General features: G+C 28.7%; 51 protein-coding genes, 1 pseudogene and 1 riboswitch (1 of these 53 running past the window's edge). Of the genes and pseudogenes, 6 read left to right on the forward strand and 46 right to left on the reverse strand.

Annotation, left to right across the window (positions count from 1 at the left end; genetic code table 11):
* Window positions 1–461: 461 nt before the first annotated feature.
* The 13 genes from COL3_RS14035 to trpE form a co-directional block, all read right to left on the reverse strand.
* Window positions 462–881 carry a hypothetical protein gene (locus COL3_RS14035; RefSeq protein WP_008418106.1) on the reverse strand — a complete coding sequence of 140 codons (420 nt, stop codon included), beginning with the start codon at window positions 879–881 and terminating at the stop codon, window positions 462–464.
* Window positions 882–1003: 122 nt separating this feature from the next.
* Window positions 1004–1306, reverse strand: coding sequence for a hypothetical protein (locus COL3_RS14040; protein ID WP_008418104.1), 303 nt, complete (start codon window positions 1304–1306; stop codon window positions 1004–1006).
* A 306-nt stretch (window positions 1307–1612) separates the two neighbouring features.
* Window positions 1613–2296 carry a hypothetical protein gene (locus tag COL3_RS14045; RefSeq protein WP_008418099.1) on the reverse strand — a complete coding sequence of 228 codons (684 nt, stop codon included), beginning with the start codon at window positions 2294–2296 and terminating at the stop codon, window positions 1613–1615.
* Window position 2297: 1 nt separating this feature from the next.
* Entirely contained in the window at window positions 2298–2597 is a 300-nt protein-coding gene (locus COL3_RS14050) for a chorismate mutase (protein ID WP_008418097.1), read from the reverse strand.
* 36 nt (window positions 2598–2633) lie between these two features.
* Entirely contained in the window at window positions 2634–4766 is a 2133-nt protein-coding gene (locus COL3_RS14055; protein WP_008418096.1) for a chorismate-binding protein, read from the reverse strand.
* Window positions 4767–5111: 345 nt separating this feature from the next.
* Window positions 5112–5573, reverse strand: coding sequence for a GNAT family N-acetyltransferase (locus COL3_RS14060; RefSeq protein ID WP_008418095.1), 462 nt, complete (start codon window positions 5571–5573; stop codon window positions 5112–5114).
* A 158-nt stretch (window positions 5574–5731) separates the two neighbouring features.
* Window positions 5732–6511 (reverse strand): tryptophan synthase subunit alpha, encoded by a 780-nt coding sequence (gene trpA / locus COL3_RS14065; protein WP_008418093.1) that lies wholly within the window; start codon window positions 6509–6511, stop codon window positions 5732–5734.
* Window positions 6511–7686 carry a tryptophan synthase subunit beta gene (gene trpB / locus COL3_RS14070; protein ID WP_008418091.1) on the reverse strand — a complete coding sequence of 392 codons (1176 nt, stop codon included), beginning with the start codon at window positions 7684–7686 and terminating at the stop codon, window positions 6511–6513. The genes trpA and trpB overlap by 1 nt, the downstream gene beginning before the upstream one ends.
* A 45-nt stretch (window positions 7687–7731) precedes the next feature.
* Window positions 7732–8403: a phosphoribosylanthranilate isomerase gene (locus tag COL3_RS14075; RefSeq protein WP_008418088.1), complete on the reverse strand. Its 672-nt coding sequence runs from the start codon at window positions 8401–8403 to the stop codon at window positions 7732–7734.
* A gap of 46 nt (window positions 8404–8449) precedes the next feature.
* Entirely contained in the window at window positions 8450–9253 is an 804-nt protein-coding gene (gene trpC, locus COL3_RS14080) for an indole-3-glycerol phosphate synthase TrpC (RefSeq protein ID WP_008418086.1), read from the reverse strand.
* Window positions 9254–9298: 45 nt separating this feature from the next.
* Window positions 9299–10303 (reverse strand): anthranilate phosphoribosyltransferase, encoded by a 1005-nt coding sequence (trpD, locus tag COL3_RS14085; protein WP_180277944.1) that lies wholly within the window; start codon window positions 10301–10303, stop codon window positions 9299–9301.
* A 69-nt stretch (window positions 10304–10372) separates the two neighbouring features.
* Complete coding sequence (locus COL3_RS14090; protein WP_008418083.1) at window positions 10373–10960, reverse strand: aminodeoxychorismate/anthranilate synthase component II; 588 nt, start codon at window positions 10958–10960, stop codon at window positions 10373–10375.
* The gene (gene trpE / locus COL3_RS14095; RefSeq protein WP_008418081.1) at window positions 10957–12348 is read right to left on the reverse strand and encodes an anthranilate synthase component I; all 1392 of its coding nucleotides are present in this window, start codon (window positions 12346–12348) and stop codon (window positions 10957–10959) included. The genes COL3_RS14090 and trpE overlap by 4 nt, the downstream gene beginning before the upstream one ends.
* A 952-nt stretch (window positions 12349–13300) precedes the next feature.
* Here trpE and COL3_RS14100 point away from each other — a divergent pair.
* Complete coding sequence (locus tag COL3_RS14100; RefSeq protein ID WP_008418078.1) at window positions 13301–13483, forward strand: hypothetical protein; 183 nt, start codon at window positions 13301–13303, stop codon at window positions 13481–13483.
* A gap of 97 nt (window positions 13484–13580) precedes the next feature.
* Here COL3_RS14100 and COL3_RS14105 read toward each other — a convergent pair whose 3' ends face one another.
* On the reverse strand, window positions 13581–14009 hold the full coding sequence (locus COL3_RS14105; protein WP_008418070.1) for an Rrf2 family transcriptional regulator: 429 nt from the start codon (window positions 14007–14009) through the stop codon (window positions 13581–13583).
* Between the two features lie 320 nt (window positions 14010–14329).
* On the opposite strand from COL3_RS14105, the gene COL3_RS14110 reads away from it, so the two are divergent.
* Window positions 14330–15439 carry a DEAD/DEAH box helicase gene (locus COL3_RS14110; RefSeq protein ID WP_008418068.1) on the forward strand — a complete coding sequence of 370 codons (1110 nt, stop codon included), beginning with the start codon at window positions 14330–14332 and terminating at the stop codon, window positions 15437–15439.
* A 93-nt stretch (window positions 15440–15532) separates the two neighbouring features.
* On the opposite strand, the gene COL3_RS14115 is transcribed toward COL3_RS14110, so the two are convergent.
* The 6 genes from COL3_RS14115 to cplR form a co-directional block, all read right to left on the reverse strand.
* Window positions 15533–16798 carry a ferric reductase-like transmembrane domain-containing protein gene (locus tag COL3_RS14115; protein WP_008418062.1) on the reverse strand — a complete coding sequence of 422 codons (1266 nt, stop codon included), beginning with the start codon at window positions 16796–16798 and terminating at the stop codon, window positions 15533–15535.
* 238 nt (window positions 16799–17036) lie between these two features.
* Window positions 17037–17837 carry a SprT family zinc-dependent metalloprotease gene (locus COL3_RS14120; RefSeq protein ID WP_008418051.1) on the reverse strand — a complete coding sequence of 267 codons (801 nt, stop codon included), beginning with the start codon at window positions 17835–17837 and terminating at the stop codon, window positions 17037–17039.
* Between the two features lie 42 nt (window positions 17838–17879).
* Window positions 17880–19937 (reverse strand): TetM/TetW/TetO/TetS family tetracycline resistance ribosomal protection protein, encoded by a 2058-nt coding sequence (locus tag COL3_RS14125; RefSeq protein WP_008418050.1) that lies wholly within the window; start codon window positions 19935–19937, stop codon window positions 17880–17882.
* Between the two features lie 180 nt (window positions 19938–20117).
* Window positions 20118–20825 carry a lysophospholipid acyltransferase family protein gene (locus COL3_RS14130; protein WP_008418049.1) on the reverse strand — a complete coding sequence of 236 codons (708 nt, stop codon included), beginning with the start codon at window positions 20823–20825 and terminating at the stop codon, window positions 20118–20120.
* Between the two features lie 132 nt (window positions 20826–20957).
* Window positions 20958–21818 carry a thymidylate kinase gene (locus COL3_RS14135; RefSeq protein WP_008418048.1) on the reverse strand — a complete coding sequence of 287 codons (861 nt, stop codon included), beginning with the start codon at window positions 21816–21818 and terminating at the stop codon, window positions 20958–20960.
* An 82-nt stretch (window positions 21819–21900) separates the two neighbouring features.
* Complete coding sequence (cplR, locus tag COL3_RS14140) at window positions 21901–23547, reverse strand: ABC-F type ribosomal protection protein CplR (protein WP_008418040.1); 1647 nt, start codon at window positions 23545–23547, stop codon at window positions 21901–21903.
* Between the two features lie 827 nt (window positions 23548–24374).
* Between cplR and COL3_RS14145 the strand changes: the two genes are divergently transcribed.
* Window positions 24375–24869, forward strand: a complete 495-nt coding sequence (locus COL3_RS14145; RefSeq protein WP_008418039.1) for a hypothetical protein — start codon at window positions 24375–24377, stop codon at window positions 24867–24869.
* A gap of 45 nt (window positions 24870–24914) precedes the next feature.
* Here the strand turns inward: COL3_RS14145 and COL3_RS14150 are convergent, their stop codons facing one another.
* The 7 genes from COL3_RS14150 to COL3_RS14175 all read right to left on the reverse strand — a co-directional run bounded on the left by COL3_RS14150 (window position 24915) and on the right by COL3_RS14175 (window position 30875).
* A complete protein-coding gene (locus COL3_RS14150; protein ID WP_008418038.1) occupies window positions 24915–25841 on the reverse strand; it encodes a ribonuclease Z in 927 nt (308 codons plus the stop codon).
* An 18-nt stretch (window positions 25842–25859) separates the two neighbouring features.
* The gene (gene yaaA, locus COL3_RS14155) at window positions 25860–26645 is read right to left on the reverse strand and encodes a peroxide stress protein YaaA (RefSeq protein WP_008418037.1); all 786 of its coding nucleotides are present in this window, start codon (window positions 26643–26645) and stop codon (window positions 25860–25862) included.
* Window positions 26646–26659: 14 nt separating this feature from the next.
* Window positions 26660–26845, reverse strand: coding sequence for a ketopantoate reductase C-terminal domain-containing protein (locus COL3_RS14160; RefSeq protein ID WP_278286672.1), 186 nt, complete (start codon window positions 26843–26845; stop codon window positions 26660–26662).
* Window positions 26846–26874: 29 nt separating this feature from the next.
* Window positions 26875–27030 (reverse strand): hypothetical protein, encoded by a 156-nt coding sequence (locus COL3_RS28820; RefSeq protein ID WP_008418027.1) that lies wholly within the window; start codon window positions 27028–27030, stop codon window positions 26875–26877.
* A gap of 203 nt (window positions 27031–27233) precedes the next feature.
* Window positions 27234–27830, reverse strand: coding sequence for an FMN-dependent NADH-azoreductase (locus COL3_RS14165; RefSeq protein WP_008418026.1), 597 nt, complete (start codon window positions 27828–27830; stop codon window positions 27234–27236).
* 35 nt (window positions 27831–27865) lie between these two features.
* Window positions 27866–28579 (reverse strand): pirin family protein, encoded by a 714-nt coding sequence (locus COL3_RS14170; RefSeq protein ID WP_008418024.1) that lies wholly within the window; start codon window positions 28577–28579, stop codon window positions 27866–27868.
* A gap of 271 nt (window positions 28580–28850) precedes the next feature.
* Window positions 28851–30875 (reverse strand): MASE3 domain-containing protein, encoded by a 2025-nt coding sequence (locus COL3_RS14175; protein ID WP_008418022.1) that lies wholly within the window; start codon window positions 30873–30875, stop codon window positions 28851–28853.
* A gap of 280 nt (window positions 30876–31155) precedes the next feature.
* On the opposite strand from COL3_RS14175, the gene COL3_RS14180 reads away from it, so the two are divergent.
* Window positions 31156–31647 carry a sigma-70 family RNA polymerase sigma factor gene (locus tag COL3_RS14180; protein ID WP_008418021.1) on the forward strand — a complete coding sequence of 164 codons (492 nt, stop codon included), beginning with the start codon at window positions 31156–31158 and terminating at the stop codon, window positions 31645–31647.
* Window positions 31640–32953, forward strand: a complete 1314-nt coding sequence (locus COL3_RS14185) for a hypothetical protein (protein ID WP_008418020.1) — start codon at window positions 31640–31642, stop codon at window positions 32951–32953. The genes COL3_RS14180 and COL3_RS14185 overlap by 8 nt, the downstream gene beginning before the upstream one ends.
* Window positions 32954–33049: 96 nt before the next feature.
* Here COL3_RS14185 and COL3_RS14190 read toward each other — a convergent pair whose 3' ends face one another.
* The 10 genes and pseudogenes from COL3_RS14190 to COL3_RS14235 all read right to left on the reverse strand — a co-directional run bounded on the left by COL3_RS14190 (window position 33050) and on the right by COL3_RS14235 (window position 43926).
* Window positions 33050–34285: a hypothetical protein gene (locus tag COL3_RS14190; protein ID WP_008418019.1), complete on the reverse strand. Its 1236-nt coding sequence runs from the start codon at window positions 34283–34285 to the stop codon at window positions 33050–33052.
* Window positions 34286–34659: 374 nt separating this feature from the next.
* Window positions 34660–36150 (reverse strand): histidine kinase dimerization/phospho-acceptor domain-containing protein, encoded by a 1491-nt coding sequence (locus COL3_RS14195; protein WP_008418018.1) that lies wholly within the window; start codon window positions 36148–36150, stop codon window positions 34660–34662.
* Window positions 36147–36830, reverse strand: a complete 684-nt coding sequence (locus COL3_RS14200; RefSeq protein WP_008418017.1) for a response regulator transcription factor — start codon at window positions 36828–36830, stop codon at window positions 36147–36149. Before COL3_RS14200 ends, COL3_RS14195 begins: the two co-directional genes overlap by 4 nt.
* A 164-nt stretch (window positions 36831–36994) precedes the next feature.
* On the reverse strand, window positions 36995–37432 hold the full coding sequence (locus COL3_RS14205) for a hypothetical protein (RefSeq protein ID WP_008418015.1): 438 nt from the start codon (window positions 37430–37432) through the stop codon (window positions 36995–36997).
* Window positions 37433–37570: 138 nt separating this feature from the next.
* A complete protein-coding gene (gene galU / locus COL3_RS14210) occupies window positions 37571–38452 on the reverse strand; it encodes a UTP--glucose-1-phosphate uridylyltransferase GalU (RefSeq protein ID WP_008418012.1) in 882 nt (293 codons plus the stop codon).
* Entirely contained in the window at window positions 38449–40167 is a 1719-nt protein-coding gene (locus COL3_RS14215) for a glycosyltransferase 87 family protein (RefSeq protein ID WP_008418010.1), read from the reverse strand. The genes galU and COL3_RS14215 overlap by 4 nt, the downstream gene beginning before the upstream one ends.
* A gap of 94 nt (window positions 40168–40261) precedes the next feature.
* Window positions 40262–40681: pseudogene (locus COL3_RS14220) on the reverse strand (dolichyl-phosphate-mannose--protein mannosyltransferase); the annotation flags it as partial.
* A 66-nt stretch (window positions 40682–40747) separates the two neighbouring features.
* A complete protein-coding gene (locus COL3_RS14225; protein WP_008418008.1) occupies window positions 40748–41716 on the reverse strand; it encodes a glycosyltransferase family 2 protein in 969 nt (322 codons plus the stop codon).
* Window positions 41717–42102: 386 nt separating this feature from the next.
* Complete coding sequence (locus COL3_RS14230) at window positions 42103–43074, reverse strand: CPBP family intramembrane glutamic endopeptidase (RefSeq protein WP_008418007.1); 972 nt, start codon at window positions 43072–43074, stop codon at window positions 42103–42105.
* A 297-nt stretch (window positions 43075–43371) separates the two neighbouring features.
* Window positions 43372–43926 carry a helix-turn-helix domain-containing protein gene (locus COL3_RS14235; RefSeq protein WP_008418006.1) on the reverse strand — a complete coding sequence of 185 codons (555 nt, stop codon included), beginning with the start codon at window positions 43924–43926 and terminating at the stop codon, window positions 43372–43374.
* Window positions 43927–44067: 141 nt separating this feature from the next.
* Here COL3_RS14235 and COL3_RS14240 point away from each other — a divergent pair, with 141 nt between their 5' ends.
* The gene (locus tag COL3_RS14240) at window positions 44068–45003 is read left to right on the forward strand and encodes a multidrug resistance efflux transporter family protein (protein ID WP_035282115.1); all 936 of its coding nucleotides are present in this window, start codon (window positions 44068–44070) and stop codon (window positions 45001–45003) included.
* Window positions 45004–45085: 82 nt separating this feature from the next.
* Here COL3_RS14240 and COL3_RS14245 read toward each other — a convergent pair whose 3' ends face one another.
* From COL3_RS14245 to COL3_RS14285, 9 genes are all read right to left on the reverse strand, one after another.
* On the reverse strand, window positions 45086–46447 hold the full coding sequence (locus COL3_RS14245; RefSeq protein WP_008418003.1) for a citrate/2-methylcitrate synthase: 1362 nt from the start codon (window positions 46445–46447) through the stop codon (window positions 45086–45088).
* Between the two features lie 437 nt (window positions 46448–46884).
* On the reverse strand, window positions 46885–48384 hold the full coding sequence (locus COL3_RS14250) for a S8 family serine peptidase (protein ID WP_035282112.1): 1500 nt from the start codon (window positions 48382–48384) through the stop codon (window positions 46885–46887).
* A 148-nt stretch (window positions 48385–48532) separates the two neighbouring features.
* Window positions 48533–48617, reverse strand: a riboswitch (cyclic di-GMP riboswitch).
* A 109-nt stretch (window positions 48618–48726) separates the two neighbouring features.
* Entirely contained in the window at window positions 48727–50445 is a 1719-nt protein-coding gene (locus COL3_RS14255; RefSeq protein WP_008417999.1) for a methyl-accepting chemotaxis protein, read from the reverse strand.
* A 333-nt stretch (window positions 50446–50778) separates the two neighbouring features.
* On the reverse strand, window positions 50779–51960 hold the full coding sequence (locus COL3_RS14260) for an acetyl-CoA C-acetyltransferase (protein WP_008417997.1): 1182 nt from the start codon (window positions 51958–51960) through the stop codon (window positions 50779–50781).
* A gap of 84 nt (window positions 51961–52044) precedes the next feature.
* The gene (locus COL3_RS14265; protein ID WP_008417995.1) at window positions 52045–52638 is read right to left on the reverse strand and encodes a TetR/AcrR family transcriptional regulator; all 594 of its coding nucleotides are present in this window, start codon (window positions 52636–52638) and stop codon (window positions 52045–52047) included.
* Between the two features lie 247 nt (window positions 52639–52885).
* The gene (locus tag COL3_RS14270) at window positions 52886–55525 is read right to left on the reverse strand and encodes an AAA family ATPase (protein WP_008417993.1); all 2640 of its coding nucleotides are present in this window, start codon (window positions 55523–55525) and stop codon (window positions 52886–52888) included.
* A gap of 237 nt (window positions 55526–55762) precedes the next feature.
* Complete coding sequence (locus COL3_RS14275) at window positions 55763–56233, reverse strand: GNAT family N-acetyltransferase (RefSeq protein WP_008417992.1); 471 nt, start codon at window positions 56231–56233, stop codon at window positions 55763–55765.
* Window positions 56234–56448: 215 nt separating this feature from the next.
* A complete protein-coding gene (locus COL3_RS14280) occupies window positions 56449–57078 on the reverse strand; it encodes a histidine phosphatase family protein (protein WP_008417986.1) in 630 nt (209 codons plus the stop codon).
* A gap of 14 nt (window positions 57079–57092) precedes the next feature.
* Window positions 57093–57671, reverse strand: the 3' portion of a protein-coding gene (locus tag COL3_RS14285) for a type II toxin-antitoxin system antitoxin SocA domain-containing protein (RefSeq protein WP_008417984.1). The gene runs 426 nt beyond the window's last position; the window shows 579 of its 1005 coding nt (coding positions 427–1005); the start codon falls outside the window, past its right edge; it ends in the stop codon at window positions 57093–57095.

Consider the following 57671-nt stretch of genomic DNA (forward strand, 5'->3'; position numbering starts at 1 on the left):
AACATCACTATTGAATACTGTCAACAACTTCTTCAAAAAAACTTTTATCCTCTTTTCAAGGATATTATCGAATTTAAGTTGTATTACTTATTTCTTTTAGCGACGTGTTTCATCTTATCATTTTTAAGATGCCCAAACAATTTTAAATTATACCATAAAATTTAATTAAAAATATATTTCATGCTAATCCTGCATTTTACTACGCTTTATGCATAGAGATACACTTGCTATAGTTGTTTATAGATATAATCTAATAAAAGAAATATTATATAACTTTAAATCTCTTTTAACTTTCCTTAGAATTAAAAAAATCATTTACCACTAGGTATACTCCCTGTAATAATTCTAAAGCTTTGATCAATACTACTAATGCATAAAAATTACTTATATTTTGATCGAACAATTTAAATAAAAAAATAAGCTTTTGCAAACACAAAAACTCATTTTAATCATAGCTTATTTTAATTATTATTTCTTGGATTAAATCCATTTATAATTAATATTGACCAATCGCTATTTGAATTTTCAATCCATTCACATTGAGCATCAAGAAACTTAAGCCATGCATTTAGTCCATGGCTTTTCTTACTAACATTCGGTGACTTTCTCCCATGTATCTCTTTTATATCTTCCAATAGTTTAATTTGCTCATCTTTATTTAGTTCTTTATTTAGAAATTCCTTTATAATTTCTATGCATTGTGTATATGCTGCAGCATCACCAAGGTATAATTCATCTGCATACACCTGTCTTTCCTTGTTAAGTAAATCACTTATTTCATTAATCTCATCTTTATTTGATAAATATTGCTTCACTCTTCGTAAAGCTTCAATATCGTTATCTAATTTGTTTATGGTTTTTTCAAGTTTTTCAAATCTCATTTGTTCTTCTCACTTTTCATATTTATTTTATTCATTAAATTATTTAATGAAATTTAATTAATTATAACACTAATAGCTATACGTATAAACTATAAGAAATAAAATATCTACAAAATAAATTCCTACTTTATTTTAGAATTGATTCCATCATATAGATATTCTAAATAATCTACATTAAAATTATTCTCCTTCAATTTATCAATTCTTGCCTTTGCAATTTTCATTGTATCTTTTGCTTCCTTATAATCCTTATCTTTAATACAATTACTAGTATAAGATAATAGATAATCTATCTTCAAAACATCTTCAGCTAAGTCTTCTCTATCCTTGTTTACTAATTCAACTAATAATGAATATATTTTAGGAGAAGTTGTATTTTTAGTATCTTTCAAAATATCTGTATTTCTACTAGTTTTTTTTGCCATAAATTATAAACACCTCATTTCCAGAAAATTATATCATTGTAATATATCATTGGCTAGACATGTTTATATTATTTCATACGCACATTTTATATCATTGGTACACTGCATTTAATAACTGTAATAGGAATAAATACCCATATTCCCTCTTGCAGCGACGGTTTCTATCCATATTTATACTTAAGGATTTACTTATTGTTGCTGTTGCAATTCTAATTGAGCTTATGGTCAAAGAAAAACTTAAGGGCATACTTACTAAAAGGCTACTGCTTAGACCCACCATATTAACTGCATATTTTTCTTAGATGATTAATTAGTATTCTTTATAACTAACATTTTATCTCCATTCTTTTGAAACATATAATTTGTTTTCTCTATCTTCACACTATAACTCTTTCTATAATTTTCTATTATAGGTTTTAAGATAACTGATTCTTTAGCATCCAAATCTAGTATAGGGAAAATTCGAATTTCTTTGCAAATCCTAAGCATTTCATCAATAGCTTTTATGTGAAAATCTAATCCCAGTTCAGGGTATAATAGTAGAAAATGCGAGCTCAGACCTATGTCAAAATGCTTATCTGCAAAATTAGTTTTATTAGGAAGTTCATGGGTAATATATCTTTTTTCTTTCTTTCCTTCTTCAAAGTCATCTATAAAATTATACATAGCTCCCATTCTCATTTTTTCTAATTCATCTAAATTTTTAATGGTCTCCCAAACAAAATTATCTTTATTTTCTTTCGTTTGCTGCATTACAATTCCCTTTGTTTCTTGAATTCTATTTAGTAGTTGTTCTTTAGTAAATTGATAAATCGGATCAAAGGATATAACATTGTTTTTTAACTTAGTCATTTCAAAATTAAAGCTTGCAGGTCCATCCCCAAAACTGGCTATAGCTTTTTTTAGTTCCTCTTCTTTCAAGTTAAACATATTTTTATATTCCTCTAATGTTCTTCCCCATGGTACTACAGTAGATAATTCAAATGCCATATTAAATATCCTCCCCTTGACTTAATATCTTCTGTTCAGCCAACTCAAAATTTATAAATGAGCTAATCATTTCTCTATAAATCTTTTCAACTATATCTGGATTTACACAGTACTCATTAGCTAAATCTCTCACCTTGCTTATAATTTTTTCCACTCTTTCAGCCGCCTTCACTTCGTCTGAATTCTTTTTAAAACTAGCTGCTTGTACAACATATGTACTTCTTTCAGCTATTAACTTAACTATTTTCTTATCAATAATATCTATATTTTCTCTTACTTGTTCTAAATTCTCGCATTTCATAATAATCAACATCCTTCTAATTTTATATTTTACCTATTAGTCTTGCGTCATACCTAACACTTGCTTAATAGTTTCTGTTTTATGCTGTATTTCATTCCATTCTAAATAATCCTTGGAATCAGCAACTATTCCAGCTGAAGCTTGTAAATATAAATTTTCACCTTTTCTCAAAATTGTTCTTATGATAATTGAGCTTAATATATTTCCATTAAACTCAAAAAATCCAAACGCGCCGCCATACGGCCCTCTTTCTTCATTTTCTAATTCATTAATTATTTCCATTGCCCTTACTTTTGGAGCGCCAGTAAGAGTACCTGCTGGAAAAGTTGATTCAAACAATTTCATGGTGTTAATTTTGCCCAGAACTTTCCCCTCAACATTACTTATTAGATGATATACATGAGAAAATTCCTCCGTTTTCATTAATTCTGAAACTTTAACACTTCCTGCTGCAGCTATTCTTCCTATATCATTTCTAGCTAAATCAACTAACATTATGTGCTCAGCCTGCTCTTTAGGATCATTTTCTAATTCTTGTTTTAATATCTTTGCTTCCTCTTTAGTTTTTCCTTTTCCTTTTGAAGTACCAGCAATAGGCCTAATTATTACATTCTCATTTTCAACCTTTAACTGTAATTCTGGACTATTACTAATTAACTGATAATCTTTATTCTCCCAATAAAACATATATGGAGTTGGATTTGATCTTCTAAGTTTTTTATATACTGAAAATGGATTAATATTTTTCTTTAAATGTAACCTTCGTCCTATTTGTACTTGAAATATATCTCCATCCTTAATATAATGTTTTGCTTTGGCTACTTTATATAAAAACTCTTCCTTAGTAGTATTGGAAAATTCTTCAAATTTACTATTATAAATACCATTATTATGAGTATTATTATCAGTTATACTAACTTCTTGAACTAAAATCTTTTCAATATCTATACTTACATTTTTTACTCCAGGAATTTCATTGTTAATAACGATTAGTTCTGATGTATTTTTATCGTATTGCAAAATCGTTGAAAAATATTTTAAATGAATATCAGGAAATTTTAATACACTTTGATTTTTATTACTAATTTCCTCAATATAATGTAAGTACTCATACGAGAACACCCCTATAAGCCCATTACTAAAACTAACTTCCATATCATGCATCTTTGTTTCCTTAAAAATTGCTGATATTATTGGATAAATATCTGAAAATTTTCGTCCTTTTAAATTAAAATCTTCTTCGTTAATATCATATTGGTCTTTGAAATTTTCAATAAATATATCATATATAGGTCTATTATCAGTATTTATTTTCATTCTACCATTTGAGACAATCAACTCATATTGGGGAAATACCCCTATATAGCTTTTCCCGCAATCAGTAGTTGGTCCATCTACAGAATCTAAAATGGTACAGCTGCAATCACCATAGTTAGCCCTTATACTTTCAAATATGCTTAAAAAGTCATTCTTAAAACCAAATTTGAAAGCATGCTGTTTAATTTCTATTGGTTTTACTCTATTTATCTCATTAATTTTGATTACATTCTCATCTTCTATACTGTTATTAGTATTAATAAAATCTCCTCTGACTAACTTTTCACTACGATGTAAAAATTCCAAAAGAATACTCTTTCCAATATCAGTCATTATTGATTCAGGATGAAACTGTACACCTTCAATATTATAATTTTTATGTTTTATTCCCATTATTTCACCTTCAATAGTTTGACACGTTATTTCAAAGCAATCAGGAAGTGTTTTCTTTTCAATAACTAAAGAGTGATATCTGGTTGCCATAAATTCATTAGGTAAATTTTCAAATACTCCCTTTGAATTTGTAAAAATCTTTGATGTCTTTCCGTGATACAATTCTTTAGCATGAATAATATTTCCACCAAAAGCCTCTCCAATCACCTGATGACCTAGACAAATCCCAAAGATTGAAATCTTCCCCTTAAAATATCTTACTACGTCTAAACATATACCAGCACTTTTGGGATTTCCTGGACCTGGGGAAATAACTATAATATTAGGATTCATTTCCTCTATTTCTTTAATTGAAATCTTATCATTTCTAATGCAAATCACTTCATTTTTCATTTCTTTTAAATACTGATAAACATTAAATGTAAAAGAATCATAATTATCTAATAATAGAATTTTCATATAACTAACCTCCAATATAAATAAAAAAAACATCTCATCCCTTATAGGACGAAATGTTTTAATCTCGTTATGCCACCTAACATATACTTTACAGATTTAAAAATAGAGTTACAAATAAAATTAAGTTCCTTAGATACTTGCAAGTAATCACAGAAAAATATCATATTAACTATTTTTATATCCTATCATTTTAACGGCTGACTCCCGTACATTCCTACTTTAATAAATTTCAAAATGTCACCTCAAAGACCCATTCAATAATAATTTAGTATTCGAATCTCACTAAACTTCCGAATTCCCTTTATACTAATCTTTATTACCTACTATTCTTATCACTGGCTTTAATTAAAAATTATCATTCTTTAAAACATAGTTACTAATATTGAATCCATACCTTTTATAAAATGGCAGAGCATCGTCATTAGCATAAACTACATTAATCTTAATATTTTTTATATTATTTGACTCAAACCAATCTAATGAACTTTCCATTAGCTTTCCACCAAGACCAAATTTACGATAGTCTCTTTCAATATATATGGATTCTATTTCTCCATATCCATCGTCAATGGCACTTAAACAGTATCCTGTATATTTACCACTATCATCATCTAGCAGAATATCAAGCTTAATATTTTCCCCATCAGCCTTTTGTATAATTGATTTCATTCTTTTGTCAAAGGTGAAATTCTCAAATCTCTGCTTAAAATAAACTGATTTTTCTAAGTGAACAGAATTAAGCTGTTCCCATAATGGTTTAATAAGTTCAATATCTTTTATCCCCTTTGTAACTATATTAATCCCCATTAGATCACCTCAAATTTGATTTATATTTATTATCAAAAGCCCTCTTTTATATTTATGCTATTTGCATTTTTGCCAATATTTTAATACTATTCTCTACTCAAAATTCCCCAATTAGAGTATTCTTGATAACTTTCAGAAGATTCATTTAAAAATTTAAATTATGAATTAAATCCTTCTTTTAAATCTTTAACGAAATCGATAACAGCTTGTTTACCTTCTGGCATTCTCTTAACGATAGCACTACCTACTATTACCCCATCACAGTAATCTTTAACTTCTTGTACTACTTCTTTTGAAGAAATTCCAAAACCTATGCACATTGGTATATCAACAATTTTCCTTACCTCTTCTAAGTATTCATGTGTCCCGCTATCTAATGAAGTTCTTTCACCAGTTGTCCCATTTGTTGAAACGCAATATACAAATCCCTTTGCATCTTTAGTTATAGCTGCAATTCTATCTTTTGATGTTCTAGCTACCAATGGGATCAAATATAATCCATTTTCTTCACAAGCTTTAATTATTTCTCCTCTTTCTTCTAATGGAACATCTGGAACTATAAGACCATCCACACCACTTTCAGCTGCTTCCCTAATAAAGTTTTCAATTCCTCTAAAATAAACAACATTAAAGTAAACCATTAATACAACAGGCACCTCTGATTTTCCCCTTATTAATTCTACACATTTAAATACATCTTTCACTTTTGTTCCATTAGCAATAGCTTTAGTATATGCATTTTGTATTACTGGACCATCTGCAAGTGGGTCTCTAAAAGGTATTCCAATTTCCACTACAGTTGCTCCTTCTTTTTCTAATTCAATTACTAAATCGGCAGTTTCTTCAACTGTAAAATCTGCTCCACATGTTACAAAAGGTATAAGAGCCTTCCCATTATTCTCTTTGACTTTATTAAAATATACATCAATTCTATTCATTATTTCTCACCCAGATATGCAAGCACAGCATCCATATCTTTATCTCCTCTCCCTGAAATATTAATGATTATAATTTTATCATTACCTAGTGTTGGTGCTAATTTTTTAGCATATGCTACTGCATGTGAAGATTCAAGTGCTGGAACTATTCCTTCAATTCTAGTTAAATACATGAATCCATCTCTTACAGCTTCTTCATCTGTTATACTTACATATTCAGCTCTGTTTGTATCTGCTAAATATGCATGTTCAGGTCCAACACCTGGATAATCTAGACCTGCTGATATTGAATATGCTTCAAGAACTCCACCATCATTATCTTGAAGTACATAACTTAACATTCCATGTAAAATTCCTTTTTCTCTTTTTGTAATAGTCGCCGCATGTTCTCCTGTTTCAATACCTTTGCCGGCTGCTTCAACTCCAATAAGAGCAACTTCCTTATCTTTAATGAATGGATAAAATATTCCTATTGCATTACTTCCACCTCCGATTGGAGCTAAAATATAATCTGGAAGCTTACCTTCAAGTTCTAAAATTTGTTTTCTTGCTTCATCACCTATAACTCTTTGAAAATTTCTAACCATAGTTGGGTATGGATGAGGACCAGCAGCTGTTCCTAAAACGTAAAATGTATCTTCTACATTTGCTGCCCAATATCTTATTGCTTCAGTTACAGCATCATTTAAAGTTCTTACTCCATTTAAAACCGGAACTACTTCAGTGCCAAGAAGTTCCATCTTCTTAACATTCATAGCCTGTCTCTTTATATCCTCTTCACCCATAAATACTTTACATTCCATTCCAAATTTTGCTGCTATTGTTGCTGTTGCTACACCATGCTGACCTGCACCTGTTTCTGCTATAACTTTCTTTTTCCCCATTCTTTTAGCTAGGAGTATTTGTCCTAAAGCATTATTAATTTTATGAGCACCTGTATGATTTAGATCTTCTCTTTTTAAGTAAATCTTTGCACCGCCTAAGTCTTTCGTCATATTTTCAGCATAATAAAGTGGACTTGGTCTACCTGTATAATAATTTAAATTATACATATATTCTTCCATAAATTCTTTATCATCAATAACTTTCTCATATGCTTCTTCAAGTTCAATTAAAGCATTCATTACAGTTTCAGGAACATATTGTCCCCCAAATTCATTAAATCTACCATTCATTATTTTTCCAACCTTTCTTACTTCAGTTAAAATCGACTTCTATTTTTAAATTTTTCTTACATTTTCAATAAAATCTTTCATTTTATCAAAAGATTTAGTTCTATTTCCGCTTTCATCAACAACTTCAACGCCTGATGAAACATCAACACCTATTGGATTTGCCTTTTTTACCCTTTCAATAACATTTTCCGGAGTTATTCCGCCAGCTAAAAAGAAGTTATATTGATTAGAAAAACGGCCTTCTAATTTAGAATTTTCTTTAAATAATTTACTTATATCCTCTAAACTAAATATTTCACCACTTCCTGGGTTATCTCCATCAATGAGTAAATTATCTATTAATGAATTATCTTTATTGGGTATGTATTTTTTTATATTTTCGATATTGCTTATGGATAATGCCTTCCATACTTCTATAGAACCATTCATTTTCTTCTTTAATTCAATAATAAAAGTTTCATCTTCTTTTCCATGAAGCTGAACAGCATCTAAATATACTACCTCAAGAACATCAAGAATTTCTTCCATTGAATTATCTTTAAATACTCCAACAGTTTTGATTTCCTTGTTTAACTTACTACATAACTCTTTTGCTTTTGCACCAGTTACTTGTCTTTTGCTTTTTGTAAAAACAAATCCAATATATTCTGGTTTTAAAGCATTTATATATTCAATTTCATTCCCATTAGTTATTCCGCAAATTTTAATTTGAATCATATTAAATCCTCTCGTAATCTAATATTTTATTTTCTCCTAAGAAAGACTACTTATTACTTCTAAAATCTTTATATTTAGTTTTAAACTCTGAATCATCTATTTTTCTCATAAATAATTCTCCAATTAAAACCCCATCTGCCCCATATTCCTTTATCATTTGTAAATCTTCAATACTCATGATGCCGCTTTCTGCAACGATTATTTTGTCTTGTGGTATATATTTAATTAGTTCTTTTGTAGTATCTAAAGTTACATTGAAAGTTTTTAAGTCTCTATTATTTATTCCAATAATCTCACAATCAAATTTAAGAGCTAAATCAAGTTCTTCCTTGTTGTGAACTTCTACTAAAGGCTCTAAATTAAATCTTTTTGCTTCTTTATAAAATTCTCCTAACTTCTCTCCTAGAACACTAGCTATTAGCAAAATACCATTTGCCCCTAAAACTTTTGCCTCATAGATTTGATAAAAATCAATCACAAAATCTTTGCGGAGAATCGGAATATATGAAATTTTTCTTATTTCCTTTAGGTATTCATCACACCCCAAAAAGAAATCTTCTTCTGTTAAAATAGAAAATATATCTATTCCCATGTAAGTATAATAATTTAATATTTCTTTAATATTAAAATTTTCAACAATTACACCCTTAGAAGGAGAAGCTTTCTTAAATTCCCCAATCACAGACAAGCCTTCTTTTTTTAAAGCAGCTTTAAAGGGATTTATATAATTTGATTCTCTTTCATCTTTTACTTTTCCTAGCGCTTGCTTTTCTAATTCCTTTATTGGTATTTCCTTTTTTCTCTTTTCTACTCTAATTTTTTTCTTTGCTACAATATCGTCTAAAATCAAAAAATATCACCTCTTTAATTATTTATCGTAAATCAATCATGCAACTTACAGATTTGAAAGTTCCTCATATTTTTTATAGGCAGCTCCTGAATCAATAAGTTCAGCTGCTTTCTTAATACCATCTTCTAATGAATCTGTAATCTTCGCAACATAAAGTGCAGCCCCAGCATTTACAACTACGATATCTCTTTGAGGACCTTTTTCACCTTTTAAGATGCTTATTATTATTTCTGCATTTTCTTTTGCTTCCCCACCTTTAATATCTTCTAAAGATGCCTTTTTAATTCCTAGTTTTTCAGGATCTAATTTATAGGTTGTAATTTTTCCAGCCTTAACTTCACATACACTTGTAGTAGTTGTTGTAGTTATTTCATCTAAACCATCATCACCATGAACAACCATTGCTCTTTCTAATCCAAGATTTAGCAAAACTTCACCAATCGTTTCTATTAAAGCCCCATCATATACCCCCATTAGTTGTCCACTAATTGGTGCTGGATTTGCAAGAGGACCAAGTAAATTAAAAATTGTTCTTGTTCCAAGTTCTTTTCTTTCCTTTGCTACATTTTTCATTGCTCCATTATACCTTGGTGCAAATAAGAATGCCATTCCATTTTCTTCGATAATTTTTTTACTTTGAATTTCATCATAATCAATATTTATGCCAAGCTCTACAAGGGCATCAGCGCATCCGCTTTTACTTGATACTGCACGATTACCATGTTTTGCAACTTTTGCTCCACCACTAGCTGCAATTATTGCTACTGCTGTAGAAATATTAAAAGTCTTTGAGCCATCTCCGCCTGTTCCACAAGTATCAATCAAGTGCTCTCTATTTTCTATTTCCACTTTAACACCATTATCTCTAAGCGCTTTAACTGCACCTAAAATTTGATTTGGTGTTTCCCCATTAATTCTTAGACCAATTAAGAAACCTCCGATTTGAGCAGATGTTGCTTCACCTCTCATAATTTGATTTATAACGTCTCTTACTTCATCTTCTGTTAATACTTCTTTTGCTGATAATTTTTTTATTGCTTCATTTATAATCATTTTAAAGCCCCCCTTTATTCAGTTAACAGTTTAGAGTTAACAATTAACAGTTATATTTGATTTATTTTAATTTTCTAATTTATCATTACAAATATTAATCACAAAATTTCCAATCATGTGTTTTCCTTTAGGTGTATATATTGATTCTGGATGAAATTGAAGTCCAAAAACATTGTATTCTTTATGCTTAAGAGCCATAATATCATTACTTTCTACAGTTAATGCTAAAACTTCAAGACAATTTGGAAGAGAACTATTTTCAACTATTAATGAATGGTATCTCATAACATCTAATTTTCTTGGAATTCCTTCAAAAATATCTTTTCCCTTAACTAGAACTTTTGATGTTTTACCATGAAAAATTTCGTTTGCTCTAATAACTTTACCCCCGTAAGCTGTTGCAATACTTTGATGTCCAAGACATATTCCTAAAATCGGAATCTTATTTCCTAATTTTCTTATTACTTCTATAGAAATTCCTGCATCTTCTGGAACTCCAGGACCTGGAGAAATAACTATACCTTTTGGATTTAATTCTCTTAATTCCTCTATGGTAATCTCATCATTTCTAAAAACCTTCGTTTCTGCAAATTCACTTAAATATTGATATAAATTAAAAGTAAAAGAATCATAATTATCTATTAAAGCTATCATCTTAAAGCCTCCTTTAAAACCATTAGTTTATTTTGAACTTCTTCAAATTCTTTTTCTGGAACCGAATCATAAACAATTCCTGCTCCTGCTTGAAGATAAGCCGTTTTATCCTGCAATATAAGTGTTCTTATAGCTATAGCCATATCCATATTTCCACCGTACGAAAAATATCCAACTGCCCCTGAATATATTCCCCTTTTAAAATCCTCAAGATCCTCAATTATTTCCATTGCTCTTATTTTAGGAGCACCTGACACTGTACCTGCTGGAAGGCAAGCTGCTAAAGCATCAAATCCATCTAAATCATCTTTTATTTCCCCAACAACTTTGGTAGTTATGTGCATTACATGTGAAAATCTTTCTATTTTCATAAAATCACTAACATTCACTGTACCTATTTTGCTTACTTTTCCAATGTCATTCCTTCCCAAATCAACAAGCATAACATGCTCTGCTAATTCCTTTTTATCTTCCATTAATTCCTTTTCTAAAGCATTATCAATTTCTGGTGTTTCACCTCTTTTTCGTGTACCAGCTATTGGATTTGTAATTGCTTTTCCATCTCTTACTGATACAAGGCTTTCTGGTGAAGATCCAATTACCTGATAAGTATCATAATCTATTAAGTACATATAAGGGGATGGATTTTCTTCTCTAAGTTTTCTGTAAATTTCAAGATGAGACTTTTCAGTTTCACAAGTCATTCTTTGGGATAACACAACTTGAAAAATATCACCCGCTAAAATATGCTCTTTTGCTTTTCTTACTTTTTCTTCAAAATCTTCTTTAGATGTATGGAATCTAAATGAAATATCCTTTTTTTCTACTGATGGTTCAGTTAATGTTGGTTTATAAAGAAGACTATTAATATATTCATATTGAGACGTTATTATTTCATCGTATTCCCTATTATCATTTTTTAAAATATTGTCTATAATATAAACTTTATGAGTAAAGTGATCATAACAAATATATCTATTATAAAAATTAAATCTTATTGTTGGAGCTTTTAACTCATCTTTATTATTAAAATTAAGCTTCTTTTCATAAAGTTGTATGGAATCATATCCCATATATCCTATTGCTCCACCTTTAAAAGAAAATGAATTAGTACTACAATCGAATTTAATGTGGCTTTCTTTTTTAAGTTCATCTATTTCCTCTTGGCCTTCTCCACAAATTTCTTTATAAGGATTTTCTCCCATAAATGAGTATCTTCCAAAGTAATTCTCTTTACTTCCGCTTTCAAATATAAATCTTCTACTTCCTTTAAATCCGTCGAAAATTTTTATAGGAGTTATTTCATCTCCTCTAAATTCACTTATTAAAGAAAATACATATTCCGATTTCTTTTTTTCATAAAAACTTTCTTTTGAAATATTAATCATAATCCTTCCTCCTAAAGTGAGACTCCATTTAATACATTGTCCGGTTCAACTTACTTATTAAATATAAGTAAGTCAATCTTTCTTAAAAATATAATTACGAGTCTCAATTTTTTATTATTTTACTTATTTAGCATTCCATTAGTAATTGCTGATTATTTAAGAATCATCCTTCTTTAGTATTTTCTATACAAAAAAAGAGCCACTTCATCCTAAATATTGGGACGAAGTGACTCGCTATGCCACCCAAATTCAAATAATAATTAAGTGATATTATAGTAATGGCGAATTTATATTTCCGATTTAATTTAACATCTAAATGATAAATTTTTTTCAAATCAAAACTATAAAATATTTATTATAGAAAAAAATTATATAATATAATTCTATAAATAAAAAACATCCCATCCAAACTAGGACGAAATGTAACAATTCGCTATACCACCTAATGTATATATTATCAGATACTTATGAAGATATTATACAAAAAGTATTTACATAAAGACGCATAAATGTAAGTACTACCTAATATCTAAACTATATCCTGTCATTTTAACGGCTGACTCCCGTACATCCCTACTTTAAAGCTATTTCAAGATGTCACCTCAAAGACCCATTCAATAATATCTACAGTATTCGAATCTCACCAAAATATCGAACTCTCTTTACACTAAGCTTTATTATCTACTATTCTTATCGCTGGCTTTATTTATCTTATAAAAAAGATAACATACTATCATAAAAAATGCAAGAGCTTTTTTTCAATAATAAATCTCTTTTTATGTAAATTAACCCAATTAATTTTTAATGATATTATCTTTGTTAATTTTAAAAAACTAACATTTTAACTTCTTTTCAAAACTAAAGGGAAACTTTATTTCAATTCATGAATAAACTATTTAATATCTAGGTATTAATTAATTTGCAATAATATTTCGGAAAGGATTTGATTATTATGGAAACGGCTTATGATTTATTTAAAAAATTACTAACAATCATGGCGGATATAGACAGGCTTTTAGATGAAAAATCAAGAGTGACTAGTGAAAGAAGTACACAAATATTAGATCAAAAAATTGATGTTCTCGAAACAGAAATGTTTGAAATAAGAAATAAATTAAAAAGTATTAAACTATAATTAAAAAGCCTACAATAGCAGTAGGCATTTACATAAAATATAACTTACTTAAGACACATAATAATATAATTTTAGTGCCTTAAGTAAGTTTTAATATCTAGATATAATACATATCTTCCTTGTTAAATTTTTTGTAATCATTAACTAAGTCTTCTAATGTAATAGAATGAAAGAAATTACTTATTTTATTATTAATAACATTCCATAAGTTTTCACTCATGAAGCTTTCTATTTCATTATCATCCTTTTCAATATCAATTAAAAGCAAATCACCTTCTAGAACATTTAAAATGTCTCCAATTGTAAATTCTCTAGCACTTTTAGCTAAAAAGTAACCTCCTTGTGCTCCTTTTTTTGCATTGATTATTCCACCTTTTCTAAGTGAAGAAAAAATTTGCTCTAAATATCTTTCTGATATATCTTGCCTTTCTGAAATACTTTTTACTGTTACCATATCAGATGATGAATATATACAAACATCAATTAAAGCTCTTAATCCATATCTACCTTTTGTCGAAATCTTCATAAAACCACCATATCCTACCTTTCTCTCTACATTTAATTATATTAAGACATATTTATAAAATCAACTGTCAATTCTTACTTTTATGCAAAATTTTCTGAACATTAAATTATTAATTCAATATTTTAATTCAGTATTCCTATATTATTAGTGTGTATTTCTTCTTATTACTAATTTATCATATTTTTCTATTTTGTAAACATATTTTTTTCATTTTGATTGACTTTTATTTATCAAAAACTATATTATAAAGAATAGTGCTTAAGAAAATATCAAATAATTAAACTAATTATAAATATACTTATAAGAAAGGCATGAAAAAAATGAATTTTAAACAATTAGGTATAAGTGACGATTTAAGTAGCATATTAGAAAAATCCGGAATCACAAGTCCTACTCCAATTCAGGAGCAAAGTATACCAATAATCGCTCAAGGAAAAGATGTAATTGCAGAAGCTGCAACAGGAACTGGAAAAACTCTTGCTTTTTTACTTCCTATTTTTGAAAAAATCAATCCAAAATTAAATAATATTCAAACTCTAATACTAACTCCAACGAGAGAACTCGCAATACAAATAACTAATGAAGCTAATAAATTGAACGAATCAAATAATATAAATATCCTTGCTGCTTATGGTGGAAAAGATATTGGATCACAATTAAATAAATTAAATAGAAATATTCATCTAGTTATTGCAACTCCTGGAAGACTTCTAGATCACTTAAACAGAAAATCTATTATTTTAAATAATCTTAATACATTTATTCTAGATGAAGCTGATCAAATGCTATTAATGGGATTTAAAAATGAAGTTGAAGCAATTATGAAAGTAATACCTAGGAGAAAGCAAATGCTGTGCTTTTCCGCTACAATGGATTCTGCTGTAAAAAAATTAGCTTATAGATATATGAATGAGCCAGCTGTTGTTTCTATTCAGAAAGAAGAAATTATATTAAATGCAATTAAGCAAGATGTGGTTGAAACAACAGATAGAAATAAAAGAGATTCTTTATGTAAAGTATTAGATGAAGATAACCCATTTATGGCCATAATATTTTGTAGGACTAAAAGAAGAGTTGATGAACTCGAGTTAATTCTGCATAATCGTAAATACAATTGTATAAAGCTGCATAGCGATATTCCTCAAAATAAGAGAGAGCGAATAATGAGATCATTTAGAAATGCAGATATACAATATTTAATTGCTACCGATGTAGCTGCACGGGGCTTAGATATTAATGGAATAACCCATATTTATAATTACGACATACCTGAAAATGTAGAAAGTTATATACACCGTATAGGCAGAACAGGAAGAGCTGGTGAAAGTGGCTATACATGTATGTTTGTAGATCCTAAAAATATGAGAGATTTAAAAGAAATCGAAGACAATATTGGATTTAAAATAAATAGACGAGTTGTAGAAATATAAATTAGAATGATAATGGCATTTTCTAAACTAATAATTACAATAATTTTTCATATAGAAAATGCCATTTATATTTTATCAATACTTTTCATCTACTTATTTAAATTGAAAATGTTCGAAATAAAAATTAGACACATTTAACTCACTATCTTTAAATTGTTTTATCAAATTATCTCTCATTGGTTTAGGACCACAAAAGTAAACATCAACTTTATCTTTTGTCTTAACATGCTTAGTTATTTCTTCCACAGATAAAAATCCTTTTTCTTTAGAATTAAATAAATGAATTCTTAAGTTATCTCTGCTTATAGACTGCAATTCGTCAACATATGCACCTTCTTCATTATTATTATAAGCATAAAAAAAGTCTATAGAGAAATTCTTATTAATATCAGATTGAGAAAAACTTCTAAATGGTGTTACTCCGATTCCACCAGCAATCCATATTTGATTTTGTTCACCATTTTCATAATTAAATTTACCATGTGGTCCAGATACTACAAATTCATTTCCAATTTCGAGGGAATTAAAAAGCTCCTTTGTGTCGTCTCCTAAAGCCTTAATTGTAAACTGCAGTTCCCCTTTTTTAGGCGCCTGACTTATAGTAAATGGATGAGAAAGAAACTTATTTTTGCCATCTAATATTTTTAGAAATGCAAATTGGCCAGGCTTAAAATTCATATCTTTTCCTAATGCAGTACCTGTAATTTCTAATGTTCCATTAGCAACTTTTTCTAACGTGCTAACTTTATACTTATATTTAAAAGAAGTTTTTTCATAAAAGAAAATACTATAAATTACAGATAAAATTCCAATTAAATTTACAGTATCTAACCATATGCTAAAAGGCTCTATAGAAAATACATTATAAGTTGCACTTCCATAATAATGATAAATGCCCATAGCATATGGTATAATCATTAATTTATGAATTACTTTCCATCTTTCGTAGTTAAGTTTTTTTGCAACAAGAGCGATTATTATTAGGATTATAAATAAATACATACTAAAAGTTCCATACATTGCATAAGGATCTCTCACACCTTTTATTCCCAAGGCTCTTTCATCACTCTTTCCTATGCTTATAGTTATATTGTGTATAACTACTAAAATCAGTGCTGATATACTCAAGTATTTATGGTAAATATACGATTTATCTAATCCATCGAATAAATTGTCTAATATTCCGTGCCTTGTAGAAATAAAATTTATAAATGCAAATGCCACTAGAGCAAATGCTGCCAATAGCTGCGAATATCCTGTCATTGATGATATTGTTCTAGTTGGCTGCACCATTAACCAGAATATCCAAGTTACCGCCATAAATAAAATAATTAATACAATCCCTAATCTCTTTTTCATAAAATTCCTCCTTCAATCTTTAGTATTAATAAAATTGTAAAAATAATACTTAATTTTGATTTTCTATATAGTTTTCATATAAAACATATATTCGAATTAATTATATTACCAAATAATTATTATTAATTATATTTTAGCACATATGGCAAAATAATGCTATTATAAAATTTGAAGATTTTTAAACTCCGGTACTATAATAAAAGAGGCAGCCACTTTACGTGTGCTACCTTAAAAAAATTTACAAGTATAAATTCATTCCATTCTTCTTAAGCCATTCATGCTTTTCTTTATAATCAGGCATTATTTCACCTACTCTATTCCAAAAGTATTTCGAGTGGTTCCTATGATCCATATGACACATTTCATGAACAACTATGTAATCTAATACATCAGCTCTTGCCATACTTATTCTCCAATTAAATAAAATCGCATTTTTTCCAGTACAGCTTGCCCATCTTCTTTTTTGTTCCTTTACTCTAATTGCAGTCACCTTATCTTTAAAATTATTTGAATAATAATCTATTCTTTTCTGCACAATTTCAAGGGTTTTTGTCCTATACCATTTTTCGAAGGCAACTTTTAGTCTTTCCTCATCTAATGTATTTGTAGTTATTATAAATGTATTTTTATTAAATGAAGACTCTTGCTTGGAGTTTTCCATTTTTGTATTCCTATTAGCAGATATATTTCTATCATAGTCACATGCAAGCTTATTAATTAATTCTATAGATATTTTTTTTTTCTTTTCATCATATATTAGTTCAAATGGATACTCCTCTCCCAAATACATAAAAGTACTTCCCAGAGTAAAATCTCTTTTGACTTTTATATAACCTCTCTCTTCTACTTCTTTCTTCTTTTCTAAAATCCACTGGGCTTTATTTTTTACAACCAGCAAAATATACTCCCTGCTAGTTTTCAAGGGTGCAATAACAACTACTTCCCCACCTTCTTCAATCTTAATACAAATGGTTTTTCTTTTTCTTCGAATAATGTTAAATTCTATTTCGTTATTTTCATATTTAAATTTATATTTCATTATATCCTCCTGTAACCCCAAGCATAATAACACCATTTCTGTTTATTCTGCATCGCAGTGCATTGCTTCATCTGCTTTATCCCAAGGTACTAAGTAACCTTGCCCATGAGAGCAGAAAACAGATGTTGATGTGTATTCAATATCAGCATTTTTATTATATTCTTTACTTTTAATTACTTCATCCCTATTGTGACAAATATCATATCCATCATATACTAAGCTTATACTTCCTTTTCCCTTGGTAAACGCAACAACCTCCATACTATAGTCCATAAAAGTTGCAACCGGTCCTCTACCATTAATGATTGCCTTATCTTCATCTATTACTGCTGGCTCAAAAGTACCATTTAACTTTTGTATATCCGATAATACCCTTCCTATATAATCACTTGAAACAATTATGGTAAATTTATAATACGGCTCGAGTAATATATTTTCAACCTTTTCAAGTCCCTGCCTTAATGCTCTAAAGGTCGCTTCTCTAAAGTCTCCTCCACAAGTGTGCTTGTTATGAGCTCTTCCTGTTAGAAGTGTTACCTTAATATCTGTTAAGGATGAACCAGTTAAAAGTCCATGGTGATTTCTTTCAAAAATATGAGTTCTAACTAAATTTTGATTTCCAAATGACAAATTATCACTGTGGCACTTATTTTCAAAAACTATCCCGCTATTTCTAGGCAATGGTTCAAGTTTTAAATGTACCTCTGCATAATGTTTTAATGGTTCGAAATGACCACGGCCTATTGCTTCTTTTGCTATAGTCTCTTTATAGAGAATTTGACATGGTCCAAAGTCTACTTTTAAATTAAATCTTTCTTCTACAACTTCTTTTAAAACTTCCAATTGAATTATTCCCATTATATGAACATGTATTTCTTGTAATATTTCATTCCAAACCACATTTAAAGCAGGATCTTGTGCCTCTAAAACTTTAAAATAGCTAAGAACTTCCCGCACATTACATGCTTTATCAAAAATAACCTTAGATATTAACGCAGGAATCATTTCATAATCAGTTTTTTCCTTTAATGCACCAATTCCATCACCAGGTAGTGCCCTCGAAATTCCCGAAACAGCAAATAAATCACCGGCTTTTACACAATCAACAGTTTTAAATTTACTTCCATTATATATTCTAATACTGTTTATTTTTTCCGTAATTCTATTCATATAACTCTGAGCAACGTTATTTTCGCTAAACGAACTATTATTTTCCTCAATTTCTCCACCATAACTAACTTCATCTCTAACCTTTAATGTTCCTGTTAATGCTTTAATAAAGGTTATCCTATTTCCATTTTCGTCGTGTCTAATTTTATATACCCTTCCTGAAAATTCTCCATTTTCATTATATTTAGTACAGGTAAGTTTATCAAAAGCACTTAAGAATTCTTTTATTCCTTCATCTTGAAGTGCTGAGCCACCAAAACATGGAAATATTTTATTTTCTCTTATTAAATTTATTAATACATCTAACCAAAGCTCATAATCATAATTTCCTTCAAGATATTTTTCTAAAAGATTATCATCATATTCACTTATAATTTCAATTAGTTCATCACTAAAATTAATTTTATCAGCATTTAATTTATTATTTTCATCTTTGCAATTCCAATTACAGTCAATAAGATCATAATCAATTAAGCAAACATCTTTAGTTAAATCTCTTTTAATTTCTTTAATTACTTTTTCTTTGTCTGCACCAATTCTATCCAATTTATTAATAAAAAACATTGTTGGAATTTTATATTTTCTAAGTAAATTCCATACGGTTTTAGTATGTCCCTGTACACCCTCAATACTGCTTACAATAATTATTGCATAATCCATAATTGCAATTGCTCTTTCCATTTCAGTGCTAAAATCAATATGCCCTGGAGTGTCAACTAAATAATATGTAGAACCCTTAAATTCAAAAACACCTTGATCAGAAAATACAGTTATTCCTCTCTGTCGTTCAATGTTATGACTATCTAAAAATGCATCTTTATGATCAACTCGTCCTCGGTTTCTTATGCTGTTAGTATGATAAAGTATTTGTTCTGAAAATGTAGTTTTTCCTGCATCAACATGTGCAAGTACTCCTATTGTTTTTTTCATAAAACCATCCCTAATTATTATTTATATTAAATATACTATTCTTTCATTAAATTTCAAATCAAGTATAACATATAAATTAATTCAAGGTAATTCTAAATCAAATGTATTAATAAAATTTCAAAAAAAAGGCAGTCCCTAAAGACTACCTCAACTTTAATTATTCATACCTATATTATATAATTATGCTTCTTCTAAATTAGTAATAATAATATTTCTTATTTCTTCAGCTAAAGTTCCTTCATCTTCCTTAGATAAATTCTTTGTATCAATAGTTTTTCCAAAAACAACCTTTATTTTTGTTGGCCTAAATTCCCTATTATCTTCAAAAGCTCTAGATGCCCTATCTATACTTACAGGTACTATTGGAGCTTTTGACTTTGTTGCAAGTTTTAAAGCTCCTTTTTTAAATTGTCCTACTTTTCCTTCTTTATTTCTGGTTCCTTCAGGGAAAATGACCATTGAGTTACCCTCTTTTATATTTTTTATTGCTTCATTAATTGATACCATTGCTGTTCTTGGATTTTCTCTATCTATAGGCACACATTTGCTGTTTCTTAACCAATATCCTATTATCGGTGTCTTTAGCATTTCTTTTTTTGCTATGAAACCTAGGTTTCTATCAGTAATATAAAGTAATATAGGTATATCGAGTATGCTTGAGTGGTTTCCTATAAATACACATGTTTCTTTAGGTATATTTTCTAAACCTGTTACATCCAGGTCTATGCCAATGATATTCATAGTAAATTTGCTCCAATTATAACCTATTTTCTTTATATACTCTAAAGAAGCTGCCTCACCTTTTGTTTTCTTAATATATTCAAATTTAAATCCTTGGAGTCTTAGCCATACCATATAGAATCCGTATATTATCTTTTTAAAAAACATTTTTTTCGTCTCCTTTTTCCTTAGTTATAATGTAATTTAATTACAAGAATTAACAAAATAATAAGGTATATCTTTATTTATGCAATACCATAGAATTTCCTAGAATATTATACACTTTTTTTGTTATATTTGCTAATTATATTGATAAAGATTATTAAAAATAATATTTTCAACATTCTTATAATCATAATTCTTATTATTAATTACTAAATTATCTATTGGCAGGCTCTTGATTATTTCCAGTTCTATTTCTTGTCTCTTTTCAAAATATTGAATTAATCCATTAATTCCTGATAATCCATTATTCTTTCCGTACTTTGAATTTTCAAAGTACTCAATTGTTACATCAATCCAATCTGGATAAATATCTTTATTACTACTTACACGTTCTTTAGCGACTCTATTTATTGTTTCTTTTATATTAATTTGATTAAGATAAACGAGTTTTGGATTAAGTTCTCTAACTATGCCTGCCAATTCATTTAAATACTCCTTTATATAATCAAATTCTTTTGCATGCATTGCTAATAGTTCATTTACATGGTTTTGAAGGAATGCACATTCAAAAATCACCATTTTCTCATTGTCTTCTAGCATTCTTTTTAAGAATCCTTTCCATCTCCTTATATGAATTTCCTTAAAAAACTCGCTGGAAGCTCTGCCATCATAAATTTCATGATCTTCAAAGAAATTCATGAGTTTGTTTTGTTTTCTATGAAATCCTAACTTGGTATATGCAACTATTACATAATTTTCTTCAAATATGCTATTTTCTACTATGAGATTTTCAATTTTTTTGTTTTCTCTAATTATATTATTATATTCATCTATTGATAAAAGAGCATTCCATGCCATATCCGCAGGATGTGCATCACCTTCATTATATAATTCTACTTTAAAACCTTTATTAGTAAAAAAATTTTTTATCTTTTTTGAAATCGTCGTTTTACCTGAGCCCGGTATACCTTCTATTAATATAAGTCTATTTTTCATACACTTATCCACCTTTACTTCTTATTAATTTTGCCTTTAAATTCTTGTTTACATTGAAGTTTTAACTAACTACATGTAGATTTTAAGGTTCTAATGTTTTTATATTCTTTAGTAATTCGGCATACTCCTTCTCTAACTCTTGTTTTTTATGTGAATCTTTTTCAATAGATAAAAGTGAAATTATCTCTGAAAGCTTATTCTTAAGAAGCATTAATTTTTCTTTATTTTCCTTCTCAATTGTAGTAATTATAGGCTTGTTCTTTTCTATGATATATTCCTTGTATTTTCCGTCAAACTCTTTAATAGATTCATTTTCTATTTCTATTATATAATCACATACATTTTCCACAAATTTTCTATCATGACTTACCAGAATTATTGTTTTTTCTGTATTAATTAACGCCCTTTCCAAAGCTTCCATGGCTTTAATATCTAAATAATTTGTTGGTTCGTCTAATATTAGCAAATTATTATTACTAAGCAATATTTTGCAAAGAGCCGCTTTAACTATTTCTCCTCCACTTAATGAACTTACTAATTTATAAACATCATCGCCTTTGAAACCAAAATTATCTAAGTTAATCCTAATAAATCCTTGATCAAAAGCACATCCTTCCGATACATTTTCTAAAATACTTTTTTCTTTTATTAATATACTTTGATTTTGATCAAAATATCCAATAGTTACTCCATTAGCCACTTTTATGCTTTCCTTCTCGTTTATAAATATCTCTTTTAATAAACTAGTTTTTCCACAGCCGTTATCCCCAATTATTGCTGCCTTTCTTCCTTTTTTAACTTTAAATTTAGCCCCCTTTAGCAATAACTTACTACCTGCAAATAAATTCAGATTTTTAACTTCAATTATATTTTTAGAAATAATCTCCTTACCATCCTGAATATTTATTTTAATTTCCCTTATATCTTTTGGCTTTTCTTTAACTTCTAAATGCAAAATTCTACTTTTTAATGATTTTATATTATTATCAATATTCTTTTTAGCTTTTTGTCCACCCATTTTATGAAGTCTAGCCTCTGAATTCCCCATTCTTTTAGGTGTTCTTTTTATACTCTCTCTTAATTCTTCTTTACCTAAAATAGATTTTTCAATTCTTTTCTTTTCATTGATATATTCTTCGTATTCAAATTCATTTCTTATTCTTTCTTGTTTTTTTAACTTAACATACTTAGAATAATTTCCCTTGAATACTTTTAGTTTTCCATTATCAATCTCCACAATATAATTGCATAGGGAATCCAAGAAATCCCTATCATGGGATACAATTAACAATGATCCTTTAAAATTTTTAAGCATATCTTCAAGAATCTTTATGCTTTTCTCATCCAAGTTAGAAGTAGGTTCATCAGCTATTAAAAGCTTTTTATTTTCGCTCAAAGCCTTTGATATTTTTAATTTAATTTTTTCCCCTCCAGATAAAAATTCCTCATATTTAGTAGGAGTATTAAGCATTTTGTTTAATTTGTTATCTTCACATTCTCCCATATAATTATCTAATTGACTTATATACTCATAACTTTGAGTTAAAAATATTTGTCCTTCATCAGGTTCAATATTTTTCACTAATATTTTTAACAAAGTTGTTTTTCCCGCACCATTCTCTCCAACTATTCCTATTCTATCCCCATCTAAAATTTCAAAATTTTTAATGTCTAAAACTAATCTATCTCCGTAATATTTTTTTATATTATTTAATTTTGCTAATACCAAAAAAATCCCTCCTATTTCTTTAGGAGAGAGCTTATATCTATATACATAGTAAATGAATTTTAACTACGATTTTCACAGGATAGCATCCTAAAATTTCTTAACTCATGAAAAAAGCTCGATACAATTATTTTATATTATCTAATATAATCATATATATTTAGCAATTTATATAAAAATAAATTTTACATATACGTTTATGTCAAATATAAATTATTTGATAATGAACATCTACTTTTAATCTTATTTCCGAGTAAGAAAATTATTCAAAGCTTAAAATCCTCTGCATCTCAACAGCTAAACTGCAAAACTCATGAAATTCTTTGAAGTTTCATGGTAAAATCATTACTTATAGACTATAATCTACTCTCCATAATTTTAAGTACACTAATTACACCTATTAAATTAGGCCTTTGAATTATATAAAATAAAGGCGGTTAACAAAAACTAAAAGATACGAACCTTTAAATATATAAATCTTTTTTTGTATACTGTAAAAATTCTAATTGTAGATTACATTCTCATTTCTGAAATTACCTTTCCCTTTCTTTAATATGATTTATTATATCATTATGATAGTTAAAATTCCACTTTTTTTCATTTTCTATACTACACTTATCTGTTTATCTATCTTAATTATCACATTATCGAGATAAAGATCCATAAATAAACTTTCCTCCAAATGTATAAAAGCCTTATATGATAGGGAAATCTCATCATATGCAATTAACGGAATTATATATATATAATTTCAATTATTACTTTTCCTACCATATATTTTATTATATAATATTTACTGTAAAGTAAAATTTAGAAAGGAGAATATAATAGTGGGACAAAAAAATTGGAAACTTAATATTGATGATATAACTTATAATATTAAGTATACTTGGGGACTATTTTCAAAGAAATTATCTACAGATGGACAAGATATACCAATGGCAAAATCAAAGTTTTTAACTGGAATCAATGAAACACATTTTACATTAGGTTCAAAGGAAGTTGTTTTTGTTCATATGGGAAGAAAAATCGACTTGGCTCTTGACGGCAAATATGTTACAACAGGGGAAGATTTTGTATCGATTAGTGATATGCCAAAATGGAATTGGATTTTCATTGTATTAAATGCATTAATTCCAATAATAACTTTAGGAGGTGCTCTTCCTTGTGTCTTAGGAATAATGGGCATACTTTTATGTACCCAGATTTCTATATCTCCTAAATTTAAAGTAGTTCCTAAGATTATTATTTGCTGCTTAATTACTTTAATTTGTTACGGACTTTTTTTTATACTTTTATCATCACTGGCTGCTATTAGATACTGATTTTTATAAAATAAGGTAAATTCGTTTAAGCGAATTTACCTTATTTTAATCTTCTTGAAAATTTAAAATAGTCTTATATCTATCATACCCAATGATGGTATTAAAAAAAACTTCTCTTGCATTGCTCAAAAAATTTTCCGGTTCAGTCATTGCTGTACCAAAATGAGTTAATAAAAGACTTTTAACGTTTCCACTTTGTGCTAAATTAGCAGCTTCTCGGAAAGTCATATGTTTATTCTTAATAGCTTTTGGTAAGTCTTCATCAGCCCCGTATGTACCCTCGCAAATAAAAAAGTCACTACCTTCAATAAATTTATTGATACTTTCAATAGGTCTCGTATCTGTTATTAAACTAATCTTAATTCCTTTCCTTTCATCACCCATAACCATCTCATTAGTATAATGAATTCCATCTAATATAATTGCTTTTTCTCCTTTTTGAAGCCTTCCCCATAAAATTTTAGGTACATTATATTTCATTGCTTTTTCAACATTAAATTTACGCTGTCTCTTAAAATAAAAACAATACCCTATACATGGCGCAGAATGATCTAATTCTAAAGTAGATATTTGTGTATCCCAGCTTACTCCTTCACAGTTAATCGCAAAAGGTCCTTGTGGATTTTCTATTATATTTATTTCATAAGGCAGCCAATTTGCAATTACTCTTAACTTATTAACTGTATCAGTTATTCCTTCTGGTCCTACTATTGTTAATGGCTCAGTTCTTCCACTGTTTCCTATAGTACCAAGAAGTCCTGGAAGTCCTACAATATGATCTCCATGAATATGAGTTATACAAATGACATCTATGGACTTAAATCCAGCATTTGATATTCTCATAGACACCTGAGTGCCTTCGCCACAATCTATAAGAATTTTTCTCCCCTTATAACTTAATAGTGTAGCTGACAAAAATCTATTAGGCATAGGCATTCCTCCACCACTACCTAATAAAAGCAAATCAACCATATTCTAAAGACTCCTTTCCTATAAGTCGCTATAATTTTTTTCCCTAGTAAAAATCAAATCTAAATCTTTTGACAATTCCTCATTAAATTTATAACCTTCGCAATTAAATTTCTTTAACTCATCTATAGTTTCTATTTTATTTTTTATTATATATGAAGTCATAAGTCCTCTAGCCCTTTTAGCCATTATAGATATTATCTTATATTCACCATTTTTATATTCCTTGAAAATAGGAGTTACGACTTTAATATCATTTAGTTCTTTAATATTTTCTATAGTTTTAAAATATTCATATGAGGCTAAATTTATAAGGATTTTATTTTTATTTTTATTAACATCTTGAACTATGTCATTAATTAATTTATTTCCCCAATATTCATATAAATTTTTATATTTATTAAAACTGAATTTAATCCCCATCTCTAGTCTAAATAAATTAATTCCATCAAAAGGTCTTAAAACACCGTAAAGCCCCGATAAAATTCTTAAATTATCATTTGCATAGAAAAAGTCTTCCATAGTATAGCTTCCTACATCTATCCCTTTATATACATCGCCACTAAATGAAATTATACATTGTCGTGCTGAATCTAAATATTCGGACCAGCATTGAAACCTTTCATAAGTTAACTTGGCTAGTTTAGGGCTTATTTTCATAAGTTTTCCTAAAATAAAAGATTCACATTCTTTTAACTCATTAACTAATTCTCTTGCTTCACATAAAAACTTTGGTTCTGTTATTGGTATTGTATTATTAATTTTTTCAAAATCTAAAGTTTTTGCTGGTGAAATTACTATTATCATTAAGCTTTTCCTCCTTAGATATACAATATTCTATCCCTTAAGCTGCAATTTATTGAGCTGTTCGTATGCCTTTTGCTATAAGGTATTGGTATTCCTAATTCATCTCCCATTTTAATTAACTCGCCACTAAATAACTCAAGTTCAAATTTTTTATTGTCTCTTACATCTCTATGCATTGAACTTGTACTATTACCGTTTATTTATTCCTCAAAATTTATATATTTATTAATTATTTATCAAATAGGCCTCCACCGTTTCCAACTTTAACTCCTTTTGAAGCCTTTCCTATAACCTTTTCAGCTTTTTTATTATTTATTGTTTTTCTACCTTTTTTCTTTTTTTCTTCGATTAGTTTTTTCATTTTTTCTATATCTTTAGTATTCATAATAATTCCCCTCTTTTTTGTCCTTTATATTCATTATACATAAAGTATGTTAAATATAAACACCAAATAAGTAAATGCTCATCTCCTACAAATTTTATTATTAATAATTAACTCAATATTTATAAAATTGAAAAATACTTTCATCAATATATAAAATGTAAAAAGAGAAGTTTTCTACTTAACTTCTCTTTAATCATAATTTTTTAAAAATTCTTCGCTTCTTCTTTTGCTTTATTAATTGTATCTTCTAATATTTTATTTACATCTTCCCCTTGCATATCTAATTTTTCAGCTGCTATAGTTTTAATATCTTTAACCCCAAAAAAGCCTAGAATTCCTCTTAAATAAATGCCATCCATTTCATATGGAGTTTCTGAGTACGAACCTCCCCTGGATGCTATATATACAGCCTTTTTATTTTCTAAAAGCCCAACAGCACCACTTTCTGTATATTTAAAGGTAATTCCTACCATGCTAATATAGTCTATGTATGCCTTTAAAATTGATGGTATACTTAAATTCCACATTGGCGCAGCAATTACATATTTATCAGCCTCTGAAAATTGGTATGCATATTTTAATATCGGATGGTTTCTGCTTTCTTCATTTTTAGGTCCAAATATTACTTCCAAATCTTCTGGTTTTATAAAGTTTATGTTTTCCTTATATAAATCTAATACAGTAATTTCATGACTAGGATTATTTGCTTTATATTCTTCAATAAACCTATCTGATATTTTAAATGTTCTTGATTGTTCATCTGGTTTTGCATTTGCTTTAATATATAATACTTTGCACATACCTTACATCTCCTCTTATATGTTTTAATTAATCTTTATATATAAGTTTGCACTGCTTTATTCATTTCTATTACTAAGAAATGTGAATCTTCATTGGACTTAATCCTTATATTTTCCTCAATAATTTCTAAAGCATCCTTTTCATTTAATTCTATTTCATTTATTTTTGATTTTCCCTCTATTTGAACAAGGTAAGCCTGCCTTCCATTTTTTAAATTTAACTCCGCTTCTTTACCTTTATTTAAGTAAAGTACACAAATATTAGTATCTGCATTAACCTTAATAGGGGCACTTCCTCCAACTTTACTAACAATATGAAACCATTTGTTTTCTCTATCATTCCAATTAAAGTTGTATTGTCCATAATTTGGTCTATATCCTTCTTTGTCAGGGAAAATCCATATTTGAAGCAATCTTAGAACTTTATTCCCAAGGTTATACTCACTATGATAAATACCTGTTCCGGCACTCATATATTGTACTTCTCCTCTTGCTACTTCGCCTAAATTACCCATACTATCCTTATGAGTAAGCTTCCCATTTATAACATATGTTACAATTTCCATATCCTTATGTGGATGCATTTTAAAACCTGTATTAGGCTGTATTATATCATCATTTAAAACTCTTAGAACACCAAAATTAATATTCCTTGGATTATAGTATTCAGAAAATGAAAAATGAAAAGAGCTATTAAGCCATCCCAGATTACTCTTCCCCATATCTTTGTTATCGATTTTATTTAACATAATTACACCTTCTTACTTATAACTAGTTCATAGATTGTTAAATTCCAAATGCTATATAGTATTATGGATTTAAAGATGTTTTAAGATTATTATTTACTTTATGTTTCTTCTTAATACATTTTAATTATACTAATAATTAAAGCTAATAGGATTGAATTTATAAATTTCACGGAAACCCTTATCATTCTCTTCATTATCACACATGCTTTAGACTATCCCTTAATTTCATAGCAGAGTATAGCCCAAAGGTCACCTATCCCCTATAGGACAGTTAATCATATATATCAGAGAATTCTATTTCTGCAGATTCAATTATATTCTTATGATAATTATTAGTTTTTTCAATTGTTGCACATGCTTCTATACAATAATCAACTATTGGTAGAGTAATCTTAAATTCAGTTCCAAGGTTCAATTCACTACTAAAGGTTATAGTTCCTCCATGGATTTCTACAAGTTGTTTTACAAGGGATAGACCTATTCCACTTCCTTCTGTTTTTCTTGATAAGCTATTATCAACCTTTAAAAATCTGTCGAAAATCTTTTCTCTCATCTCATTTGGAATACCTATTCCATCATCTTTTACAAAAATCGAAATTTTATTTTCTTCTTCTTGGCAAATATAAACTTTTATATTTCCATTATTCTTTCCATATTTCACTGCATTTGATAATAAGTTAAGAATAATTCTTTCAATTAATACTGAATCACACTTTACATATGCCTCCTCAATTTCAGTATCAAATATTAAGTTAATATGTTTACTTTCTATGTATTCAACTATTGACATAGTTATTTCCTCTACAATTGAGACAATATTTTCAATGCTATAGTTTGGTTTGAAAAAACTTGTTTCTATCCGTGTTATATCAATTATATTATTAACCAGCCTTATAAGCCTTAAGCAGTTTTGTCTAATGATTTTATTATATTTAATAATTGGCTGCATAGTGTTATCATTATTCAAATAACTATTCTCTACCTGAAGAGCCGAATATATAACATTTATTGGAGTTCTTAATTCATGGGATATGTTAGTAAAAAACTCATTTTTCATTATATCTTCTTTTTTCTTTAATTCCAAAAGCCGCTCTGCCTGCTCTGCTTTCTTCCTATCTTCTATATTTCTTATAGCAGAAATTATATATTCTCCACTTTCATCATTTACAATTAAAGAAGTTATTTCAACCCATTTCCTTATCTGACCACATACAATTTCATACTGATGAGGCTTTTCTAGGATACTTCTGTTCATTTTGCTCATTCTAAATTCAAAAATATCTCTATATGGCTTATCAATAATTTCGCTACAATTCATATTTATTATTTTCTCTTCATTATCAATGCTAAACATATTTAAAAACCTATTATTGGCTGATTTAATTTTCTTATCTCTTATTATTAATATTCCATCTGGAATTAGATTAATAAACTTTTCATTTAATTTTTCCATATTATGAGCTTTATAATTTACTTTGTTTAATTCTTTATTAATTTTCTCTAATTCAATAACTTTATGATTTAATCTTTGAAAAAGAATAGTATAAGGGTTTACTACTATAGATTTAAATACTACTTTAAATCCATAATAATATGCTAAAATATTTAGCATATGACCTATTAAACCAAATATTCCAAAAATATTATTATATAAAACGAAGCATACATACGATAATGTTTGAAGGCATATTGCTAGTACTAATTCTAGTCTATTTTTTTTCAAAATATCAATTTCACTATTTATTACCCGAAATAATATAACTAAGAGAAATAAAGAACATATTAGTTCGCTTATTTTACGGAACAAAGTAAAGCCATATCCCTCAACGTAACAGACAGGAAAAATATCAAGTACTACCATACATACTATTGCAAAGACTATAATTAATATATTTATCAGAAAAACCTTATACCAGTTAAATTCTTTATTAATATATCTAATGGATAAACTTAACATAATACATTTATAATAATCAGACAAAACACTCAGTTGAATTGATAAATTAAAGTCATTATTAAATAGATTTATTCCCTTAAATGATAAAACATGTAGCAAATCAATAAATGCAGTAATCCCAAAAATAATAGCTAAAATATGAAAATAATTATTTTTACTCATCTTAATTGTACCTAATCCAATTAGCATTAATGAGAATCCTAATACTATTGTCACTAATTTAGTCGAAGTATGAAATAAGATAAAATTTAGTCTGCTTAGGAAATATAAACTAAAACATAAAAGTGCTAAAAATGTATATTCAATTATTTGTTTTTGTTTAATAGATAGATTTAACATTTTTATCCCCCCTTATCAATAAGAGTTTATCACCTTTCCACCTATAAATCTCCCATTTTCCCATATAATTACATATTTTTTTATCGCAAATTTCGTCCATATTAATAAAATAATCCTATTTTTACTAAAATTAATCTATTGTAAATGGTAGAATTTTATCTTATTATTGACTTTGATGTGTTAATATGCGTAAATTTTCCCTTAATATAAATAATTTCTTAACAGATGCAAAATTTTGACCTCATTAATCGTATTAACATTTAGAAGGAGGTTAATCTAAATGAACGAACCACTTTATGATAAACAAAATCATATTCATTATTTAATAGAAACATATTCTGATATGTTAATTCGAATTTCATACTCCTATATGAAAAATATAAGCGATGCAGAAGATATAACTCAAGATGTATTTATAAAGTTCCTTGAGAAACAGCCTAATTTTGAAAATGTAGAACACGAAAAAGCTTGGTTACTTAGAATTGCCATAAACTTAAGTAAGGATAAATTAAAATCTGCTTATTTTAGAAAAACAGCTCCCCTAGAAGGGGATTTTATTGATACTTCAAAGGAAGATAATGAAATAATATATGCTGTTCTCAGCCTGCCATTAAAATATAGAAGTATACTTCTTCTATATTATTACGAAGAATATAGTATTTCGGAAATTTCAAATATCTTAAATATTAAGGAATCGACTATAGGATCGCAGCTTAGCAGAGGAAGAAAATTGCTAAAAGCTATACTTAAGGAGGATTTTGAATATGAATAAAATTAAAGATTCCTTTTCAAAGATAAAAGCAAGGGATGAATTTAAAAACGAATTAGAAAAGCAGTTATTAAATAATCCTGTAAAGTTAACTAAAAATAACAAAAAGGTACATATTAAACCAAGTATAGCTGCCGCTGCAATAGCATTTATATTATTTACAGGCATAGGTTTTAAATTTATGGTAGCTTCTTTTGATAATTCTAATTTAAATAGCACAGCATATACTCCTAAAGAGGACATGCCGGAAGATAAAGATTATGTTTTTAATGATTCAAAAAATGCTAACAATAAAGAAACTAGCGGGAAAAATGAGAATAATGTAATTAATGAAAATAAAAACGATAAAAGTATAGTTCAATCAATTTCTAATTCTAATATTATAACAGACACTAAAGAAAAGGTAGCAACTCCTAAAACAGAAAATTCTTCAGAGGAAAATAACGCCACCAAAACTATTAATTCTAATTCACCAAAGGATATAATTAAGAGTAAGGATGAAACCGAGCCTTTTAACAATAGCATGGAAAATGAGAATAGTTCTATAAAATCAACTAATAAAACTTTATTAATTCATTCAGTTTATATCCCTAAAATAGAAATACCTAAAGCTTCTGTAAATATAAGAGCTAAAATGATTCCACTAATTGTATACAAAGGCAATGTTTATACACATTCTTCAATAGAAGTATTACCACAATATGCTAAGAATTTTTTAGGTACTAAGCTTGGAACTACCACTGATAGTATAGGTGAGCAGAGCCTGCAAAGTGACTATTCCGTTAATTTGGCTTCTAACATTGGCGTTACTGATGTATATTCTGTTAATGGATATGACGAGAATTTTAGAATAATGACTAATACAACTCTCGAAAATGGAGCAAATTATCCAGAGTTTTATGAATGCCTAAATGGGCTAACTTTAAAAAATGGCCAAGATTATTTTGGACATTTTAATTTAAAAGGGAATATAGCATCTGCTAAATTTCAATCCTATAACGATTGGAATAATGGTACAAACACTTTTTATTCAATTACCGATAAAAATTTATTAGATTCCTTTGTGGAAGGACTATACAATTCCACTCCTTATTTACCAGAAGATATTGAATCTTCCTTAGGCGATTATAGAAATAATAATGATTGCAAAGAAATAACCTTAGATCTAAAAGATGGCTGCAAAAATATAACCTTCACTTTATTGAAAAGTGGATATGTATACTATAGCTCACCAAATGTTTATTTTAAAATGGATGATAAGTTCACAAAGGAATTGTGGGAAAAATTAAGCAATATAAGCATGAATTAAATAAATACAATAACAAAATAAACTGCCCTATTTAGATTGTAGGGCAGTTTTAAAAAATTGTACTGAAATTTTTCATTGCACTAAGTATTCTCATTTTTATGGCAAAGGCTTTGATGTTATAAAGCCTTTTACTATATCATCACAATTATCAATATTTACAAATAAGGATAATTCATAATAAATGTCATTTTCCTTCCAAAGATAATTTACCTGCGGTACAACTTCTTCTTGTGGGAATTTAAAAACTTGAATATTATTAATATATAATTCTTCCGCTTTAATTTGTTTAACTTTATTATTTTCATCATTTGTATATCCAGTATTTTTGATATTATCGTAAAGTTTTGAAGCTTTTCTCTGCGTAAAAGTTATTGATCCATTTTTATTTGAATAGAAATTATTTATTTCATAACTAGTAATTCCCTTTTCCGAATCATTATTATTTGACACTCCTACTATTGAACCTGTTATATTAATATCATCTTCTAATTTTAATGGAAACTTAGGATTAAATTTAAGAATACTTTTTGCTTCTTCTAAATCAGCTTCATCATAAATATTCAATATAGGCACTTCTGAGGATAAATCTTTAATTATAGAATAGTCAACATTTTTTATTTCTTCAGGAAATTTAAGTGACTTTACTATTTTTGAAATTGTATCTTGTGAAATTTTTATTGATGTATTTATATTTTTATCACTTTTGGAATATGAATAATATTCAAGGCTATACCACACTTTATCATCTTCCCACACATAATATTGGCTTATATTTTGACTTTCTTCAAAGTTATTGTCACCTATTTTTCTTTTAGGGAAAGTAGTTGTTAATGTAATACTGAGACCAGTAACTCCATCTATTTTTAAAGGTTCCTTTTGTATTTCTAATTTTGAATTTTCTATAGTTTTAGTTTTATCGCTTTCTATATTTTTTAAAACTTCAACTGGATCCCCTTGGAAAGCTTGAAATGCAAAATTTCCATTTGAATTCTCAAAGAACATTTCTATTGCATTACATTTTTCTGAAACTTTTCTAAGCTGAAATGCTACAACTCGATTTCCATCTGGAATAAAATCTGGTATTTTAAATTTATAATCTGATACTTGCTTTAATTTTTTTATATCATTATAACATTTTACTGGTGCATCAATAATAAAACTATGGCTATCCTGCAAACTTAAAGAATCTTTATTTACATTAGTTAATTCTTTTTTATTTTCCACCCCTTTAACTATGATATTATTCAAAAATACCACAGTAATAGTTACTAAACAAATAAAACCCGTTTTTATAATAATTTTTTTCAAAAAATTTCCCCTTACCTTTAACATTGCATTCCTCCTTTTATTATCAAATTAAGTAATTTAACTTATTTTACTCTAATTGTATTAATCAATTAATTATAATAATTTTAACATAACGCTCAATTATTTTCCTTATTTTTCCTAATATAATATTATACTTTTTATTCCATAAAAAATAATTATTTTCATATAAAGTAACAAATACTTCTATTAAATTTTGTATATTTTTATTATTTTACATCTTTTTCATATTATGAATTTTTTTGTAAAATAATGCTATAGTATTATTATAGTATAGTACTTTAATGGAAATGAGGTATACCAATTGTCATAAATAAAAAGATGCAAAATTTTTGCATCTTTTACTATAATGAAATTATAAAATTTTAATACGATTTTGCTTAAAGGTCTAACATATCAATTTCAAACCAAAAGTTTACTCCTCCATCAATGTTTTCTACCCCATAGTTGTTATTGTGAAGTTCTACAAGAGCTTTAACAATTGAAAGTCCTAGCCCATATCCTCCATATGATCTCGTTCTAGCTTTATCAACCTTATAAAAACTATCCCATATTTTTTCTAAATATTCATCTGGAATATGTTTTCCTGTATTAAAAACATTTATTCTCGCCTTAGTTCCGTTTACTAATTTACTTATTTTAATTATTTTATTATTATCTATATGATTAATAGCATTATTTATATAATTAGTAAGTATTTGTTCAACTCTAGTCATGTCACCACTTACAATGCTATTTACACCAAGATTAACTTCTATTTCAATGTTCTTTTCTTCAAAAATAGATTTGTATTTATTTAGTACATATTCTATTAATGAATTAATATTAAACTCAGTCTTTTCTATATGAAAATATCCTGATTCTATTTGAGAAAGGTTTAGCAAATCTTTAACTAATTTATTCATCTTCTCTGCTTCTTTAATAATTACATCACAATAAAAATTTTTATCTTCCTCACTTTCATTAACATTGCAAGCTAGTCCTTCTGCATAACCTTGTATTACTGATAATGGAGTTCTTAATTCATGAGAAACACTTGATACAAATTCTTTTCTCATTTCATCTATTTTTCTTTCTTTTTCTATGTCTTCCTCAAGCTTTTTATTTTTAATATTTAATTCTGTAATTGCCCGATTCAACTCTCCAGACAAATAATTAACACTTTGACCCAGCTGGCCAATTTCATCTTTTCCATTTATTTTGCACTTTTCACTAAAATCAAATTTAGCCATATTTTGAGCTATATTGTTAACCTCTAAAATAGGCTTTGTGAATTTCCTTGAGAACCAAAATGCCCACAAACTTCCTAAAACTATAATTATTGCTCCTGTAATAAGAATAAATCGATTAGCAATACTCACACTTTCATTTATAGAAACTAATGGTACTCTCATTGCTAATATATCCCCATTATTTAGCTTTGTAACCAAAGTTAATAATTCAATATTTAGCTGAGTATCTCTTCTATTTTCAAAATCGTACTTTCCAACAGCATATTTATCCAAACTGTTGTCGCCAACGTATATGTCAGGTGGTGGTTGTATGCCGCCTTTACCTCTATTATTTTCAATAACGTTTTTTTCATTTGGCATTCTTCGTGAAGATCTATATACTGGCTTACCATCTTTATCACGTATATCAATGCTGCTTCCAGTTATATTAGCTATTCTATCTAACTCATCTTGTATTTCATCAACATTACCTGTATATATATCTGTTAATTTTTTTGCATTTTCTATAAGAGTATCTTTCTTAATTTTTATGTAATATTGCTGAAGATATATATTGTTTAAAATCCATAAAAGTGAGATAAAGAATATTAGCAATATAGTTATAGAAGCAAACAGCCTAGACTTTATGGATTTAATCATTTTTCTACCTCAAATCTATAGCCATACCCACGAACAGTATGAACATACTCACTTTTGGTATCCAACTTTATTCTTAATCGGTTTATATGTGTATCCACCGTCCTTAAATCTCCAAAATAATCATATCCCCAAACTTTATCAAGTATTTGTTCTCTACTTAAAGCCTTGCCATAATTTTCTGAAAGATATGTTAATAACTCATACTCTTTAGGACTTAAATCAACAATATCTCCCTCAATAGTAACTTGATGAGCATTTTGATCTATTACTAGCCCTTGGAAATCTTTAAGATTGATATCAATAGCCCCTTTAGTTACTCTTCTTAATACAGCATTTACTCTTGCTATTAATATATTTGGGCTAAAGGGCTTTGAAATATACTCGTCTGCGCCAATATCAAGGCCAAAAATTTCATCAAATTCCTCACCTCTTGCAGTTAGCATTATTATTGGGACTTTTGATTTCTTTCTTATCTCTCTACATACAGTAAAACCGTCATATTCTGGCAGCATTACATCTAGAATTATTAAATCTATCCCTTCTTCACTTTGAAACAAATCCATAGCTTTTCTTCCATCTTCTGCTTCAACAGTTATGTAACCCTGTTTTTTCAAGAAATCTGTTACAAGTTTTCTTATTAATGGCTCATCATCAACAACCAATATTTTTTTATCTTTCATTCTTTACCTCCAAAACCTACTACTATATTTATTATAAATATTTTTTGTTACAACTGTGTCACAAAATAAATTGTAACAGGAAAATCTAAAAATATAAAAGAAAATCCATGTGCCACCTCATATAGTGTTCCATGGATTTTTCATTCATCTATGACTAAAAGATATTATGGAATTTGATATGCTGCCATGCTTATATTTTGGCAATATTCTGCACTAAAGTCCGGTACATCCCAATTTATTTCAGATGATCGGAATACGCCTTCATTATGGTTATCTTTTTCAATATATGTATCCCCGTCTTGTATTATTGTAACAGGCATTAAGCTGCCATATTTTACTGCTGCTGGGCCTTGAATAGTCTCACCATTTAATTGAATAAACTTCCTATCTTTTGGTATAAAAAGTCCATCGCATTGCCAATTCTTCGGAATAGTTTTGCCAGCATGAAGTACATACCATGAGTTTTCATAGTTTCCTCCTTCTGTGTCTCTTCTAGGCCCGTATACTATGAAAGTTTCAGAAGTAGAATTTGTTATAATTGCATTCTGATCTTTATGTTCTAACTTGTGTTTGGTTGCAATAGTAATAGTTGAACTGCTCATATTTCTCCTCCTTAGATTTCTTTTTATTTTACGTTACTAATATACCCAAGTTACAACAATTAAATGCAAAAAGGAAACTGAGAATTATTCGCCTTTAATATGAGCATTATAACTGTATACTATTTTGTAAACAATGAATTAGATTATTATCTTTTCCTCAACTATTAATTTCGAAAGATATTCCATAAAGTTTTCTCTTAAATCATCACGTTTTAAAGTAAATTCTATATTAGCCTGTAAATATCCAAGTTTATCGCCTACATCGTATCTTTTTCCTTCAAAACAATACGCATAAACAGCCTCATGCTTTGCCAATTCCTTCAAAGCGTCTGTCAATTGTATTTCTCCACCCTTTCCAGGCTTTGTCTTTTCTAATATTTTGAATATCTCAGGTGTTATTATGTATCTACCAAGAATCGCTATATTAGACGGTGATTCTTCTATCTTAGGTTTCTCAACCATGTCTCCTATTTTATAAAGTTTATTTTCTATTTCGATACCTTTTACAATTCCATATTTAGATACCTGTGATTTATCAACTTCCTGAACTCCTAATACAGAAGTTTTGTATTTATCATAGCAATTTATTAGCTGCTTAAGACATGGAACATCATTATCAACTATATCATCACCAAGCATCACAGCAAAGGGTTCATTACCTACAAAGTTTTTAGCATGAATTATTGCATCTCCAAGCCCTTTAGGTTCTTTTTGTCTGGTATAATAAATATCTACCATATTAGATATATTTTGTACCAATTTTAGCAATTCTCCTTTTTTACTATTCTCAAGTTCACCTTCAAGTTCTACTGATTTATCAAAATGGTCTTCAATAGCCCTTTTATTTCTTCCTGTAATCACCAATATTTCTTCTATTCCTGATGCCACTGCTTCTTCTACAATGTATTGAATTGTAGGTTTATCGACTATTGGCAACATTTCTTTGGGTTGTGCTTTTGTTGCTGGCAAAAATCTTGTTCCTAGGCCAGCTGCAGGAATTACTGCTTTTCTTACTGTCATATGGATTCACTCTCCTCTATATTTAATTCAGATAAAACTTTCCTTCCTACAGTCTTTTCTAAAAGAACTTTTACTAAATATATAACTAGCATTACGTTTAAAAGTGAAGTTGCTCTAAGCAAAATATTAAAAATTGAAGTATTGCTGCCAAAAAAAACAGTAGATATATTTAGATAACTAGTTAAGCTAAATCCAATAGCTAATATGAAAAATCGTTTATCTTTTAAATATATACAAGCTAAGATTGCTAATGCTACTGCTGGAAATAAATATCTTTCATGCATTCCAACTGAAAAAGTAAATACCCCTGCTATTTGAAGAAGAGCTATAGCAGAAATATATTTTATATCATTTCCTTTGATATAAGTAAACCAACTTATTAATGTTGTTATCACAATAAAAATCATTCCTATTGTATGATAACTAAATAAAAACAAAGTTGTATTATTGTTTTTGTAATTCGCTCCTATTAAGCTAAAGAAGTTAAATGCATTTACAGAAGCATATGGATACTCTGATATAGTTTTAGAATATAAATTAAAAATCCATAATGGGCTCTGCTGGCTTAATGAAAATGGAATTATAATTATTATTGCAGTCACAATAGCTGAAACCCCGCAGAAAATGAAATTCTTAATTTTTCTTTGCCTTACTAATTCAAAGAAAAGAATCGGAAGGAATATAATTCCTTGCGGTTTCATCAGTACCGAAATTGCAAAAATTACAGTTGAAAACTCATACTTCTTTTTACATAATAAATATATCGCTAAAACAACTAATAATGTAAAGAAAGAATCAACTTGCCCCCAAAATGTTGAATCAATAAAAATAGCCGGGTTAAAAATATAAAATATCGTTAGTAAGATACTAATACCTACGCTTATATATTTTTTCCCAAGTTTATATATAACATACCCTGTAGCAACGTCAGCTATTATAGATGGTATTTTAAGCAGCAACACATAATATGGATTTAACGCAGATAAATTAGCTAACTTACCAATTAGAGCTAGAATATACATGTAGAATGGTGGATAATCTGCTTGCCTTGCATTGGAATAAAATTGTGAAAGACCATTAGCTGCTACTTGGGCCCAATTCTTAAATAGATTAACATCATTGTGTCCATTCATTAACGTTGATGCTGCAATCCTTAAAAAGAATCCTGCCGCTAACACTGTAATTAAAATCAGTTTTTCATCCTTTAAATCTAATTTTATTTTTTTACGTTTAGCCAAATAATAAATTCCACAACTTAAAATTAAAAATAGCATGGAATAAATCGCAAGCGGCTGTTGATATTTAGTATCTCCTCCACCCCTTTGCATATTTCCATTGAATTGGCCTGGCTGCATGTTTCTATTGTTTCCTTTTTGCCTATTACTGTTTCCATTTGACTTACTATCTTGATTTTGAGTTTCATGTTGCCCATTTGCATTTGTTCCATTTTGTACTTGCGGGCCTGTTGGATAAATCTTTCCATCTTGCCCTTGTTCCTGGCCATTGTCGTTATTTCCAATCTGTCTATTCATATTGGGCGGCGCAGCATCTCCATTTTCCAACATGTTTCCTTCTCTTGCAAATTGGTTATTTTGCACCATTGAATTGCTAGACTTATAATGCTGAACTTCATAAATACTTAAAAATACTGATATTAACAATATAAAAACTAAACTCGTTCTGAAGATAATTTTTTTTATATTGGCTTTTTCCATTCCCTTCTCTCCTTTTTCTACATAGCTACATATCAAGTAGTACACTTAAATAAATGGATAAAATATTTTACCCATTCATCATAGCTAATCAATTTTATTTTAAGGTATCAGCTACACCTTTTAAATCATAAAGCTGCTCTGAGTTGTTACCACCAAAACCAGGCATGTTTTGTCTTCTTGAATTTTGCCCTTGATTATTATTTTCTGATTCATTATTTGAAGTAGTATCTTTATATTCACTGTCTGAAACTACTGTACCATTTTGAGTAACCCAGTTCATAATTTCACTACTTCCACTACGGCCCATACCGCCTGAAAGTACAAATCTTACTTCTCCATTTTTAACTATTTCCTTAAATTGGTCTAAAGTAATAATATTATCAGAACCTGAAAATCCTCCAAGTGCCATTACTGGTTCCCCAGTTTGAATAATAATATTATCGGCACTTTGTGATGAAGATACAACAAGTATATATTTTTCATTTGTTTTATTACTCACTAAAAAATTTATTAATACTATACCTAAAGATTCTTTAGTAAATTTAAGTTTTTTCATCTTTGCCTCCTTTATAAAACCACTTTAGTTAACAATTTTATATTTCTTTTCATTCCTATTATAATTTTTTGTACTATCAATTATATAAATAGGTCTTCCTTTACTTTCATCAAAAATTCTTCCAATGTATTGACCCATTATACCAATGCATCCTAAAGTTACCCCAAACATCATCATATTAATTCCCATCATTAATGTAAAATTAACAAATCCACTTTTATAAAATTCAGCCTTTATCACATCAACAAACATTAAAATCATTCCTAAAATAAATGCTAAAAAACCAAAATGTCCAGCTATCACAAGTGGTTTATATGATAAAGCAGTTATCCCATCAAAAGCTAATTTAAGCATCTTCTTAAGTGGATATTTTGTTTCTCCGGCAAATCTTTCTTGCCTGGTAAACTCTACATATGTTTGCTTATAACCAACCCAGCTTACAAGCCCTCTAACATATCTATTTTTTTCTGGAAGTGCTATTAACGCATCACAAACTTTCCTATCTATAAGCCTGAAATCTCCTGCATCTACTGGAACGTCAACACTTGTCATGCTTTTCAATAATCTATAGTATATTTTCGCAGTAAATTTTTTAAGGAAAGTCTCCCCTTCTCTTTTTATCCTCTTCCCATAAACTACTTCATATCCTTCTTTCCACTTCTCAATCATTTTAAGCATAACTTCAGGAGGATCTTGAAGATCTGCATCAATAACAATTATTGCATCTCCCAAAGCCAAATCCATCCCAGCAGTTATTGCTGCTTGATGACCAAAATTTCGTGAAAAATTAATAAGTTTAATTTTATTATCTATATTACATATTTCCTCTGCCTTTTCTTTCGTTTTATCTTTACTTCCATCATTTACAAATACAATTTCATAATTTTCCTTAGTAGAGTCCATAACATTCTTTAATCTCTTATAACTTTCATCTATAACAAGTTCTTCATTATACAAAGGTACAACAATAGAATAAACTACTTTATCATTCATTTTCTTCACCTCAATTTTTTAATATAAAATAACTAACTCTGGCTAATTTAACTGTTTCTATAATTGTATTCTAGACGTATATTGTCACAGTTTTGTTACAGTCTAATCACAAATCATATACAATTTTCATGAAAATTTACAATTCCATAAACTCCAGCAAAAGGAAACTTTTTTAAAGGTAAAATTCCTGATAAAGGTATAACGCATTTAATTTAATGACGTTTTTTATTATACTTAGAAACTAAAATACGTAATAATTAAAAAGTGATAAATGATAAAGTTTAGAAATGAAAGCCATTTACTGATTTCTTCTTAACTTACCACTTATCACTTATTATTTTATACTTTTGCATGTTCAATAAATATTCAGAATAAATTAATCCCCCTTACACAATTCTTTGAATGCTTACAATTACCTCAAATAAATCAAATGCAATGACTAATATTACTAATATTGATGTAAAGAACATAAACATAATGCCTTTTTCAATTCTATTTTCCCATAACCATTCCTTAATATTATTTTTGTTACGAATAAAAGCGATAACTAATACAATTACACTTACTGCCGTAATAGTTAAATCAATAATATTCGCTTTATTCCCACTAACATTAGTTGAAATTTGAGATAATATTTCAACACAAACATTATTAATAATATGCAATAAAATTGTTAATTTAATTGAGTATTCAATAGCGAGATATCCTAATATAATTCCTACTCCCATAGCCATAAATATCTGAAAAAAGTTACCATGCATTAAACCAAATAATAATCCAGAAATTAGTATAGCGAATCTCTTTCCATATTTCTCAAGGCTTCTAAGAACTGCTCCTCTAAAAATTAGCTCTTCAACTACTGGTGCAACTAAACAGGAATAAATAATCGTTGGAATTGTTAATTCATTTAAGGATTCTAAAGCCTCCAATGCAGAATTGGCACTTAACCCCATTAGATTAAGAATATGTTCTAAACCATTTGAAAATAACACTAAAGCACTATTTACTGATAATAATACAATAATACTAAGCACTACGGTTTTTAATGTAAACTTTTTATTTTCTACTCTTAAATCATAGTTGAAGAATTTCCTCCCTCGATAAATTAAAAATGGACTTATTGAAATAATAGCTGCTATTATGCTCATAATACCAATATAAGTTGGATTACTAACTATTTTTTCAAAATCAATCTTATTCACATTCTTTTGCTTTAATAATTCAATTACCATAATTACCAACATGCATATAAAGACAACTATATTTGCAATTAATTCTTTCATCAAGATAGCTAGTCCTAATTTATTAAATTCTCGTTTTATTGATTTCCTTGTAATTTTAGCTTCATTATAATTCATTTAATTTACTCCAACTCCCTTAAATTAATCATTAAAATATTTATAATGATTATTACTTTATTAATTATATAAAATTTCTATATTTTAATTATATTATAAAAATATTTTATCATAACACTTTAATATTTATTGTAACATTTAAATTTTATGAAACGGTCCAAGTTGGAGCGATTAACAGACCATTAGTGGTACTCTTACCTCAGATCCAGCTGCAGTATCCTGGGAACCTAACAGAACTGATGTATTTGTAAGAGGATTGAACAATGCTTTGTTTTAATTATGCACAACAACACTACATTATATGGAATATAGTATAATATTCTGAAATATTGCTTTTTCTTTTGTTAGGTTCCTATAAGTATGTAATTTACTAGCCATAAATCTTAGAGAATTTCCCTTTCGTAATATATAATTGTTATTATTAATTTCCATTTGAATTTCCCCTTCCGTAACAATAATATACTCTTCAACACCATTATTATGAGGGGTAGATGTATGATTACAACCTGGTTCTAATTCTATTGTAAAAATTTCAAAACCTTTATTTGCATCAAAAGGAAATATAGGATATAACTTCATCTTATTGTTATCTTCTACTACTGGAGTAATTTCCTTCTGATTTATTATTAATAATTCATCATGTTCTTCATCAATAAAGAACGAAAAAGATACCTTTAGTCCTGTAGAAATCTTCCATAATGTTGAAACTGTTGGATTTGATTGCCCTCTTTCAATTTGTCCTAACATAGCCTTACTAACACCAGTTAACAAAGCCACCTCTTCTAAGCTCAAATTTCTCTTATACCTAATTTCCTTTAACTTGCTTCCAATAACTAAATTTAAATTATCCATAATTTGCACCTCTAATAAACATTTTGTACGTTATAACATATTTAATATAATATATTGCACATTTTGTTTCATATATATATAATATAACATAATTAAATATATATTTTATAATTTTAAATTCAATATTCTAGGGAGGATATTATTATGAAAGCAATTTTATTCGGAGTAGCTGCATCTTTCTTTTTTGCATTTACTTTCCTATTGAATCAACAAATGAATATTTCTGGTGGCAGCTGGCTTTGGAGTTCATCTCTTAGATATATTTTTATGCTTCCTATTTTACTTATTATCATGGTAATCAACAAACAATTATCTGACGTAGTAAATCATATAGTAAAAAATCCACTTGAATGGATCATTTGGAGTACAATAGGCTTCGGCTTTTTTTATGCGCCTTTAAGCTTTGCCTCTGCGTATGGTGCATCCTGGTTGGTTGCTGGAACTTGGCAGGTGACTATAATTGCTGGTGCTTTAATGTCCCCTTTTTTCTTTAAAATCATTAAAACTAACAATGGAATATTAAAGAGAAGGAATAAGATCCCCAAAAAATCATTACTAATGTCTTCTATAATTTTATTAGGTATATTTTTATTGCAATTTGAAAATACAAAATACATTTCATTATCAAAAACTTTATTAGGAGTTCTACCTGTTATTATTGCCGCTTTTTCTTATCCTTTGGGAAATCGTAAAATGATGGAAATCTGTGGTGATAGCCTTAATACTTTTCAAAGGGTGTATGGCATGACAGTATGCAGTATGCCTTTTTGGATAATTATTTCATTTTCTGGTTTGGTTTCTGTTGGATGGCCGAGTGAAGGACAAGTTGTTCAATCATTAATTGTGGCAGTTTTCTCAGGAATTATAGCTACTATATTATTTTTTAAGGCCACTGATTTAGTAAAAGGTGATGCACATAGACTGGCAGTAGTTGAATCCACTCAGTCTGGAGAAGTCATATTTACGCTTCTGGGCGGGATATTCATTTTTCATGATAAAATTCCAACTACTTTAGGTTTTGTAGGTATTATTTTTGTAGTTGCAGGAATGATATTAAATAGTTTTGTTAATTCATAAATTATAATTTCTTTTTTCTCTCTTTAAATAGTTTGTACAAAAATAGAGCCCATATGAGCTCTATTTTTATAAATTTATAGTGTTATCTCTCTTCTATATGAACATATTTTTTTCTTTTAACAACGCTTTTGTATGCAGGCCTAATTATTTTTCCTGCATTTACGATCTCTTCAATACGATGAGCACTCCATCCTGTTATTCTCGAAATTGCAAAAATAGGAGTAAATAATTCCGGAGGAATATCAAGCATTCTATACACAAACCCTGAGTAAAAATCTACATTTGCACTTATACCCTTGTACATTTTTCGTACTTTTCCTACTGCTTGAGGAGCAAGTTTTTCAACCTTTGCATATAAGTTATATTCATCCTCAAAGCCTTTCTCTTTGGCCAATGCCTCAACATGTTCCTTAAATATAACAGCTCTTGGATCAGATATTGAATATACAGCATGTCCTATTCCGTAAATTAGTCCTGAACCATCAAATGCTTCTTTGTTAAGCAATTTCATAAGATATTCTTCAACCTCTTTATCGTCGCTCCAATCTTTGACATTCTGTTTTATATTTTCAAACATTTGTGTAACTTTAATATTTGCTCCGCCATGACGCGGACCTTTCAATGAACCTAGAGCTGCAGCTATTACTGAATAAGTATCTGAGCCTGATGACGTAACAACATGAGTTACAAATGAAGAGTTATTGCCTCCACCATGTTCAGCATGAAGAACAAGTGCAAGGTCTAATAAAGTTGCTTCAAGCTTTGTATATTTACTATCAGGTCTAAGCATATAAAGAATATTTTCAGCAGTACTTAATTCTGGCTGCGGACTGTGTATAAATAAGCTTTTGTTACCATGATAATGTGAATACGCCTGATATCCATAAACAGCCATTAGGGGAAAACAAGCTATAAGTTTTAAACATTGTTTCAATACATTTTCAATCGTAGTATCGTCGGCATTATTATCTAAACTATAAAATGCCAAAACACTCCTAGCTATTGAATTCATAATATCTTTGCTAGGCATTTTTAATATCATATCACGAACAAAGTCATCTGGTAAACATCTGTACTCTGCTAATAGCTGTTCAAAATCTCTTAGCTCTTCTTTTGTTGGAAGATTGCCAAACAAAAGTAAATAACATGTTTCTTCAAAACCAAAACTACCGTTTTTAAGAAAGCCACTAACGATATCAGATATATCTATTCCTCTATATAGTAATTTTCCTGGTATCGGAACAGTTTCATTTTCTTCTATAATATAGGAACGAACATCTCCAATTTCCGTAAGTCCAACAAGAACTCCTCTTCCATCAATGTCCCTAAGTCCCCTTTTAACCTGATATTTAGTAAATAATTCAGAATCAATTTTGTTGTTTTCACGAGCCTTATTACTAAGATTTTTTAATATCTTTTCTTCAAGTTCACTATTTTTTTTCATTTTAAGCCCCTTTCAAGATAAATTTTTTACCTATTATATAGAATTTTTTTTAGTTTCGTAGTATTATTTTTCCCCACTTACAACGACAACTATTTTTATTGTATTACTTCATTATAAATCTTTTATTTTTAACTCATAAATACATATATAGATAGAAAGATAACATAAGTTTATCAGAACATGAAGTTCTCACAAATTATATAAGAAAATCCTCCAAAAATGATATGATGTAAATAGTAATACAAAAAATATCATTATTTAAGAGGAATAACTCATGTAGCCATTATATCAGAAAAATAAGAAAAATGAAAATGATTTTATTCAGAATATCCTATTTTGACATTATTTTCATATAATTTTGAGATCTTATTAAATTATTATACTGTATTAATTCTTGAATTTCTATATAAGTAACTATTTACCTTATTTCAGGCTATTTAGTATATCTGAAATGAGGCACTGCTTGAACTTCCTAAGTAATTATTATAAGTTGTTTCAGCTAAAACTTTATAAGTACCTTTAGTAGTAGTTCTATATGTAAGTACATCAAATAAAACTTCTCCATACCAATTTGTTATTCCCTTCAATACAGTTGTAGCCCCTTTTGGTGAAGTTATTGTTATTTTTACTGATGCTCCTTGAATTACTTTACCTGATGCACTTGTAATTTTAGCTCCTATATATAGCCTCTCTCCTGCCCTATACGACATTTTATTAGTCGCTACTAATGTTTTAGTTAGCAATGTATTCGGCTGAGCAGCAACTGGTTGAGTTGTAGTTGGTTGAGTTACTACAGGCTGTGTTGTAATTGGTTGTGTTGTAGTTAATGTCTGCACTTGAGGAGCTTGAATTAAACCATAACCATACCAGCTATCTTTTCCTGCTGTACCTAGATCAATGACATTTTCTCTAAGTTTAGCACGTAATTGATTGGGAGAAAGAGACGGATAAGCTTGTTTGAGTAGAGCTAAATCTCCTGTAACAAATGGTGTTGCCATTGAAGTACCACTCATAGTTACATATTGGTTATTTAAATATGTGCTGCGAATATTAGTTCCTGGTGCTGCAACTTCAATTTCATTACCTGTAGACGAAAATGACGCTCTTTGATTGTTAGAATCAGTTGCAGATACAGCAATAACAGAATTGCTATATTTTGCCGGATAATTTACGGTATCTGTAGATCCGTCAGAAGTACCATCGTTTCCTGCTGCAGCTACTACTAAAACACCTTGACTATAAGCCTTGTCCACCTCTTGTTGTAATGCAGCTGATGGCGTTGAACTACCAAGACTTAAATTGATAATGTCCATTTTATTTGTAATACACCAATCTATTCCTGCAATTATATCTGAAAGATAGCCTGAACCATCACTTCCCAATACTTTTACAGCATATAAACTTGCATCATTAGCAACGCCAACTGTTCCATAACTATTGTTTTTTGCTCCTATTATACCTGCAACATGTGTTCCATGTCCATTATCATCTGTATAGGAACTTGTGTAAGAAGTAAAAGCTACACCACCGGCTACTGTTAAATCTTCATGGTTAGCTATGCCAGTATCAACAACACCTATTTTCACGCCTTTTCCAGTTAAATTAGAAGACCATGCAGCTGGAGCCTGGATTTTACTCATACCCCAATCCACTGTTTGTGATTTTACTTTAACTATTACATCTGGTTCTACTGTTAATACATTAGGGTCATTTTTTAAATCTTTAATAGTTGCTGTGGGAACATTTGCAGATAAAACGTTTGCATGTTTATACTCTCGTCTTACACTTCCTCTGGCCCTTGTAACTATATTTTTATCAGCTTGATTTTTAAAAACAACTATTACACGTTCGCTTAATTCAGCTGCATTTGCACTAATATTGGGTATTAGCACAAATAAAAACAAAGTAACCATTAACATTGAAATTAATTTTTTCATTTGTATTCCCCCCTTAATATTGTCTTTATGAAGATCTCTAGATATTAATCTTTTCTTAACTTTTCTTTCTGATTCCCCCATAATTAAGTACATATTTATATAAAAAAGCTATTCCGGAGAATAGCTTTTAAAATTTAATCCTAATATCCTCGGCTTCTGGCAGACATATTCAACTGAACTTAGTCCCTATAGTTTTGCATCTCATTATTTCTAATGATTTGCCTTTTCTTTTAAGATAATTATAACACATGTACCTTCTTTAGACAATTTTCGTCACAAAATTATCATACTTTTTTCCCGTTCCTACAGAATTTTGCTGTCATAGAAATTTATACTTCTCAATTAAATTTTAAACTCATGAACCATTTTATTAAGTTTTTCTGCAAGCTCTGCTTGTTGCTGTGCTGTTACAGCAACTTGACCAATTGCTTTTGTAGTTTCATCTATACTAGCTTTTATGGTTTCAGCATTACCTGATGACTTTTGCGCTGTCCCTGCTGTATTTTGAATAGCATCATTAATTTGATTGATTGTAGATGTAAGTTCTCTAGACATAGATGCAATTTCTCCAGACATGTTCGTAACAAATTCTGCATCTCTATAATATTGGTTTCCTATATCCTTCATAGTTTCAAATTGTGGATCTACGTTTTCCTTTATAAAATTTAAAACATCTCTGCTATTATCGGAAAGATTCTTAAATGCTTCTTGCACTTTTATAATTGTGTCCTGTATGTTAGATACTGCTTGTGATGATTGTTCAGCCAACGCTCTAACTTCCTCGGCTACAACCGCAAATCCCTTGCCTTGTTCTCCAGCCCTTGCAGCCTCAATTGCAGCATTTAGTGCAAGTAAATTTGTTTGTTCAGAAATGTCAGCTATTGTGTCCGCCATAACCTTAATATTGTCCACTATTTTACCATCTTCAATAGCTTTCAATCCTTTTTGTTGTTTTTCGTCATATATCTTTCTTGTTTCCTCAACAGATGCCTTACCTTTTCTTTGCACCTCTGTAGCCCTATTCTTAGATTTATTAGCATTGGTACTTCCTTCTATTGCTCTTTCTGACAAAATGGTAATGCTTGAATTTACTTCCTCTATTGACGCACTTATCTCTTCTGCAGAAGTACTAGTTTCATTAACATCAACCATTATATTATTTATAGCTGATTCTATTTTTTCGGCTTTTGAAGTAAGCTCTTCTACTGTAGCAGAAAGCTCCTGACTGGATGCATTCATACTTTGTGAGTTTTCCATTATTTCTTTTATTAAAATACTCATATCATTTTGCATGACTGATATGGCATTTACTAACTCACCTACTTCATCTTTTCGTGTCAAAAGCACTTTTGATATAGATCCTGTAAAATCTCTCTTAGTTAAAACTTTAATATATTGAACTGTTGCGTTTAATGGTTTAGAAATATCCTTTGAAATAATTAAAGAAATAACGCAAGCTAAAATTCCAGAAAATATAATTATTGCAGCAAAAATCTTTACTGAGAATTTAAAATCGTTAATATTTTGAGTGTTTATCTTTTCAGCTAGATCAGCTCTGTAAACTGCTAAGTCTTTTAAATTTTTTTGAAATTGTTGTACTGTATTATCTATATTTTTATACTTTTCTAATGCTTCTGACTGCTTTCCTTCCATAGCTAATTTTATAATATCGTTTCTTTTTTCTCTGTATTCAGCAAGATTTTTTTCAAGAGTTTTACTTGTTTCTGTTTCATAATCGTCTAGATTATTTTTTTTATACATTTGCCAATTCTGATCAAAAGCACTTGCCTTTGATTGGATGTCAACTAATTTCGCATTTTGTACTTCTGCATTTTGATTGTCTAATATAATGTAATAGATATCCCCTTCAATTGTTTTAGCTAAAGCTCTATTTTCATTTAGCCATTGAACCGGTAATAATGATTCATTATACATTATTGTAATATCTTTATTTGCTTTGGAATTAAAATAATATCCTGTTCCTCCTAGTAAAAAAAGTAATGAAATCATTATCATTGAAAATAAAAATATCTTCTTTCTCATCTTTAAATTATTTAACATTGCTAATCCCCCTCTTATGTAACCCTATAATTTTACTATAATGAATTAACAAATAGCTATTATCGAAAGCTATTTGTATTATTGATAACAATTACATTTTAAATTAAAATTGCCATATCCATCCTATATATGTAATACTATCATTATGACTAAAAAAATCAATCCAAGTAATATAACTGGTACCTATCTATAATCAAAATATAGATATACAATTTTATGTCTTTACATTTTAGAAATATTTCTATAAAAATCAATATCACTTGTACTATGTGATATTTAATATATAAAAAAACTATCAGTTAGATAAAAATCAAAACTGATAGTTTAAAATTATTATTGAACTCTTTCAACTATTAATGCTGTACCTTGTCCGCCGCCTATACATAAGGTTGCAAGGCCCCTCTTAGCACTCCTTTTTTCCATTGCATATAATAAAGTAACCAATATACGAGCACCAGAAGCTCCAATTGGGTGTCCAAGAGCAATAGCGCCACCATTAACATTAACCTTATTCATATCTAGATTTAAGTCTTTAGTAATTGCTAAGCTTTGTGAAGCATATGCTTCATTGGCTTCTATTAAATCTAAATCTTCGGCTTTTAAATTTATTTTATCTAAAGCAGCCTTAGTTGCATAGAATGCACCATACCCCATAATAGCTGGATCCAAGCCCGCTGATCCATAAGAGACTATCTTAGCTAGAGGTTTAATCCCTAATTCCTTAGCTTTATCTGCACTCATTATAACTAATGCTGCTGCTCCATCATTAAGACCAGACGCATTTCCAGCTGTTACAGTACCATTTTCCTTAAAAATTGGTTTAAGTTTTCTCAATGCTTCTATTGTATTGCCAAACCTAGGAAATTCATCAGTATCAAAAACAATTTCTCCTTTTTTCGTATTAATTTTAACAGGGACAATCTCATCTATGAATTGACCGCTTTTTATAGCTTGTTCAGCTTTATGTTGAGATGAAAGTGAAAATTCGTCTTGCTCCTCCCTAGTAATATTCCATTGTTCAGCTATATTCTCTGCTGTTACTCCCATGTGATAGTCATTAAAAGCATCCCACAATCCGTCTTTTATCATTTCGTCAACTAATTCTCCATGCCCCATTCTTTGTCCCCATCTAGCGTTGTTTACTAGAAATGGCGCACTTGACATATTTTCCATTCCACCAACAACAATAGCATCTGCATCACCAGCCTTTATAATTTGAGCTGCTAAACTTATAGATCTTAATCCTGAACCACAAACTTTATTAATTGTAAAAGCGGGTATTTCTATTGGTAACCCAGCTTTAACAGCTGCTTGTCTTGCAGGATTTTGTCCCAATCCAGCTTGAAGGACATTTCCAAAAATGACTTCATTAATTTCTCTTGGATTTAAATTTGCTCTTTTTACCGCTTCCTTTATAACTATTGCTCCTAATTCTACAGCAGGTATATCTTTCAAAGTTCTTCCATATGCTCCTATTGCAGTTCTAACCGCACTTACTATAACTACCTCTTTCATATTATAATTCCTCCTAATAATATATTTTTATTTTATAATAGACCAGTTTGTTTATTTTGTTTTAAAAAATATTAGCCGTCTAAGCTAAATATTTCTTTTACTACTTTTACTTTCTTCATAAATTGCAATTAAATCTCTTAACATCATTCTTAAAATATTAACATCTTTGCTAATTCTGTAATATAATAAATACCCTTCATATATAGCAAAAGCTCTATTCGCTAAAATATCTATCTTATTTTCAGGAACGTCAGAAAATTTTAAAACAGAAGCAAATATATCAATCAATTTTTTCATGGATTTATTATAATATTCTGAGATATCTGGTTCAGAAAAAGCTATCTCCAACCCTAATACTGCAAAAGGACACCCAAAATGCTTTTTATTCTCTGCTTCCTCAATCATTTTATTAACTATTTGATTTATAAAATCTGTCCATTTTTTTTCTTTAGAAGTTTGAAGTATCCATAATCCAATTTTCTTCTCAAAGTAGGCAGAAACATTAATTGCCAAATCCTTTTTGCTTGCAAAATGAAAATAAAATGACCCTTTTGGTAACCCTGTTCCTGACAGAATATCATTAATTCCAGTAGCATTATATCCTTTTTGCAAAAATAACTCTGCAGCACATTCAATCAATTTAGTTTTAGACTGTTCTCCTTTAGATGTTTTAACCACTGGTTCATCTCCTTTTCAATGTTATCAACTTTATGATTTAACAATAGACCATTCTGTCTATTCTGTCAATAAAAATTTATTTTATTAATTAAATATCTTCAGCCATAATAAAAAGTTATAGGCGTTAATTTATTAACGCACTATAACCTTTATCTTTTACCAATGGAATGTAACTATTAGCTTTGCCTTTATTATTGATATTTTAATATCTTTCATGCAATGATAATAAAAATTTATACAATCTAAACTAATACTCCTTTACATCTTCCAATATAAACTTAAGTAATTCTTCTTTATCTCTTATATCTTCCCTAATTATTCTTCCAGCTTGTTTCATTTTTATCTTTTCAAAATATTTTCTTACTAATCTTCCATTACCAAAATTCTTATCTTTATTATCATATTGAGTTTTAAAAATAACTTTCAATTCATCTTTTGCATCTTTCGAAAGGACATAGCTTTCTTTTCTGCATAATCCTTCAAATATCTCCATTAGTTCATCTACATTATAGTCTTGAAATTCTATTGTAAATTTCACTCTGCTTTCCATGCCGGGGTTTAAATCCACTAATTCCTTCATTTCTTGTGTATACCCTGCCATTATAACTACAAGCTTATCTCTGCTATCTTCCATTTCTTTAATTAAGGCCGCTATAGCTTCTTTTCCAAAATCATTTCCATTGCTTCCATTTAAACTATAAGCTTCATCAATAAATAATATCCCACCGTACGCCTCTTTTATTTTACCTAAGGTTTTAGGTGCAGTTTGTCCAACATATTGGCCAACTAAATCTGAACGCGTAACTTCAATCATATGTCCTTTTTTTAGTACGCCAATAACCTCCAATATCTTTCCAATAATTCGTGCCACAGTGGTTTTTCCAGTACCCGGATTTCCTGTAAATATCATATTTAATGAAATATCTTCACATTCAATCCCCATTTCCTTTTTCCTATGCTGAAGTTCTAAAGCATTTATTATTCCTTTGACAATATTCTTAACTTCCTCAAGACCAACCAAACTATCTAGCTCTTCTTGTAATTCCTTCATTTTATCTCGAGCATTAAACTCTAGATTTATCCCAAAATCCTCTGGAGTTAAAGTTACTAATTCTTCTTTTGAGACTTTACTGTCCCCAATTCTAAAGGCTTTTTCTCTTATAGCTGCTTCTAATATATTTCTTGCCGCTCTTGCATTAGCAAAGTTTTCATCTACCTTTTCTATCTTTATTTTCTCTAGAAAAGCTTTTTCAGCATCTTCCTCTAGTTTATAATGATCTTCATCGGCTATACTTTTAGCTATTTGAACCAACTCATAATCTTTATAGTCTTCAAATTCAATTTCTAAGCTAATTCTGCTTTTTAATCCTGGATTTAACTTCATCAAATTTTTCATTTCATTTGTATATCCAGCTAAGATAACAGTGAATTTATCTCTATTATCTTCCATTGCTTTGATTAAAACTTCTATAGCTTCTGCACCATAATCGTTGCTGCCTTCTCCTCCTTTCGCTAGTGAATAAGCTTCATCAATAAAAAGAATTCCTCCCATAGCGTTATCTATTGCCTTCTTAGTAAGCTTTGACGTTTCTCCAATAAACCTTCCAACTATGGCACTTCTATCGACTTCTATTAATTGACCCTTTTCTAAAATTCCTAAATAATAAAATATATCTCCAATTAATCTAGCAACTGTAGTCTTACCAGTCCCCGGATTTCCTAGAAATGCAAAATGATAGCTTTGATTAATATTTTTTTCAATACCTAATACATTTGCTCTATTATTTTCATATTTAATAAGTTGTACAATTCTCATTATTTCTGTTTTTACATTTTCTAATCCGATTAATGATTCAAGTTTGTTTAATGCCTCTTCAAGAGAATTAGATTCTCTATTATAGTCAGTTTTGTAATTCTCTATATTTGAATTATTCTTTTGAATAATCTTTTTATCTTTCAGGATACTGTCTTTATCACTTAATGCCGCGTGATTTTCAATGCCTTTTTCTAGATCTTCTTTTCTCGTTTTTCCCAGATCTTCATTCTTCAGCCCCATATCCATAATATCATCTATTGAGGATTTAACTTTACTTTCATTAATTTGAAATTCTTCACTTGAGTCTAATTCATCAGAGTTGTCCATCTCATCTCTGAGTTCTAGCTCTTGACCCATTCTAGCTTTACTAAGCATTACTTTTTCATATATCTTTGAAACATACTTCGCTGCTTTTTGAGCAATATATGAATCAGCGTTTTCAACTATACTCCTTTTACATTCTTTTAAGCATTCAAAATAATCATCATTTATATATAAAAACTTAATTATATCAAAATCAAGATCGTCATCATTTCCTAATGCCCGAGCCTTTTTTAAAACCTCTAAAATCTTACTCTCATCTTCCCCCTTAGCAATATAGCATTTACTTAATAGTCTAATGGCCTTAAAATTCTTATCATCGACACTTACTGCTAAAGTAGCGTATTGTAACGCTTCATCATAATTATTTCTATAAAATTCTATCTTCCCAAGAGTTATTATTGCATCTAAATTATAGTGATCTAATTCATAGGCTTTTTTTGAAAAATTATAGGCACTTTCAAAATCGTTTATTTGAAAAAAACAACATCCAATAAGTCCTAAATATTTATCATTATTTTCATCATAATATATAGCTGTTTTTAAGCATTCTGTTGCTTTTAAATATTCCTTACAATTATAATAAGTTAATGCTAGAAGATAATGCAACCCTGGATGATCACTAAAACACTTTATAGCTTCAGAGATTATTGTCGTAGATTGATTATAAAAACGTTTATTATTATACTGTTGTATTTCATTTTGAAATCTATGAAATTGTATTTTGTCGTGTAAATCAGTATATTCCATATTTTTCTCCTCCAAAAGCACATTATATTCTCAATACTTATACGCTTACATTTCTTAGTTAAAATTCTCTCATCTCCAAAATTATATCATAAGTCCATATTTTTTTATATTATAACCTATGCAATACAGCTATTCAATTACAAATATAAAAAACCATAATAAGGATTTACTCCTCACTATGGTCTCATTGTATCTTAGAAACTATTTTTCCCAAAAGCATTAAAAATTCTTTTTTTCTTATAATGTTTTTATATACCATGCATCACAAGCATAATGTTCAGTTTCTATTATAGGTTTTTCAAGGCGTGTAAATCCATGCTTTTGATAAAATTTATTGGCACCAATCATATTATTAAAAGTTTCTAGATAACACTTTTTATAATACTTTTTTGCAAATCCCAAAGAAATATCTAATAAATCCTTAGCTATGCCAGTCCCCCTTGCCACCTTTAGTGCATACATTTTTTGTAATTCACAAATATTAGTAGTACTATATAAAGGTCCTATACCACAGCCTGCAACAATTTTATTATTATGTTCTACAACCCAATATTTTGATTTTTCGTTTTGATAAACTTGATAAAATCGCCCTAAGTTAGGGTCTGACCAAGCACATCCTGGTTTATCTACTCCAAATTCTATTAAACAACTTCTTATAAGTAACTCTACCTCTTTATTATCCTTTTCTTGTATTTCTCTAATTAACATAATATCCCCCTATTTATTTTCCTATAAATTTGCTGCTTAAATATTATAGCATATTTTAAAAGCGAGAATTCAATCTCTTATCACAATTAGTCTAAACTCTCATACTTACATCTTTTAACAAAAAGTCAAAGGAAGTGTATAGGCTAATCATTAAATGCGAATTAACCCTTACACTTCCTGATTTTCGAAAAAATATATATAAATAATATTCTTCACTAAACAGTTTTGGCTTTATCTTCTAAATGATTGGTATCATTAATTGAAACTATTGCTGGCTTTAGTTCATCGTTAAAAGTAATTAAATTAATACAAGTATTTCCAAGTGCTATTTTATGATACATTGTCATATCCCATTCAAATATTCCAATAAGACCTGCTTTTATAATTCCACCGTGGGCAACAATTACAATTTTCTTTCCTTTATGTTTAGAAACAATATCCAAAATACATTTACTAGCCCTATTAGCTGCATTCTTGATACTTGCATCTCCACCACAAATATAGCTTTCTCTTTTATCTGTTCTCCAAGCCTTAAATATTTCTGGATATTTTTCACTTATTTCTTTTATAGTTAAGCCTTCCCATTCTCCAAAATTAATTTCTCTTATTTCTGGAGCTACAATTACCTCTTTATTACTATCTTCTGCTAATATTTTTGATGTTTCAAGTGCTCTGCTAAGTGGGCTTGAATATATATAATCGAAATTTCCATCCAGCCTGTCTTTTAACAGTTTTGCTTGCTTAATACCTTCATCAGATAAAGCTATATCTGTACAACCTTGGAATTTCCCTAATGTATTCCACTCAGTTTCACCATGCCTAATAAGTAATACTGTTGTCTTCATATGTTCCCTCTTTCTTACATAGATATTTTACTAATTAAATCAATTGAATATTTTTGTATGTCCATTAAATCCATTATATTATATTTAACTTTGATTCCCTTAAAGTATACTGAAATTAAATTCTTTTCTATTACTACATTTATATTATCATCTTCCACATCATTTTTATCTCTTGTCCTAGATAATATCCATGGTGCTTCATTCTGAGTCATTTGTTTTAGGATTTTCCCACTATAACAACCATAGAATTTAATTACACTTTCAACGATATTTCTTTCAGCATCTTCTAGCTTTAACTTTTCACTATCTAATATATCTCTATTAATTTTTTTATATCCAAATTTCTCATATCTTTCAGCTACACTTCTATAAACTGGACCATCAGCTGTTGCTTCACAATCTTCTGCAAAAATAAAATCATCCATAAACATATAATAAAAACCTTGCACGTAGTATAGTAGCTTTTGGAGAGCACTAGATGTAAGATCTTCACATCTTATTAATATATATTTTATTACTTTATCAAGTTTTTCTTCAATTTCTACACTATCAAGAATCTTTTTAACAGCTTGTCTACTCTTGTTGTAGTCAAT

This window comes from Clostridium sp. LS (assembly GCF_002760435.1).
Classification (GTDB): Bacteria; Bacillota; Clostridia; order Clostridiales; family Clostridiaceae; genus Clostridium.

What these genes read in the sequence shown, in the direction of transcription:
- COL3_RS14035 (WP_008418106.1), bottom strand. Translation starts at nt 881, where the DNA reads ATGAGATTTGAAAAACTTGAAAAAACCATAAACAAATTAGATAACGAT.
- COL3_RS14040 (WP_008418104.1), bottom strand. Translation starts at nt 1,306, where the DNA reads ATGGCAAAAAAAACTAGTAGAAATACAGATATTTTGAAAGATACTAAA.
- COL3_RS14045 (WP_008418099.1), bottom strand. Translation starts at nt 2,296, where the DNA reads ATGGCATTTGAATTATCTACTGTAGTACCATGGGGAAGAACATTAGAG.
- COL3_RS14050 (WP_008418097.1), bottom strand. Translation starts at nt 2,597, where the DNA reads ATGAAATGCGAGAATTTAGAACAAGTAAGAGAAAATATAGATATTATT.
- COL3_RS14055 (WP_008418096.1), bottom strand. Translation starts at nt 4,766, where the DNA reads ATGAAAATTCTATTATTAGATAATTATGATTCTTTTACATTTAATGTT.
- COL3_RS14060 (WP_008418095.1), bottom strand. Translation starts at nt 5,573, where the DNA reads ATGGGGATTAATATAGTTACAAAGGGGATAAAAGATATTGAACTTATT.
- trpA (WP_008418093.1), bottom strand. Translation starts at nt 6,511, where the DNA reads ATGAATAGAATTGATGTATATTTTAATAAAGTCAAAGAGAATAATGGG.
- trpB (WP_008418091.1), bottom strand. Translation starts at nt 7,686, where the DNA reads ATGAATGGTAGATTTAATGAATTTGGGGGACAATATGTTCCTGAAACT.
- COL3_RS14075 (WP_008418088.1), bottom strand. Translation starts at nt 8,403, where the DNA reads ATGATTCAAATTAAAATTTGCGGAATAACTAATGGGAATGAAATTGAA.
- COL3_RS14090 (WP_008418083.1), bottom strand. Translation starts at nt 10,960, where the DNA reads ATGATAGCTTTAATAGATAATTATGATTCTTTTACTTTTAATTTATAT.
- trpE (WP_008418081.1), bottom strand. Translation starts at nt 12,348, where the DNA reads ATGATTAATATTTCAAAAGAAAGTTTTTATGAAAAAAAGAAATCGGAA.
- COL3_RS14100 (WP_008418078.1), top strand. Translation starts at nt 13,301, where the DNA reads ATGGAAACGGCTTATGATTTATTTAAAAAATTACTAACAATCATGGCG.
- COL3_RS14105 (WP_008418070.1), bottom strand. Translation starts at nt 14,009, where the DNA reads ATGAAGATTTCGACAAAAGGTAGATATGGATTAAGAGCTTTAATTGAT.
- COL3_RS14110 (WP_008418068.1), top strand. Translation starts at nt 14,330, where the DNA reads ATGAATTTTAAACAATTAGGTATAAGTGACGATTTAAGTAGCATATTA.
- COL3_RS14115 (WP_008418062.1), bottom strand. Translation starts at nt 16,798, where the DNA reads ATGAAAAAGAGATTAGGGATTGTATTAATTATTTTATTTATGGCGGTA.
- COL3_RS14120 (WP_008418051.1), bottom strand. Translation starts at nt 17,837, where the DNA reads ATGAAATATAAATTTAAATATGAAAATAACGAAATAGAATTTAACATT.
- COL3_RS14125 (WP_008418050.1), bottom strand. Translation starts at nt 19,937, where the DNA reads ATGAAAAAAACAATAGGAGTACTTGCACATGTTGATGCAGGAAAAACT.
- COL3_RS14130 (WP_008418049.1), bottom strand. Translation starts at nt 20,825, where the DNA reads ATGTTTTTTAAAAAGATAATATACGGATTCTATATGGTATGGCTAAGA.
- COL3_RS14135 (WP_008418048.1), bottom strand. Translation starts at nt 21,818, where the DNA reads ATGAAAAATAGACTTATATTAATAGAAGGTATACCGGGCTCAGGTAAA.
- COL3_RS14150 (WP_008418038.1), bottom strand. Translation starts at nt 25,841, where the DNA reads ATGGTTGATTTGCTTTTATTAGGTAGTGGTGGAGGAATGCCTATGCCT.
- yaaA (WP_008418037.1), bottom strand. Translation starts at nt 26,645, where the DNA reads ATGATAATAGTAATTTCACCAGCAAAAACTTTAGATTTTGAAAAAATT.
- COL3_RS28820 (WP_008418027.1), bottom strand. Translation starts at nt 27,030, where the DNA reads ATGAATACTAAAGATATAGAAAAAATGAAAAAACTAATCGAAGAAAAA.
- COL3_RS14165 (WP_008418026.1), bottom strand. Translation starts at nt 27,830, where the DNA reads ATGTGCAAAGTATTATATATTAAAGCAAATGCAAAACCAGATGAACAA.
- COL3_RS14170 (WP_008418024.1), bottom strand. Translation starts at nt 28,579, where the DNA reads ATGTTAAATAAAATCGATAACAAAGATATGGGGAAGAGTAATCTGGGA.
- COL3_RS14175 (WP_008418022.1), bottom strand. Translation starts at nt 30,875, where the DNA reads ATGTTAAATCTATCTATTAAACAAAAACAAATAATTGAATATACATTT.
- COL3_RS14180 (WP_008418021.1), top strand. Translation starts at nt 31,156, where the DNA reads ATGAACGAACCACTTTATGATAAACAAAATCATATTCATTATTTAATA.
- COL3_RS14185 (WP_008418020.1), top strand. Translation starts at nt 31,640, where the DNA reads ATGAATAAAATTAAAGATTCCTTTTCAAAGATAAAAGCAAGGGATGAA.
- COL3_RS14190 (WP_008418019.1), bottom strand. Translation starts at nt 34,285, where the DNA reads ATGTTAAAGGTAAGGGGAAATTTTTTGAAAAAAATTATTATAAAAACG.
- COL3_RS14195 (WP_008418018.1), bottom strand. Translation starts at nt 36,150, where the DNA reads ATGATTAAATCCATAAAGTCTAGGCTGTTTGCTTCTATAACTATATTG.
- COL3_RS14200 (WP_008418017.1), bottom strand. Translation starts at nt 36,830, where the DNA reads ATGAAAGATAAAAAAATATTGGTTGTTGATGATGAGCCATTAATAAGA.
- COL3_RS14205 (WP_008418015.1), bottom strand. Translation starts at nt 37,432, where the DNA reads ATGAGCAGTTCAACTATTACTATTGCAACCAAACACAAGTTAGAACAT.
- galU (WP_008418012.1), bottom strand. Translation starts at nt 38,452, where the DNA reads ATGACAGTAAGAAAAGCAGTAATTCCTGCAGCTGGCCTAGGAACAAGA.
- COL3_RS14215 (WP_008418010.1), bottom strand. Translation starts at nt 40,167, where the DNA reads ATGGAAAAAGCCAATATAAAAAAAATTATCTTCAGAACGAGTTTAGTT.
- COL3_RS14225 (WP_008418008.1), bottom strand. Translation starts at nt 41,716, where the DNA reads ATGAATGATAAAGTAGTTTATTCTATTGTTGTACCTTTGTATAATGAA.
- COL3_RS14230 (WP_008418007.1), bottom strand. Translation starts at nt 43,074, where the DNA reads ATGAATTATAATGAAGCTAAAATTACAAGGAAATCAATAAAACGAGAA.
- COL3_RS14235 (WP_008418006.1), bottom strand. Translation starts at nt 43,926, where the DNA reads ATGGATAATTTAAATTTAGTTATTGGAAGCAAGTTAAAGGAAATTAGG.
- COL3_RS14245 (WP_008418003.1), bottom strand. Translation starts at nt 46,447, where the DNA reads ATGAAAAAAAATAGTGAACTTGAAGAAAAGATATTAAAAAATCTTAGT.
- COL3_RS14250 (WP_035282112.1), bottom strand. Translation starts at nt 48,384, where the DNA reads ATGAAAAAATTAATTTCAATGTTAATGGTTACTTTGTTTTTATTTGTG.
- COL3_RS14255 (WP_008417999.1), bottom strand. Translation starts at nt 50,445, where the DNA reads ATGTTAAATAATTTAAAGATGAGAAAGAAGATATTTTTATTTTCAATG.
- COL3_RS14260 (WP_008417997.1), bottom strand. Translation starts at nt 51,960, where the DNA reads ATGAAAGAGGTAGTTATAGTAAGTGCGGTTAGAACTGCAATAGGAGCA.
- COL3_RS14270 (WP_008417993.1), bottom strand. Translation starts at nt 55,525, where the DNA reads ATGGAATATACTGATTTACACGACAAAATACAATTTCATAGATTTCAA.
- COL3_RS14275 (WP_008417992.1), bottom strand. Translation starts at nt 56,233, where the DNA reads ATGTTAATTAGAGAAATACAAGAAAAGGATAATAAAGAGGTAGAGTTA.
- COL3_RS14280 (WP_008417986.1), bottom strand. Translation starts at nt 57,078, where the DNA reads ATGAAGACAACAGTATTACTTATTAGGCATGGTGAAACTGAGTGGAAT.